Source organism: Pedobacter nototheniae (assembly GCF_032678625.1).
In the GTDB taxonomy this organism is placed as follows: Bacteria; Bacteroidota; Bacteroidia; order Sphingobacteriales; family Sphingobacteriaceae; genus Pedobacter; species Pedobacter nototheniae_A.
The window spans coordinates 288,046-345,716 of the sequence record NZ_JAVTSO010000001.1; the positions used below are offsets into that span (position 1 = coordinate 288,046).

General features: G+C 36.2%; 56 protein-coding genes (2 of these 56 only partly in view). 26 read left to right on the top strand and 30 right to left on the bottom strand.

Features of this window, described 5'->3' with window-relative positions; genetic code table 11:
• The 4 genes from R2Q77_RS01285 to R2Q77_RS01300 form a co-directional block, all read left to right on the top strand.
• On the top strand, nt 1-490 hold the 3' portion of the coding sequence (locus R2Q77_RS01285; RefSeq protein WP_316801903.1) for a GNAT family N-acetyltransferase. Its footprint begins 44 nt before the window's first position; the window shows 490 of its 534 coding nt (coding positions 45-534); its start codon lies beyond the left edge, outside the window; it ends in the stop codon at nt 488-490.
• Between the two features lie 210 nt (nt 491-700).
• Complete coding sequence (locus R2Q77_RS01290; RefSeq protein ID WP_269425792.1) at nt 701-1,153, top strand: cold-shock protein; 453 nt, start codon at nt 701-703, stop codon at nt 1,151-1,153.
• A 400-nt stretch (nt 1,154-1,553) separates the two neighbouring features.
• Nucleotides 1,554-2,255 carry an SIMPL domain-containing protein gene (locus tag R2Q77_RS01295; RefSeq protein ID WP_316801904.1) on the top strand — a complete coding sequence of 234 codons (702 nt, stop codon included), beginning with the start codon at nt 1,554-1,556 and terminating at the stop codon, nt 2,253-2,255.
• A 165-nt stretch (nt 2,256-2,420) separates the two neighbouring features.
• A complete protein-coding gene (locus R2Q77_RS01300; RefSeq protein ID WP_316801905.1) occupies nt 2,421-2,735 on the top strand; it encodes a hypothetical protein in 315 nt (104 codons plus the stop codon).
• Nucleotides 2,736-2,914: 179 nt separating this feature from the next.
• Here the strand turns inward: R2Q77_RS01300 and serS are convergent, their stop codons facing one another.
• Nucleotides 2,915-4,186, bottom strand: coding sequence for a serine--tRNA ligase (gene serS, locus R2Q77_RS01305; protein ID WP_316801906.1), 1,272 nt, complete (start codon nt 4,184-4,186; stop codon nt 2,915-2,917).
• Nucleotides 4,187-4,301: 115 nt separating this feature from the next.
• On the opposite strand from serS, the gene rsmI reads away from it, so the two are divergent.
• The 5 genes from rsmI to lspA all read left to right on the top strand — a co-directional run bounded on the left by rsmI (nt 4,302) and on the right by lspA (nt 8,670).
• Nucleotides 4,302-5,015, top strand: coding sequence for a 16S rRNA (cytidine(1402)-2'-O)-methyltransferase (gene rsmI, locus R2Q77_RS01310; RefSeq protein ID WP_316802742.1), 714 nt, complete (start codon nt 4,302-4,304; stop codon nt 5,013-5,015).
• A 122-nt stretch (nt 5,016-5,137) separates the two neighbouring features.
• A complete protein-coding gene (locus tag R2Q77_RS01315; protein WP_316801907.1) occupies nt 5,138-5,791 on the top strand; it encodes a PH domain-containing protein in 654 nt (217 codons plus the stop codon).
• 227 nt (nt 5,792-6,018) lie between these two features.
• Nucleotides 6,019-7,635, top strand: coding sequence for an apolipoprotein N-acyltransferase (gene lnt, locus R2Q77_RS01320; RefSeq protein WP_316801908.1), 1,617 nt, complete (start codon nt 6,019-6,021; stop codon nt 7,633-7,635).
• Entirely contained in the window at nt 7,620-8,132 is a 513-nt protein-coding gene (locus tag R2Q77_RS01325) for a hypothetical protein (protein ID WP_316801909.1), read from the top strand. Before lnt ends, R2Q77_RS01325 begins: the two co-directional genes overlap by 16 nt.
• Before the next feature lie 16 nt (nt 8,133-8,148).
• Nucleotides 8,149-8,670, top strand: coding sequence for a signal peptidase II (lspA, locus tag R2Q77_RS01330; protein ID WP_316801910.1), 522 nt, complete (start codon nt 8,149-8,151; stop codon nt 8,668-8,670).
• Here the strand turns inward: lspA and R2Q77_RS01335 are convergent.
• Nucleotides 8,667-9,248 (bottom strand): DUF4136 domain-containing protein, encoded by a 582-nt coding sequence (locus R2Q77_RS01335; RefSeq protein WP_316801911.1) that lies wholly within the window; start codon nt 9,246-9,248, stop codon nt 8,667-8,669. The genes lspA and R2Q77_RS01335 overlap by 4 nt on opposite strands.
• Before the next feature lie 136 nt (nt 9,249-9,384).
• On the opposite strand from R2Q77_RS01335, the gene R2Q77_RS01340 reads away from it, so the two are divergent.
• Nucleotides 9,385-9,801: an OsmC family protein gene (locus tag R2Q77_RS01340; protein ID WP_316801912.1), complete on the top strand. Its 417-nt coding sequence runs from the start codon at nt 9,385-9,387 to the stop codon at nt 9,799-9,801.
• 53 nt (nt 9,802-9,854) lie between these two features.
• Here the strand turns inward: R2Q77_RS01340 and R2Q77_RS01345 are convergent, their stop codons facing one another.
• Together R2Q77_RS01345 and R2Q77_RS01350 are read right to left on the bottom strand one after the other, a co-directional pair.
• On the bottom strand, nt 9,855-11,495 hold the full coding sequence (locus R2Q77_RS01345) for an NAD+ synthase (protein ID WP_316801913.1): 1,641 nt from the start codon (nt 11,493-11,495) through the stop codon (nt 9,855-9,857).
• 64 nt (nt 11,496-11,559) lie between these two features.
• Nucleotides 11,560-12,243, bottom strand: a complete 684-nt coding sequence (locus tag R2Q77_RS01350; RefSeq protein ID WP_316801914.1) for a porin family protein — start codon at nt 12,241-12,243, stop codon at nt 11,560-11,562.
• A gap of 26 nt (nt 12,244-12,269) precedes the next feature.
• Here R2Q77_RS01350 and gldB point away from each other — a divergent pair, with 26 nt between their 5' ends.
• The 4 genes from gldB to R2Q77_RS01370 all read left to right on the top strand — a co-directional run bounded on the left by gldB (nt 12,270) and on the right by R2Q77_RS01370 (nt 16,257).
• The gene (gene gldB / locus R2Q77_RS01355) at nt 12,270-13,304 is read left to right on the top strand and encodes a gliding motility lipoprotein GldB (RefSeq protein WP_316801915.1); all 1,035 of its coding nucleotides are present in this window, start codon (nt 12,270-12,272) and stop codon (nt 13,302-13,304) included.
• Nucleotides 13,305-13,391: 87 nt separating this feature from the next.
• Nucleotides 13,392-14,162 (top strand): patatin-like phospholipase family protein, encoded by a 771-nt coding sequence (locus R2Q77_RS01360; protein WP_316801916.1) that lies wholly within the window; start codon nt 13,392-13,394, stop codon nt 14,160-14,162.
• A 316-nt stretch (nt 14,163-14,478) separates the two neighbouring features.
• Nucleotides 14,479-15,270, top strand: a complete 792-nt coding sequence (locus R2Q77_RS01365) for a M12 family metallopeptidase (RefSeq protein ID WP_316801917.1) — start codon at nt 14,479-14,481, stop codon at nt 15,268-15,270.
• A gap of 69 nt (nt 15,271-15,339) precedes the next feature.
• Nucleotides 15,340-16,257 carry a hypothetical protein gene (locus R2Q77_RS01370; RefSeq protein WP_316801918.1) on the top strand — a complete coding sequence of 306 codons (918 nt, stop codon included), beginning with the start codon at nt 15,340-15,342 and terminating at the stop codon, nt 16,255-16,257.
• Here the strand turns inward: R2Q77_RS01370 and R2Q77_RS01375 are convergent.
• The 4 genes from R2Q77_RS01375 to R2Q77_RS01390 form a co-directional block, all read right to left on the bottom strand.
• Nucleotides 16,254-16,970 carry a 2-phosphosulfolactate phosphatase gene (locus tag R2Q77_RS01375; protein ID WP_316801919.1) on the bottom strand — a complete coding sequence of 239 codons (717 nt, stop codon included), beginning with the start codon at nt 16,968-16,970 and terminating at the stop codon, nt 16,254-16,256. The genes R2Q77_RS01370 and R2Q77_RS01375 overlap by 4 nt on opposite strands.
• A gap of 83 nt (nt 16,971-17,053) precedes the next feature.
• Nucleotides 17,054-18,133: a glycine cleavage system aminomethyltransferase GcvT gene (gene gcvT, locus R2Q77_RS01380; RefSeq protein ID WP_316801920.1), complete on the bottom strand. Its 1,080-nt coding sequence runs from the start codon at nt 18,131-18,133 to the stop codon at nt 17,054-17,056.
• A 328-nt stretch (nt 18,134-18,461) separates the two neighbouring features.
• On the bottom strand, nt 18,462-19,664 hold the full coding sequence (locus tag R2Q77_RS01385; RefSeq protein WP_316801921.1) for a glycosyltransferase family 4 protein: 1,203 nt from the start codon (nt 19,662-19,664) through the stop codon (nt 18,462-18,464).
• Nucleotides 19,665-19,685: 21 nt separating this feature from the next.
• Nucleotides 19,686-20,294 carry a ribonuclease HII gene (locus R2Q77_RS01390; protein WP_316801922.1) on the bottom strand — a complete coding sequence of 203 codons (609 nt, stop codon included), beginning with the start codon at nt 20,292-20,294 and terminating at the stop codon, nt 19,686-19,688.
• 68 nt (nt 20,295-20,362) lie between these two features.
• Between R2Q77_RS01390 and R2Q77_RS01395 the strand changes: the two genes are divergently transcribed.
• Both R2Q77_RS01395 and R2Q77_RS01400 read left to right on the top strand, forming a co-directional pair.
• A complete protein-coding gene (locus R2Q77_RS01395) occupies nt 20,363-20,710 on the top strand; it encodes a TfoX/Sxy family protein (RefSeq protein ID WP_316801923.1) in 348 nt (115 codons plus the stop codon).
• An 11-nt stretch (nt 20,711-20,721) separates the two neighbouring features.
• Complete coding sequence (locus R2Q77_RS01400; RefSeq protein ID WP_316801924.1) at nt 20,722-21,300, top strand: isoprenylcysteine carboxylmethyltransferase family protein; 579 nt, start codon at nt 20,722-20,724, stop codon at nt 21,298-21,300.
• A 60-nt stretch (nt 21,301-21,360) separates the two neighbouring features.
• Here R2Q77_RS01400 and R2Q77_RS01405 read toward each other — a convergent pair whose 3' ends face one another.
• The 3 genes from R2Q77_RS01405 to R2Q77_RS01415 are packed head-to-tail and all read right to left on the bottom strand — an operon-like array spanning nt 21,361 to nt 24,594.
• On the bottom strand, nt 21,361-22,503 hold the full coding sequence (locus tag R2Q77_RS01405; protein WP_316801925.1) for an ABC transporter permease: 1,143 nt from the start codon (nt 22,501-22,503) through the stop codon (nt 21,361-21,363).
• Nucleotides 22,503-23,639, bottom strand: a complete 1,137-nt coding sequence (locus tag R2Q77_RS01410; protein WP_316801926.1) for a glycosyltransferase family 2 protein — start codon at nt 23,637-23,639, stop codon at nt 22,503-22,505. The genes R2Q77_RS01405 and R2Q77_RS01410 overlap by 1 nt, the downstream gene beginning before the upstream one ends.
• Nucleotides 23,617-24,594 carry a lysylphosphatidylglycerol synthase domain-containing protein gene (locus R2Q77_RS01415; protein WP_410479239.1) on the bottom strand — a complete coding sequence of 326 codons (978 nt, stop codon included), beginning with the start codon at nt 24,592-24,594 and terminating at the stop codon, nt 23,617-23,619. Before R2Q77_RS01415 ends, R2Q77_RS01410 begins: the two co-directional genes overlap by 23 nt.
• Before the next feature lie 41 nt (nt 24,595-24,635).
• Between R2Q77_RS01415 and ruvC the strand changes: the two genes are divergently transcribed.
• Complete coding sequence (gene ruvC, locus R2Q77_RS01420; RefSeq protein ID WP_316801928.1) at nt 24,636-25,223, top strand: crossover junction endodeoxyribonuclease RuvC; 588 nt, start codon at nt 24,636-24,638, stop codon at nt 25,221-25,223.
• 74 nt (nt 25,224-25,297) lie between these two features.
• Here ruvC and R2Q77_RS01425 read toward each other — a convergent pair whose 3' ends face one another.
• The 3 genes from R2Q77_RS01425 to R2Q77_RS01435 all read right to left on the bottom strand — a co-directional run bounded on the left by R2Q77_RS01425 (nt 25,298) and on the right by R2Q77_RS01435 (nt 27,463).
• Nucleotides 25,298-26,191, bottom strand: a complete 894-nt coding sequence (locus tag R2Q77_RS01425; protein WP_316801929.1) for a DUF4349 domain-containing protein — start codon at nt 26,189-26,191, stop codon at nt 25,298-25,300.
• A 230-nt stretch (nt 26,192-26,421) separates the two neighbouring features.
• The gene (locus R2Q77_RS01430) at nt 26,422-26,637 is read right to left on the bottom strand and encodes a hypothetical protein (protein WP_316801930.1); all 216 of its coding nucleotides are present in this window, start codon (nt 26,635-26,637) and stop codon (nt 26,422-26,424) included.
• A 58-nt stretch (nt 26,638-26,695) separates the two neighbouring features.
• Nucleotides 26,696-27,463, bottom strand: coding sequence for a 5'-nucleotidase, lipoprotein e(P4) family (locus tag R2Q77_RS01435; protein ID WP_316801931.1), 768 nt, complete (start codon nt 27,461-27,463; stop codon nt 26,696-26,698).
• A gap of 164 nt (nt 27,464-27,627) precedes the next feature.
• Here R2Q77_RS01435 and R2Q77_RS01440 point away from each other — a divergent pair, with 164 nt between their 5' ends.
• Nucleotides 27,628-28,338 carry a hypothetical protein gene (locus R2Q77_RS01440; RefSeq protein ID WP_316801932.1) on the top strand — a complete coding sequence of 237 codons (711 nt, stop codon included), beginning with the start codon at nt 27,628-27,630 and terminating at the stop codon, nt 28,336-28,338.
• A 101-nt stretch (nt 28,339-28,439) separates the two neighbouring features.
• On the opposite strand, the gene atpG is transcribed toward R2Q77_RS01440, so the two are convergent.
• The 8 genes from atpG to R2Q77_RS01480 all read right to left on the bottom strand — a co-directional run bounded on the left by atpG (nt 28,440) and on the right by R2Q77_RS01480 (nt 34,445).
• Nucleotides 28,440-29,324: an ATP synthase F1 subunit gamma gene (gene atpG / locus R2Q77_RS01445; RefSeq protein WP_316801933.1), complete on the bottom strand. Its 885-nt coding sequence runs from the start codon at nt 29,322-29,324 to the stop codon at nt 28,440-28,442.
• 77 nt (nt 29,325-29,401) lie between these two features.
• Entirely contained in the window at nt 29,402-30,976 is a 1,575-nt protein-coding gene (atpA, locus tag R2Q77_RS01450; RefSeq protein ID WP_316801934.1) for a F0F1 ATP synthase subunit alpha, read from the bottom strand.
• Between the two features lie 67 nt (nt 30,977-31,043).
• Nucleotides 31,044-31,583 carry an ATP synthase F1 subunit delta gene (gene atpH, locus R2Q77_RS01455; protein WP_316801935.1) on the bottom strand — a complete coding sequence of 180 codons (540 nt, stop codon included), beginning with the start codon at nt 31,581-31,583 and terminating at the stop codon, nt 31,044-31,046.
• Nucleotides 31,584-31,656: 73 nt separating this feature from the next.
• Nucleotides 31,657-32,154 carry a F0F1 ATP synthase subunit B gene (locus tag R2Q77_RS01460; protein ID WP_131536517.1) on the bottom strand — a complete coding sequence of 166 codons (498 nt, stop codon included), beginning with the start codon at nt 32,152-32,154 and terminating at the stop codon, nt 31,657-31,659.
• Nucleotides 32,155-32,242: 88 nt separating this feature from the next.
• Nucleotides 32,243-32,455, bottom strand: a complete 213-nt coding sequence (gene atpE / locus R2Q77_RS01465; RefSeq protein ID WP_012780570.1) for an ATP synthase F0 subunit C — start codon at nt 32,453-32,455, stop codon at nt 32,243-32,245.
• Nucleotides 32,456-32,498: 43 nt separating this feature from the next.
• Nucleotides 32,499-33,650, bottom strand: a complete 1,152-nt coding sequence (gene atpB, locus R2Q77_RS01470) for a F0F1 ATP synthase subunit A (protein WP_316801936.1) — start codon at nt 33,648-33,650, stop codon at nt 32,499-32,501.
• A gap of 14 nt (nt 33,651-33,664) precedes the next feature.
• Nucleotides 33,665-34,054, bottom strand: coding sequence for a hypothetical protein (locus tag R2Q77_RS01475; protein WP_316801937.1), 390 nt, complete (start codon nt 34,052-34,054; stop codon nt 33,665-33,667).
• A gap of 166 nt (nt 34,055-34,220) precedes the next feature.
• Entirely contained in the window at nt 34,221-34,445 is a 225-nt protein-coding gene (locus R2Q77_RS01480) for an AtpZ/AtpI family protein (protein ID WP_316801938.1), read from the bottom strand.
• A gap of 211 nt (nt 34,446-34,656) precedes the next feature.
• Between R2Q77_RS01480 and R2Q77_RS01485 the strand changes: the two genes are divergently transcribed.
• The 3 genes from R2Q77_RS01485 (at nt 34,657) to uvrC (ending at nt 41,697) form a co-directional block, all read left to right on the top strand.
• Complete coding sequence (locus tag R2Q77_RS01485) at nt 34,657-37,353, top strand: gliding motility protein (protein ID WP_316801939.1); 2,697 nt, start codon at nt 34,657-34,659, stop codon at nt 37,351-37,353.
• Nucleotides 37,354-37,527: 174 nt separating this feature from the next.
• Nucleotides 37,528-39,747 (top strand): transglycosylase domain-containing protein, encoded by a 2,220-nt coding sequence (locus tag R2Q77_RS01490; RefSeq protein ID WP_316801940.1) that lies wholly within the window; start codon nt 37,528-37,530, stop codon nt 39,745-39,747.
• A 144-nt stretch (nt 39,748-39,891) separates the two neighbouring features.
• Nucleotides 39,892-41,697, top strand: a complete 1,806-nt coding sequence (gene uvrC / locus R2Q77_RS01495) for an excinuclease ABC subunit UvrC (RefSeq protein ID WP_316801941.1) — start codon at nt 39,892-39,894, stop codon at nt 41,695-41,697.
• A gap of 365 nt (nt 41,698-42,062) precedes the next feature.
• On the opposite strand, the gene gldN is transcribed toward uvrC, so the two are convergent.
• The 6 genes from gldN to R2Q77_RS01525 all read right to left on the bottom strand — a co-directional run bounded on the left by gldN (nt 42,063) and on the right by R2Q77_RS01525 (nt 48,718).
• A complete protein-coding gene (gene gldN / locus R2Q77_RS01500) occupies nt 42,063-42,986 on the bottom strand; it encodes a gliding motility protein GldN (protein WP_316801942.1) in 924 nt (307 codons plus the stop codon).
• Between the two features lie 4 nt (nt 42,987-42,990).
• Nucleotides 42,991-44,523 carry a gliding motility protein GldM gene (gene gldM / locus R2Q77_RS01505; RefSeq protein ID WP_316801943.1) on the bottom strand — a complete coding sequence of 511 codons (1,533 nt, stop codon included), beginning with the start codon at nt 44,521-44,523 and terminating at the stop codon, nt 42,991-42,993.
• A gap of 40 nt (nt 44,524-44,563) precedes the next feature.
• Complete coding sequence (gldL, locus tag R2Q77_RS01510) at nt 44,564-45,373, bottom strand: gliding motility protein GldL (protein WP_316801944.1); 810 nt, start codon at nt 45,371-45,373, stop codon at nt 44,564-44,566.
• A 43-nt stretch (nt 45,374-45,416) separates the two neighbouring features.
• Nucleotides 45,417-46,745 (bottom strand): SUMF1/EgtB/PvdO family nonheme iron enzyme, encoded by a 1,329-nt coding sequence (locus R2Q77_RS01515; RefSeq protein WP_316801945.1) that lies wholly within the window; start codon nt 46,743-46,745, stop codon nt 45,417-45,419.
• A 210-nt stretch (nt 46,746-46,955) separates the two neighbouring features.
• Nucleotides 46,956-47,726 carry a uroporphyrinogen-III synthase gene (locus R2Q77_RS01520; RefSeq protein WP_316801946.1) on the bottom strand — a complete coding sequence of 257 codons (771 nt, stop codon included), beginning with the start codon at nt 47,724-47,726 and terminating at the stop codon, nt 46,956-46,958.
• A 14-nt stretch (nt 47,727-47,740) separates the two neighbouring features.
• The gene (locus R2Q77_RS01525; RefSeq protein WP_316801947.1) at nt 47,741-48,718 is read right to left on the bottom strand and encodes a DUF4271 domain-containing protein; all 978 of its coding nucleotides are present in this window, start codon (nt 48,716-48,718) and stop codon (nt 47,741-47,743) included.
• A 232-nt stretch (nt 48,719-48,950) separates the two neighbouring features.
• Here R2Q77_RS01525 and R2Q77_RS01530 point away from each other — a divergent pair, with 232 nt between their 5' ends.
• The 3 genes from R2Q77_RS01530 (at nt 48,951) to R2Q77_RS01540 (ending at nt 52,171) form a co-directional block, all read left to right on the top strand.
• Nucleotides 48,951-51,179, top strand: coding sequence for a S41 family peptidase (locus R2Q77_RS01530; RefSeq protein WP_316801948.1), 2,229 nt, complete (start codon nt 48,951-48,953; stop codon nt 51,177-51,179).
• Nucleotides 51,180-51,272: 93 nt separating this feature from the next.
• Entirely contained in the window at nt 51,273-51,614 is a 342-nt protein-coding gene (locus R2Q77_RS01535) for a nuclear transport factor 2 family protein (protein WP_316801949.1), read from the top strand.
• Nucleotides 51,615-51,877: 263 nt separating this feature from the next.
• Nucleotides 51,878-52,171, top strand: a complete 294-nt coding sequence (locus R2Q77_RS01540) for a hypothetical protein (protein ID WP_316801950.1) — start codon at nt 51,878-51,880, stop codon at nt 52,169-52,171.
• Between the two features lie 288 nt (nt 52,172-52,459).
• Here the strand turns inward: R2Q77_RS01540 and R2Q77_RS01545 are convergent, their stop codons facing one another.
• The gene (locus R2Q77_RS01545) at nt 52,460-53,779 is read right to left on the bottom strand and encodes an HlyD family secretion protein (RefSeq protein ID WP_316801951.1); all 1,320 of its coding nucleotides are present in this window, start codon (nt 53,777-53,779) and stop codon (nt 52,460-52,462) included.
• A 2-nt stretch (nt 53,780-53,781) separates the two neighbouring features.
• A complete protein-coding gene (locus R2Q77_RS01550; RefSeq protein ID WP_316801952.1) occupies nt 53,782-56,046 on the bottom strand; it encodes a peptidase domain-containing ABC transporter in 2,265 nt (754 codons plus the stop codon).
• A gap of 142 nt (nt 56,047-56,188) precedes the next feature.
• Between R2Q77_RS01550 and R2Q77_RS01555 the strand changes: the two genes are divergently transcribed.
• Together R2Q77_RS01555 and R2Q77_RS01560 are read left to right on the top strand one after the other, a co-directional pair.
• Entirely contained in the window at nt 56,189-57,049 is an 861-nt protein-coding gene (locus R2Q77_RS01555; RefSeq protein WP_316801953.1) for a hypothetical protein, read from the top strand.
• 343 nt (nt 57,050-57,392) lie between these two features.
• Nucleotides 57,393-57,671 carry the beginning of a DUF6734 family protein gene (locus R2Q77_RS01560; RefSeq protein ID WP_316801954.1) on the top strand. It continues 1,275 nt past the right edge of the window, so 279 of the gene's 1,554 nt are visible here — the first part of the coding sequence; the start codon lies at nt 57,393-57,395; its stop codon lies beyond the right edge, outside the window.

The following is a 57,671-nucleotide window of genomic DNA, read 5'->3' on the forward strand; positions in this document are numbered from 1 at the left end:
AATGGTTCCTTTAAAGGAAACCGATTTTGAAACTTTATATGCGGTTGCTTCCGACCCATTGGTTTGGGAACAACACCCCAATAAAAACCGTTACCAGCGCGAGGTTTTCCAAAACTTCTTTAAAGGTGCAATAGAATCAAACGGTGCGTTCCTGGTTATCGAAAAAGCATCTGGTAATGTTGTTGGCAGTTCCAGGTATTATGAACTGGATGAAGAAAATAAATCCGTAGCCGTTGGCTATACTTTTATTGGCCGTAATTACTGGGGAAAGGGGCACAACAAAGCCATGAAGAAACTCATGCTCGACCATGCTTTTAATTTTGCAGATAAGGTTGTTTTACACATTGGTGCAGAAAATTTCCGCTCGCAAAAAGCCACCGAAAAATTAGGTGCGCTTAAAGTTGCCGAACAGGAAATTGCTTATTACGGTGAACCGAGCAAATGGAATTTTCTATATGAAATAAAAAAGGAAGACTGGCAAAGCAAGTAGCTAAAGTTTTAATTGTATAACACCTCGGTTATCAGCCTTAAACCGTCATACTCTACGCTTTAAGCTTCTTCTTAAAATTAAGAATGCATCAGCTTTAGTTTACAGCACTTTACACGTTCAGCAATAAAATCGTGATTGTAATTTAGTATTGTTATATTTGTACAAATCCCGGATATTTCATTCCCGGATCACAAAACAATTAAATAAAATATGGCTAAATCTCAGGCAACGTACAGTAAAAAAGAGAACGAAAAGAAAAGATTAAAAAAGAAAAACGACAAACAGGAAAAAAAAGAAGAACGTCAGGCTAATGCTAAAAAAGGCTTGAAGTTAGAAGACATGATGGCTTATGTTGATGAGAATGGAAACATTTCATCTACTCCACCAGATCCGAAGAAAAAGAAAATCATTAATACAGAAGATATCCAGATTGGCATTTCAAGACAAGAAGATATTATTGATGAAAATCCTGTTAAAAAAGGAACAGTTACGTTCTTTAATGATAGCAAAGGTTACGGCTTTATTAAAAACACTGAAACACAAGACAGTATTTTTGTACATGCTAATGGTTTAACCATGCAGATTAAAGAAGGTGATAAAGTGAGTTTCGAAGTAGAAATGGGTCAGAAAGGACCAACGGCCGTTAAGGTTGCTAAAATTTAATCTTTAAGTTTTACGCTCCGGTTTTAAGGTTAAGCCTTAAAACGTTCAAATTATTGCAGAATTATCTGCTGCGCCTGGTTTTATAATCATTTATAATTCCGTCTATTTAAGCATAAAACCTTGCGCATAATTTTTCCCTTCAGGGGAAACTATCCATTATAATATTTATTTTTATTTATTGTATCCGTATTACAGGTTAATTTAGCAAACTTAGTGCTGTTTAACTTGTTAGTTTTTAAGCGCAGTATTATACAAAAGTGTTTTGGCTGATGGTTCAATTACATTATTATAAACCTAATACCCATTACTTTATAAATAAAATAAAAAAATAATATCACCCCAGTGTGGAATTGGTATGGTTTTTACATCATTAAGGAAACACACAAAGAAAATTAATTATATGAAAAAGTTATTAATAATTGCATCAATTGCATTTTTCGGATTAACAACCGCTATGGCACAACAAGTAGATTTACGTAGAAAAATTAATGTAAGTGGCTCTGCCGAAACTGAGGTTACACCAGATATTATTTACATCAGCATTTCGCTGAAAGAATATTTGAAAGATGGCAACAGTAAAAAGAAAGTTGAGATTACTACCTTGGAAAACCAATTGTATACTGCGGTTCAAAAAGCAGGGATTGCGAAAGAAAATTTAACGGTAAGCAATTTAAACAGCTGGAATTATGAAACTGAAAAGAAAAAGAATCCAGACTTTTTAGCAAGCAAACAATACCGTTTAAAAGTAGGTGATTTAAATAAATTTAACGATATTATTGCTGCAATTGACGCTAAAGGCATTTCAAACACCAATATTGAAAGTTACGATTACTCGAAAATTGAAAGCTTGAAAAAGGATTTAAAAATCAAAGCTTTATTATCTGCAAAAGAAAAAGCAGCTTACATGGTTGAAGCGCTTGGCGATAAACTGGGAAGTGTAATCGAGATTCAGGATGGTGGAGATAACATGATACAACCGGTTTACAGAAACTATATGATGAAATCGGCAATGGCTGATGGCGCTGCCGAATCTGCACCAGAAATTGATTTCAAAAAAATTAAGTTAAACTTTACAGTTAACGCAGTTTTTGAAATTAAGTAAAAACGGTTTAAACGGGTCTTTCTGAACCTGTTTAGAATTTATGAACGCAGATTCGGATTAACCGAACTTCATATTTAACATTTTATTAAATTATTTTAAAACCTACCACAACATTTTGGTAGGTTTTTTGTTATGAAATCATCAGAACACTAAAATTTAAATATTATGAAAAAATTCGTTTACACTTTAGCTTTAATCTTCAGCTTAGGACTTAGTTTTAATGCTGCACAAGCCGCTGATAAACCAGCAAAAAATCCTACAGAGTTAACCGCTGAACAAACGGTTCAATTAGAGAAAATCAAAAGTCGTGTTGAAGAAATCAGAGACATGGACAAGTCTAATTTAACTAAGGCAGAGCGTAAAGCCCTACGTAAAGAATTAAAAGAGATGAAAAATCAGGCGCGCGCAATCTCTGGAGGTGTTTACCTTTCGGTTGGTGCAATTATCATCATCATTTTATTGCTTATTTTGATCCTATAATCTATTTACAGAAAAACATCACATCTATCTATATAAAAAAAGCTTCGCAATTATTTTGCGAAGCTTTTTTTATTCTAATTATTTCATTACGCGGCGCGAAGCAATCCTAATGTTACAACGGCTGTTTAGCTAAAGTTATAAGATGGCCTCGTGCCTTGAAATGATGATTTATATAAAATTTAGTCTATAATATCGAAACCTGTATATTTTACCAAAGCTTCCGGAATTCTAATACCATTTTCTGTTTGATAGTTTTCTAAAATAGAAGCAACAATACGTGGTAAAGCCAGCGCACTTCCATTTAATGAATGTGCCAATTGAGTTTTGCCAGTAGCACCTTTAAAACGAAGTTTTAAACGGTTGGTTTGATAGGTTTCAAAATTTGAAACAGAAGAGACCTCTAACCAGCGTTCTTGCGCCGCGCTCCAAACCTCCATATCATAAGTCATGGCAGAAGTAAAGCCCATATCGCCACCGCATAAACGTAAAACACGGTAATGCAAACCCAGTTCCTTTAATAGAGACTGAACATATTCGCTCATTTGCGCTAAGGTTTCATAAGATTTATCAGGATGCGTAATTTGAACCACTTCTACCTTATCAAACTGATGTAAGCGATTTAAACCACGAACGTGCGCACCGTAAGAGCCAGCCTCCCTGCGGAAACATGGCGTATAGGCCGTATTTTTAATCGGAAGATCCTCTTCTTTTAAAATCACATCACGGTATAAATTGGTTACCGGAACTTCAGCTGTTGGAATTAAGTATAAATCATCAACTGTAGAATGGTACATCTGTCCTTCTTTATCCGGTAGTTGTCCTGTTCCAAACCCAGAAGCCGCATTAACCAAATGAGGCACCTGCATTTCCTTATAGCCCGCATCAACTGCGTGGTCTAAAAAGAAATTAATTAAAGCACGCTGTAATCTTGCACCCTTACCTTTATACACAGGGAAACCCGCACCCGTAATCTTTACGCCTAATTCAAAGTCAATAATATCATATTTCGCTGCCAACTCCCAGTGTGGCAATGCCTTTCCAGGTAATTTAGCCGGTTCTCCATAGGTATAAACAGTTTCGTTTTCTTCAGCTGTTGATCCTTGTTTAACCAATTCACCAGGTAAATTAGGCAACTGGACAATTAAATTAAACTGATTGGTTTCCAGTTCGGTTAATTTTTCAGAAAGGTTTTTAATATTTTCTTTATGAGAAGTAGTTTGGGCTTTAATTGCTTCGGCTTCTTCTTTTTTGCCCGTACGCATCAAATCTCCAATTTGTTTGGCGGCAGCGTTGGCTTCTGCAGAAATACCATCAAGCGAAGTTTGAGTTTGGCGACGTTCTTCATCAATTTTGATGATTTCATCTACCAATTCTGGTTGTTTAAAATTACGGATACTTAAACGTTCTAAAACTTTCTCTCTATTTTCGCGGATATAGTTAACTTGCAGCATTATTTTAATTTTTAACAAAGATAATAATTAAGTCGTCATTGCGAACGCAGTGCGGCAATCTCTCTCGAAAAAGATTGCTTCGTTGTTCCTACCCGCGATGATGAAAATAGAAAATATGGACGGCAAACTGTTTCTTGTACCTACACCGATAGGAAACCTGGAGGATATGACCTTTAGGGCAATCCGGATTTTAAAAGAATGCGATTTGATTTTGGCTGAAGATACACGCACCAGTGCGCCCATGCTTAAACATTTCGGCATTGATAAAAAAGTTTTTGCCCACCATCAGCATAACGAGCATAAGGCAACTTCTGAAATTATTAGATTTTTAAATGAAGGACAGAAAATTGCCTTAATTTCTGATGCAGGTACCCCTGCAATATCCGATCCAGGCTTTTTTCTCGTACGCGAAGCAATAAAAAATGATATTGCTGTAGAATGCCTACCGGGCGCTACGGCGTTTGTACCCGCCCTGGTTAATTCGGGTTTACCCGCCGATGCCTTTGTTTTTGAAGGTTTTTTACCTGTTAAAAAGGGCAGGCAAACAAAATTTAAAAAGCTAACAGAAGAAGATCGTACCATTATACTTTACGAAAGTCCGCACCGTTTATTAAAAACCCTGGAAGAATTTGCACAATACCTTGGAGAAGACAGGCAGGCATCAGTAAGCAGGGAATTAACCAAAATGTTTGAGGAAACCGTAAGAGGTACACTTTCTGAAATAAAATCACATTTTGAAAACAATACTTTAAAAGGAGAATTTGTAATTTGCATTGCCGGAAAGCCTTCGGGAAAAACAAAAAGCAAATATGAAGATGCTGAAGAATAGTATTCATTAACTTGGGGATATGGAATGTTAATGACATCGTTATATGGAAAATTATTATTAAAGATATACCCGTTTTACAAAAAGAGATAGAAAATTATCTCGCATAAAAATTTAAATAAATTATGATTAGCATAGATAGATTTCTAAGTGACGAACAAGACCCAAAAGCGGTTGAAAAAGTTATTGGAAAATTAAACGACCTTTTAACTACAGGTGAAGAAATTTTATACTTAGCCGTACAAAAAAAACCTGCTGTAAACTTGCTTCCAGATAGCATTGCCATTACCAATAAAAGAATTTTTTACTGCGAACCCGGCAACCTGGGCTTAACGATGAATTTTAAAGATATTTCATGGAAAAGTGTTAAAGAAGTATCTTTTAAAGAAGAGTTTTTCGGCTCCAAATTTATTTGCGTTCCGCAGCACGGCGAAAATATTGTAACCGAGTTTATCCCGAAAACACAAGCCAGAAAATTACACCAGGCCGCAAACCAACAACTGGAAGAATATAAAGAACTCCTTCGTCAGCAAAAACTGGAAGAAAACCGGGCAACAGCTTCACCAATTAGCTTTAATGCACAACCTATTGCAGAAATCCCAGCAATAGAAGCCTTACCTGAACCTGAAGAGCCCATCATTCAGATTGCAGAAGTGGTAGAAGAACCAGAAGATGAAACAACATTAAAACTGCGTAAGCTTAAAACTTTATACGATAAACACCTGATTACACAGGAAGAGTATGAAGCTAAAAAGGCTGATATTTTAGATAGTTTATAAGCGCAGGTCGTCACCCTGAGTTTATTTCAGTGTATCGGCTGCGATTAAAAAGCAACAAAATGACAAGAGACGGCTGTGTGTTAAACCACACAGCCCTTTATATTGGTGTAACCTTTGATAAATGAATTTAATCCTGATTGGAATGATCTATTCCCAACATTAGAATAATCACTTCATTATATTAAGCCCCAACAATAAATGAGCATAACGACCTTACCGTGTATATAATGAAATCTAAACAAACTTACCTCCTCGCCTTACTCAGCGCATTATTGCTTTGGCTGGCCTGGCCTCCAATGCCTTATACTACACCATTATTATTAATTGGCTTGGTGCCTTTGTTTATTGCCTTGGATGCCATTACAAAAAGTGAGGTTAAAAAAACGGGTAAAAAGATATTTCTTACCGCGGGCTTAGCTTTTTTAGTTTGGAACACCGCTTCTACATATTGGGTTTACAATGCAGTTAAAGCCTATAATGGGGCGGCTGTTGCGCTTCCAGTTTCTTTAATTCCATACGGTTTAGGTGCTTTTTTAATGACTTCTGCTTTCTGGTTATACTATCGTTTAGGCAGGTATGTAAGCCAAAAAATTGCTTATCTTGGTTTAATCTCTTTTTATATTGCCCTGGAGTACCTTCAGCAAACCTGGGACCTGGCTTTCCCATGGATGACTTTAGGTAATGGATTAGCCGGCATGCACCAGCTTGCGCAGTGGTACGATTATACCGGCGTGTATGGTGGTTCTTTATGGATTTTAGTAAGTAATATCCTTGCTTTTGAAGCTTATAAAAAACTAAAATCGCAAAGCGGGTATTTAAAATACCGGCCAGCTGCAATTTGGTTATTGGTGGTTATTATTCCAATTGGAATTTCGCTAACTAAATATTATAGTGCAACGCAAAAAGGCACGCCTTCTAATGTTGTGGTGGTTCAACCCAATATAGATCCTTACCAAAAGCTGGAGAACATTCCTGCTGCAGCGCAAATCGGCATTTTAACCCACTTATCAGATTCAATAGGGCAAGTTAATACAGAATACTTCATCTGGCCCGAAACCGCTATTCCAAATTATGCCGATGAAGATAAAATAAGGTCAAACCCCGACTTCATCAGCCTTCAGAACTTTATCAGCAAATATAAAAACGGCACCTTGATTACCGGTATAGAAAGCATCAAGATTTATCCGGATAAAAAAACAGTATCGGCTAAATACTATAAAGATCAGGGATTTTATTTAGATAACTTTAATTCGGCCATGCAGGTTGAAAACTCTGCGAATGTTCAATTCTATCATAAATCCAAACTGGTTCCGGGTGCAGAGAAAATGCCATTCCCTAAAGTATTTTCTTTCTTAGATTTTGTTTTTGCAAAATTAGGCGGCAGTGTTGGTGGTTGGGGCTGGCAGGATGAACCCGGTGTTTTTTATGCCCAAAGCGGAATTGGTGCAGCTCCTGTAATTTGCTACGAAAGTTTATGGGGCGATTGGATTGGAAAATCGGTTAAGAACGGTGCCCAGTTTATCGCTATTATTACAAATGATGGTTGGTGGGGCAATACAACAGGTAAAGACCAACACGAAATGTACGCTAAGTTAAGGGCTATAGAAACCCATAGAGATGTTGCCCGCTCAGCCAATACCGGCATCTCCTGTTTTATTAACCAACGTGGAGATGTGGTAAAAAGAACTGCGTGGTGGACAAGAACTGCCATAAAAAACGACATTAACTTAAATGATGAAATTACTTTCTATGTTAAAAGTGGTGATGTTATTGCAAAATTATTTAGCTTTTTAGGCGTTATATTAGCTTTAATTATACCTTACAGAAAATGGGTAAAAAAATAAAAATATTGCTTTCACTTTTAATCATTTTTGGAAGCATCAATGTAAATGCTCAGGCTTACTTAGACAGTTTAAATAAACAGTCTAACGCGATGTTAATCGCTTACAGTAAGTCTGATTATAAAACATTATTGCAACACACCCACCCTAAAGTAGCCCAAACCATGGGTGGGGCAAAATTGGCAGAGGTTAGTTTAAAAAAAAGCATTGAAACACTTACTGCAAGTGGTTTTTCTTTTAAAAATGTTAAGTTAGGTAAGCCTTCAGAAATAATAAAGAATGGCCAGAATTACCAGTGTATTATCCCACAATCTGCAACAGCAGAAATAAATGGCAAAAAGGTTATTGTAAATAGTAACCTCCTGTGTATATCGTACGATAGCGGCAAAAACTGGTATTTTATAAATGCAGAAAAAAATCAGGAAGCCTCACTTAGGAAATTAATACCCGAAATAAGCACGAAACTGATTATTCCAAAAACGGAGTTTATTGCTCAATAAATATTAGTTTAAACACATGAAATACCACAAAAACTTTAACTGGTTTATTCTTCTTATTATTTTGGCATTAAATGTAGGCTGCGACCAGGTTTCAAAAAACATCGTGAGAAATAAAATCAGTGAGTATGAGCACATCAGCATTATTAAAGATCGTTTTACCTTAACCAAGGTAGAAAACAGTGGCGCTTTTTTAAGTCTGGGTGATAATATGCCCTATATTTTTCGCCTAATCATTTTAACTGGCCTTCCGCTGTTATTTTTAGGCTATGGCTTATATTTTCTTTTTGCAAAGCGAAACCTCCCCGGCAGCATGCAAATTGCATTATGTTTTTTAATTGGTGGCGGAATAGGTAACCTTTACGATCGGATTGTGCATGGCTCTGTTACCGATTTTATGCACATGAACTTTAAAATTTTCCAGACAGGCGTTTTCAATTTCGCAGATATTTCCATTATGATTGGCGTTGGCATCCTGCTCTTCCAGTCGCTCAGAAGCAAATTTGTTAGGCAAGACCCGGTACAAACCGGAACGGACTAAGGCAATTTTTTAAAGATATTGGCAACAACCATAGGAATATCGTTGATTGCCTTTTCAGGATTACTCACTTCTCCCTGTGCCCAGCCTCTCCAGATTAACTTAGAGGTTTTTCGTTCTATAATATCAATTACAATACTGCCCTCTTTTATTTGCATATGCCGGGCCCTGCTACCTACATAAACCGGAAGCGGATCAGTATAGGTGTAATAATAAACATGCCTTCCTTTATAGTAACCAACCCTTGGCATTAGCCTGGCCGGCGGATTATAGTAAACCGGGTCGTTGTAGGTAACATTCTGTTTGTTTACATCTACAGTATACTTTAACAATAAATCCGGTGCAGTATTGTTCATAGAAAATCCGCGCTTATCCATTTCAGCACTTGCAACATCAACTATTTTATCGCTTGCAATATCGTTATTATAGGCTGATGTGGTTTTTGTTTGTGATTCGGGGATCCAGGCATAAGTTTTATAATGCTGGGCATTTACTGGCTTGTTACTGACTGAAAAATAATCGTAGGTTGAGCAACTCGTTAAGCAAATAGTCAGACTCAAAAAAATGAATATCTTTTTCATAACCATCTAATTTGTAATTTAGACTACATGTCAAACCAAAAGTTTATTTACTGATAACAAATAAGTTGCATGTAATAAACAAACATTAAACACCTTTAATTGTTTGTTTAGCAATCATCAAAAAACAATATAAAACATGAAAAGAAATGCAACAGCCATTTGGCAAGGATCAGGAAAAGAAGGTAAAGGGAATTTAACCACTCAAAGTACAACATTAAGCAATACGCAATATTCTTTCAATTCTCGCTTTGCAGAAGGTGTAGGTACAAACCCCGAAGAATTAGTGGCAGCAGCTCATGCAGGTTGTTTTACCATGAAACTTTCTTTCAATATCGACGAAGCAGGTTTTACTGCCGAAAAATTGGAGACAAAATGCGACATTAATCTTGATCCGTCACAAGGCGCTATTGTAGAATCACATTTAACTTTAACAGCTACTGTTCCTGGATTATCAAAAGAAAAATTTGATGAACTGGTTGCTGACGCTGAAAAAAACTGCCCAATTTCAAAATTACTGAACACCAAAATAACCGTTGACGCTACCCTTGCTTAAAAGGAAGCTTAATAAAAAACCCTCATTAAGTTAAGCCTAATGAGGGTTTTTTATTAAATCATATATTTTCCTACAATTGGCATTCGGCGGCCCATGCCAAAAGCTTTAGGCGAAACCCTTAAAATTGGAGGCGTTTGGTAACGCTTAAACTCTGCGATGTTTACCATTTTTAATATTCGTTTAACCAGGCTTTCATCGTAACCTTCAGCAATAATTGTGGCAGAACCTTTTTTCAATTCAATATGTTCAAAAAGGATTTTGTCGAGAATATCGTAATCAGGCAGCGAATCAGAATCCTTTTGGTCTGGCCTTAACTCTGCTGATGGTGGTTTAACAATAGTATTGATGGGAATAATTTCTCTTTCTTTATTAATGTATTTAGCCAGTTCAAAAACCTGGGTTTTATACACATCACCAATTACACCAATCGCGCCACACATATCGCCATATAACGTACCATATCCTACCGCGCACTCGCTTTTATTAGAAGTATTAAGTAAAATGTAACCAAATTTATTGCTCATTGCCATAACCACGGTTCCGCGTATACGTGCCTGAATATTTTCTTCAGTCAGGTTAAAGGGCAAACCCTTAAAAGCAGGTGCCAACATGCTGTCAAAAGCTTCTGCAGCCTCTTTAATAGGAACAATTTCGTGCATACATCCAATATTATTGGCTAAGTCCAATGCATCCTGTACAGAATGGTCAGATGAGAATTTTGATGGCATTAAAACAGCCATTACGTTCTCTGCTCCTAAAGCCCGGCAGGCCAATGCACAAACTACAGCAGAATCTATCCCACCCGATAAACCTAAAACAGCTTTTGCAAAACCTGATTTTTTGAAATAATCCTGAATACCTAAAATTAATGCATCATGTATTTGTTCAATATCTGTAGCACGCGGAGCCTCGGGATATTTATTTCGTACATTTTCAACTTCATCTAAATCAAAAACCTGAAGATCTTCTTCAAATGATTTCATTTCGGCTTTCTTCTCACCCTGCGCATCAAAAACCAATGAGCCACCATCAAAAATAATTTCTGTTTGTGCACCCACCTGGTTTACATAAAACAATGGCAACTTATATTTTCTGGCATTATCTGCCAACACCTGAATGCGTTCTTCATCGTGCATATAAGAAAAGGGCGAGGCCGCAATATTAATCATCACATCTGGCTGCTCCTTAATCAATTCGTCCATTGGATTGGAAACATACAACGGGTTATCATTAATGTTCCAAAGATCTTCGCAAATGGTTAATGCAATTCTTTTCCCCTTAAAATCAATGCATTTAAAGCTCGTAGCAGGTTCAAAATAACGATACTCATCAAATACGTCATACGTAGGCAGAAGCGCTTTCTTAGCGATGGATTTTACTTTTCCTCCTTCGATAAAATAAGCCGCATTAAACAAATCTTTACCTTGTAAAACATTATTTTTAACAGGCAAACCTACTATGCAGGCTATGTCGGTACAATGCCTGGCAATTTCGAGGGCCGCATTTTCACAAAGTGAAACAAATTCATCAAACTCTAAAAAATCACGTGGCGGATAGCCGCAAATGGCCAACTCAGCAAACACAACCAAATCTGCTCCTTTACTTTTAGCCATTTCAATATGGCTTATTATTTTCTGGGTATTTAACTCAAAATTGCCAATGTGATAATTTAATTGCGCTAATGCTATTTTCATGGTTATGGTATCAAGGAATTAGTTATGGAGTAAATTGTAACGGGTATCAGGAAAATTAATATCATTAAAAAAATACACCGAAATTAAGGGCCAAATAATGGTTTTTAACGTTTCGTGCTTTATCCGTTACAATATTAGTAAAGCCATTATTAAAAGTTAAACCGGCTACAATGCTTGTATTACCCGAAATATCAAATTCACCACCACCGCCAATAATTAATCCGGCACGGTAAAACTTGCTATAATCGTATATGTTCATACCATCTATTTTTGTATTGCTCGTTACAGCATCTTGTTTTGCATTTAAAAGAAACGAATTAGACAAGCCAAACTGACCATACCAACGCTTACCGTCGGCCTTTATCGTTTTTAATTTAATGGTCAACGGCAGGTCTAAATACTGAAGTTTATATTTTAAGTCGTAGGCAACAGGAACGTTTGGACCTACGCCATTAGGCACCGCCCGAATAATATTTGAAGGATCTACTTCGGTACTTTTACCGTTAACACTTGTAATGGTTAATGCGGTAGAAAAACTATAGTTAGGAGCGAAATTGAAATCGCCGATTAAGCCGTAAGAAAAACCCAATGCAACGCCATCGGTTTTACCTTGCTCCGGTTTAATCCACCCGATGGTTGGTGTAGCAGTTAAGCCTAACCTGAAGCCATAACTGGTTAAAGGCGAATTTTGCGCCCAAGCGCCAAAACTTAAAAATGATAAAATTAAAATAGTCCCTATTCTTTTCATACTTTATGTGTTTATATTTGTTGTACATGATGTATAACGTAAAACACCGGCAAATTTATCTATTTTTTCTTTTTGCCATCATATTTATTTCCTGTAAGCATAGTAACCGCCCTGATGTAAGCAAAATAAACGTCGACATAAAAATAGAAAGATTCGATAAAGTGCTTTATGCAGGTAAAGGAAAGGACATTTCGATTACCAATACATTTTTAAATAAAAATTATGGTTTGTTTTATGATGACTATATCCATCGCATGGTTGGAACGCCAGCATACAGCAACGAAGAAATTATTAACACACTTTATAAAGACCCCGCTTACACGGATTTAACCAAAGAAGTGGATAGTGTTTTTCCAAACCTAAAGATACAGGAAGCAGGTTTAACAGAGACTTTTAAATACATTAAGTATTATTACCCAAAAGCTAAATTGCCTAAGTTTATTTCTTTTGTATCGGGTTTTTCTTACCAAATGCCAGTTGGCGATAATTACCTGGGCATTGGACTGGATATGTTTTTAGGCAAAGACAGTAAATTTTATAAAGGCATAATCGAGAGTGTTCCTTTATATTTATCTAAGCGGTTTACACCCGAAAATATTGTTCCGCGCGTTGCAGAAACGTATGCACATGAAGAACTTTTCAGGGAGCCCGACGAAAACAGGTCGTTGTTATCAAAAATGATCTTTCAGGGAAAAATTCTTTATTTTTTAGATCAGGTTTTACCTGAAAGTGTAACAGACTCTACTAAAATTGGCTATACGACGCAACAATTGGGCTGGGCTCAAAATTTTGAAGGCGATATCTGGGCTTATTTTTTAGAAAACAATTACCTGTATGAAACCGATTACCAAAAGATCCAGGTTTTCTTATCTGAAGGGCCTTTTACACCTGGACTGGGTGAAAACCGAGAATCGGCACCAAAGCTTGGCGTGTGGACCGGCTGGCAAATTGTAAGAAAATATATGAAAGAAAATCCTGAGGTAACTTTACAACAGCTAATGGCCGAAAAGGATGCTCAAAAAATTTTAAATCTTTCCAGGTACAAGCCTAAACAGAAATAATTTTAAATTGAAGTTTTCGTTTAAAACGAAACATAGTAACAAATCATCATTCTCAAATCCAATATAGATCATCTCACATCCATATAAATGAAAGTTGGCATTGTATTATCAGGCGGGGGCATAAGAGGAATAGCACATTTAGGTGTTTTAAAGGCATTCAGTAATCTCGGAATTACTTTTAGCCACATCAGCGGCACCAGTGCAGGAGCTATTGCAGGCGCTTTTTTTGCCGCAGGTATTGACCCCGAAGAAGGCTTAAATATTTTCTTAAAAACTAAATTATGGCGCTTTATCCGTCCCTCAGTAGGGTCGCTTGGCTTAATTAATATAGAAAATACTTCCAGAATTTTAGAAGAATATTTTCCTCATGATACGATTGAAGGCCTTAAAATTCCATTAACCATTGCGGCTGTTAATTTTAGCGAGGGTAAATTAAAGTACTTTACAAAAGGCCCGTTAATTCGCGCCATACTGGCTTCAAGTTGCATCCCGGGAATTTTTAAACCCATTATGATACACGACCAGATGTATGTGGATGGTGGCATTTTAAATAACTTCCCGGTTGAACCGTTAATGAAAGATTGCGACTTTATTATTGGCTCATCCTGCAACCACCTTAATCCTGTTGATAAAATAACCGGAATCACCAATTTAATGGGAAGGGCCGGTGTAATGTCAATTAACCACGATATGGAAAGAAAGGCTAAATTTTGCAACATGATGATTGAACCTAAAGGCATGGGTGCAATTAGCACATTCGATATGAAAAGAGCGGAAGACATTTACTGGCTGGCACACGAAGAAGCCTTAAAAACCATTAAAAGCAGTCCAACCATTAGAGAATTGATTACAAAGTAATGTTAGCCGAAATATAATTAATACTACAAACACAAAACTTAAAGCTACATAAATAAGAGTTATTTTACACGGAAAAATACATTCTAAAAATTACCCAGACGAAATAAAAAAACTACATTTTTCTTGGCAATAAAGGAATATTTCTTTACATTAGGATTATAATTCGCAAATGCGAAGCACTAAACCTAAATGTCTATCCATGTTTTTCACCTTAATTATTCTTCATCAAAGAAGAAGGATTCCTGTTTTTACCATATTCTAATGTGATGTTAGCACTCCATAAACATCACTACTTTTTACCTAAAAAAACAAAAACATGAAATTCTTAAATTTAAATAAAAATCTTTTTATTGCCCTTGCGTTAACTTCTGTATTATTTTCTTGTAAGAAAGAAAAGCCAGCTGAAAATGCAGATTTAGCAAAACCGGAATTAACAGGTGTTAATTCTCTTGAAAATATTCAAATCTGTACAGAGCGAACCCTTGATGGAATTACACCAAGAGGCGCCGTTTTAAAATCGACCAAATGGGCGCCCGGAACAACCCTTAAAGTAAGTTTAGATGGGGGCACGCCTGCCATAAGAACTAAGGTAATACAGTTTGCTAAAGAATGGGAAAATTACGCCAACATTAAATTCAATTTTGTAACTAACGACAATACGGCTAAAATCAGGGTAAGTTTCGCAAGTGGTGGCTCATGGTCATACATTGGAAAAGGAACGCCACGCAGTGGCGCAACCATGAACTTTGGCTGGTTAAAAGAAAGTACTGCCGATTCTGAATATAGCCGTGTGGTAATACACGAATTTGGCCATGCCTTAGGGATGATCCACGAGCATCAACATCCTTTGGTTAGTATTCCATGGGATAAACCAGCTGTTTATGCTTATTACGCTGGAGCTCCGAATTATTGGAGCCAGGCGGATGTAGATAATAATTTATTTAAAAAATACGATACCACACAAACCAATAACAGTGCTTATGATCCAAAATCAATTATGCATTATTCGGTTCCTAACGAATTAACCATTGGTGATTTTGAGGTTGGATTGAATACCGTATTATCTTCAACTGATAAAACATTTATTGCTTCCGTATATCCATTTTAAAAAATAGATCAATTACACACAGTGGCAACGATGCCACTGTGTATTTTTCTTTTTAACTAAAAAACAGCTATGCAGATTACTTTACGGATACCTCTTTTAAAATATTTATTAATCTGTTTAATCTTTGTTATAGCTTTTCAAGTTGCTTCAGCACAAAATACTTCAACCAAATGGAGCATAAAACCTTCAGTTGGTTTTCAACAATCCCGTTCCGGGTGGTCCATTGCCGGCAATCCTGATGGCACCGATCCTAATATATTATCTGAGGTAATCTGGAAAAATCTAAAAGGGCCCAGTTTTGGATTGGACATTAAATACAACATCACGGATAAACTTGGGGTTAAGGTTGCCAGTCAATACGCTAAAATCGTAAAAGGCACTGCTGAGGATACCGATTATGCAGATGACAACCGCCAGGGTGCATTCTACTATGATCTGCTTAATGCCAATAAAGGTTATTTATACGATATGGATCTGCAGCTCAATTATCAGATTTTAAAGTTGGGTAACTTTAACATTGACCCAATTATTGGCATTTCTTATCATCAGCAGAAATTTCATTTGTTAGAAAGTGGTGATAACCCCGCCAGTAACGGGTTAAATTCTACTTACGAAGCCAAATATAAAGGCTTTGATTTTGGCGGTGCCTTTATTTTTAAAACAGACGCATTTAGTATTGGTGCTACTGTTTTAGCTGGTTTTTACACCTATTCGGCAAAGGCTAACTGGAATTTAATACCCGATTTTGCAAAACCCGTAAGTTTCACACATAAAGCCAACGCTTTTTCATTGAGTGGTGATATTAACATCAGCGTACCCTTGAATAAAAATTTAAGCATAGAAGCAGATTATAAAATCAATAATATCAATACCTATTCGGGGGTAGATAAAGCCTATTATAATAACAGAAACACTGAAGAAACCCAATTTAACGGTGCAACCTTTAGAAAAAATGCTGCGTTATTGGGCTTAAATTTTGTCTTTTAATTTTTAAGTGCCACCAACCGTTCGCCTTCTAAAACCGGAATGGCAGTACAAACATTTAATTTCAGGCAAAAAACAACGTCCTCTTCTATATTAAGCTCTGCCAAGCGGTTGCTATGTGATGATTTATGTAAATATCCCCTTAAATTATCTTTTGCCAGCAAATACAAATCTTCGGCAGCAACGCTCGAATCATCGAAATGTTCAAAATTTTTACGCAGGCTGTTTACAACTGCACCCGCAAACAAAGTATCTTCTAAATTAAACTGATCTTTCCAACCCGCACAAAGTAAAAGCACGTTTTTATCCTGATCTTTTAAGTATGCACAAAGCGAATCTAAATTTAAAAAGGAACCAATTACAACCTGAAATGCTCTTTTATTTGCCAGATGCAAGGCTTTAGTCCCGTTGGTAGTGGTTAAAACAATAGTTTTACCCTCAACTTTGTCTTTTGTATAAGAAAATGGCGAATTTCCAAAATCATAGCCTGCAACTACTTCACCATTGCGCTCAGCAGCAAGCAAATAACCTTTATTGCCATAATTTAAACAATCTTCAACATTGGCAACCGGAATAATGGCTTCTGCCCCATTATCAATTCCATAAGTAATGGATGAAGTTGCCCTTAAAATATCTATAACAACAACAATGCTTTGCTCAATATCGTATAAATCGATCAACGCCGGTGTTAAACAAACTTCTATTTTCTTTGACATAAAAAAAGGTAAAAGGAATAAGGTACAAGACATAGGGCTTTGGCGTATTAAACCCTAAACCTTATACCTCATACCCCTAAACCTTATTTATAAAAAGGGAATTTAACCACTTTTGCTTTTATTGGCGTATTGCGGATATTAATGAAGATTTCTGTGCCTTCTTTCGCAAAATCTTTTGCCACATAACCCATACCAATTGCTTTTTGCAACGATGGCGCCTGCGTACCCGAAGTTACTTTACCAATTACATTTCCTGCTGCATCAGCAATTTCATAATCGTGACGCGGAATACCGCGATCGATCATTTCAAAACCTACCAGTTTCTTTTGTATACCCGCTTCTTTTTGTGCTTGTAAAGCCTCAGAATTGGTGAAAGTTTTAGAAAACTTTGTAATCCAGCCTAAGCCAGCTTCAATTGGTGAAGTGGTATCGTCGATATCATTCCCATATAAACAGAAACCCATTTCCAGACGTAAAGTATCACGTGCACCTAAACCAATTGGCTTAATGTTATACGCTGCACCCGCTTCGAAAATTGCATTCCAGATTACTTCAGCATGTTCGTTTTCAAAATAAATTTCGAAACCTCCTGCACCTGTATAACCTGTTGCAGAAATTAATACGTTCTCTACACCTGCAAAAGTACCTTTAACAAAAGAGTAGTACTCCATCGATGCCAAATCAACTTCGGTTAAGCTTTGTAAAGCATCAGCCGCTTTTGGCCCCTGAATAGCTAAAAGTGAAGTTTGATCAGAAATATTATGCATTTCTACATTGCTGGTATTAAACGACTGAATCCAGTTCCAATCTTTCTCTATATTAGATGCGTTAACAACAAGCATGTAGCTTTTTTCATCCAGGCGATAAACCAAAAGATCATCTACAATACCACCATCTTTATTTGGTAAGCAAGAGTATTGAACTTTACCATCGTAAAGTTTTGAAGCATCATTACTGGTTACACGCTGAATTAAATCCAAAGCATTTTCGCCTTTTAAAATAAACTCGCCCATATGGCTTACATCAAAAACACCAACTCCATTACGAACAGTTGCATGTTCTGCATTTATACCTTCATAAGTTACAGGCATATTATACCCTGCAAATGGAACCATTTTAGCGCTTAAAGCGATGTGTTTTTCTGTTAATGCCGTATTTTTCATTCTTGATTTTCTTGTGCGCAAAACTACTAAGAAAAAGATAAAAATTTGAGGTTAATTTTAAAGGCGTTTAGATGTGACTTTTGGAAATGAATGGCCGCATTTCATTGCATTCTTAGCCCCGCTTTTTGTTTCTCCCGAAGAAAATCGGGCTTCACGACAATCGGGTTTATTAAACTAAAAATTGTCCTGGAATTTAACCGGATTAAGTAATATGCAATAAATGCATGTATTGCTTGCAGAAAGCCTTTATTTAGCAAACCATAGCGTAAATATGTAACGCCGTTTATATTTTCTACGAAACTTATCGGATGTAATAATTTCTCAAAAGTTAAGCACTGATTAAACCTTCGTAAATTTTGAGCATTTTTGAAGTAATAAGCTGAATGCTGTGGTCGTTCTCAACCGTTTTTCGGGCATTATCTCCAATTTCCATCCATTTTTTAGGGTTTATAATACACTGAAGGATGGAACGATAAAATTCATCGGCAGAATCGGCTATTAAAATATCATATCCATGCTTACAATTAATACCTTCGGCCGCGGTTGTGGTTGCAATAATGCATTTTTTCATTGCCATACCTTCTATAATTTTTACCCGCATACCCGTTCCCGAAATCAATGGCACAATCATAATGGCTTTCGAATTCATAAAATCAACTGCATCAAAAACCTCACCTTCAACAATCAGGTTTTCTGAGTCGTACTCGAAAAAATGTTTTTGCATATTTTTTCCGGCAATGTAAAAGCGAAGGTCCTTGTTCAGCTTTTCAATATCCGGCCATATATCATCCAGAAACCATTCCAGCCCTTCCTGGTTTGGCCTCCAATCCATGGCCCCCAGATGAAAAAGGGTTGGAAAACTGGTTTTACTTTTATCTACCTTGTATTTTTCTAAATCAATAGCAACCGGGAAAACCGTCATTGGTATTTCGCAGCCAAACCTTAAAATATCCTGCCTGTCGGGCTCACTAATTGCAAAAATCTGGTGAAATCGGTTAATCTGGTCTGTTTCATAGGCTTTTAACCGCTGTGCTAAAAAAGCGAGGTATTTACGCCTTACAATAAATTTCTCCAAATGTGCAAGCCTTTCCCACATCGTAAATTCTATATTGTGTGCCCTGTAAATTAGCTTGGCACTGCTATTTGCTTTAACCGTATCCAGATAAGGCACAACAAAAAGGCCTTCGAACTGGATAATATCAAAAACATTTTCCCGCAGGATACTTTCCAGGTGCTTTGCCGCATCCTCACTAAAATACCTGGAAACATTATATGATTCGTTTGTGAAAATATTAAAAAATGCCGACCACACATTTACGTCCGTGTCCAGATCGTAGGTATGAAATTTAATCTGATCAAAAATAGGATCATAAATATCTTCAACATCTATTTTGCCTTTGGTTGGGTTAAGACTAAACAAAGTTATATCTGCACCAAGCTGCAGCAAGCCTTTCATGGTGTTGTAAACCACAATTGGATAACCACTATTTGGCGGAAAGGGAACCCGCTTAGTAATTAACAAAATTTTCACAATGCTGTGAAAATACGAAATTTAAGCCTGCTTTGGAAACAGTTCTAACTGTGGATCGCTAACATTAAAAGTTTTACGGTGAAATGGCGATAAACCAATCTCAATTACAGCGCGGCGATGTGCAATGGTAGGATAACCTTTATTCTGGGCCCAATTGTAATGAGGAAAATCTATATGAAGGTGATCCATATATTCATCGCGATGCGTTTTGGCTAAAATTGAAGCCGCTGCAATATTCAGGTATTTTCCATCGCCTTTAACAATGCAGCTATGTGGAATTTGCGGATAAGTTTTAAAACGATTTCCATCAATAACCAAATACTGTGGTTGTGTTATTAATTTTTCGATGGCGCGGTGCATCGCCAGAAAAGATGCATTTAAAATATTAATGCGATCGATTTCCTCATGATCTACTGAAGCTACCGCCCAGGCTAATGCCTCTTTTTCTATAATTGGGCGAAGATGCTCCCGCTGCTTATGGTTAAGCTGTTTTGAATCGTTTAAACCTTCGAAAAAAAAATCTCTGGGCAAAATTACAGCTGCAGCAAAAACTGGTCCTGCCAGGCACCCCCTGCCCGCTTCATCACATCCGGCTTCTAAAAATTCTTGCTGATAGCAATTTAACAACATAAGGCAAATTTATGTATTTATCTTTTGTGAAACGGGAATTAAAAGATTAAATTGTTGCATAATTCTACATGAGATACAACGAAATTTTAGCAAACCGCGTTCGCGAGCTTTTAAGGCACTTACCTAAAGTAGAAGAAAAACTAATGTTTAGCGGACTGGTGTTTATGGTTGATGACAAGATGTGTATTGGCGTAAAACAACATGAATTAATGCTTAGGATTAATCCTGAACAGGAAGAAGAACTGGTCGAAAAAAATGGTTGCACACAAATGGTGCACGGAAAAAAAACGATGAAGGGTTATGTTTTGGTAGAAGAAGAGGTATTACACCACAACCAGGAACTTAACCATTGGGTAAACTTAGCGCTAAATTTTAATCCGCTTGCCAAAGCATCAAAAAAACGAAAAACCAACTAAACGCGTAAAATATGCATCTTATTAATAAATATTTCCCTTTAATTTTTGGATTATTCTTTTTGTTAACCGAAATCCATCGGAATGTTAAATTAAGGAATAAAGGAGAGCGAAAAAATACTGGGGCTGATAAAAACAGTTTGACCATTTTATGGGTTACAATTGGCATATCCATGTTTCTCGGTGGCTTTCTTACCCAATTTGAGCGTACCCGAATTACCATTTTTCAGCCCTACTGGTTTTATTTTGGTGTACTGATTGCTCTTGCTGGTTTTATACTCAGGTTTGTTGCAATACAGCAGCTGGGTAAATCATTTACGGTTGATGTGCAGATTGCAGAAAATCAACAACTAAAGCAAGATGGGCTTTACGCTACGCTTCGGCATCCATCGTATACCGGTGCATTAATGGCTTTTTTAGGCTTGGCTATTACCTTTTCAAACTGGTTAAGTTTAATCGTGATCTGCATTCCGGTTTTTTTAGCATTCATTTATAGAATTTCGATAGAAGAAGGCGTACTCAAAGCAGAATTTGGCAATGATTATGTTGAGTACTGCAAAAAAACGAAACGACTGATTCCTTATTTATATTAATTTAAGGCATTGAATCTTGAAATTAAACAAGAATTCGATTTACAAAAACGGATTTTATTTTTAAACGCTAACATTCTGCCCTTTAACATCAAAAGCATCGCGCAGTCCAATAGCCAAAACATTAAAAGCATAAACGGTAAGCATAATGGCTAAACCTGGCAAAACGGCCAAATAAGCCGCATCCATAATTATATAGCCGTAATGTTCTTTAATCATTCCGCCCCAGCTGGGCATTGGGGGTTGTGCGCCAAAACCTAAAAAGCTTAACCCCGTTTCCAATAAAATGGCCGAAGCAAAATTAGACGATGCCACAACCAAAATTGGGCCGGCAATATTTGGTAAAATATGTTTTATAATTGTTCTCGAAGTACTGAAACCTAAAGCCCTTGCAGCTTCTACAAATTCTACTTCTTTTAAACCCATAACCTGCCCGCGAACTAAGCGCGCAACATCTACCCAGGTTGATAATCCTACAGCAATAAAAATTTGCCAAAAACCTTTTCCTAAGGCAAATGAAATGGCAATAACCAGCAGCAAAGAAGGTAATGACCATACTACATTCATAAACCAGCTGATTGCGGCATCTACTTTCCCGCCAAAATAACCCGCTATGGCACCCAAACTTACGCCTATAAATAAGGAAATAAGGACCGCCATTAAACCAACGGATAAGGACACCCGGATGCCCAATATTAACCGGCTTAATAAATCCCTTCCATAAATATCAGTACCTAAAAGAAATTTTTGTTTATATAAATTATGTCTTTCAAAAAGCATTTTAGGACTACCTAACTTTGAAGGCAATAAACAATTACTGCACAATTCTTTCAGGTCGTATTTGGTTTCTTCTGCTTTTTCATCGTCGCCGATATACTCCCGCACCCATACCTGATTGTTTGCAATACGCCATGAAGTAATGGGAATACTTTTAAAATCGGGTTCTTGCCCATAAAGCATTTTTTCGAGAAAACCCACCTGTTTTACTTTACCATTTTTACTGATGATTAAAAACTGAAAAGAACTTCCGGGTTTTTTATTGCTGAGTTGCAGGTGCATAACATTTGCATCTGGAGAACTATCTGGCATAATTAAATAGCCCAAAACCCCCATTAGCATTAAAAGCAAAATAAATATAAGCCCTCCAAAAGCAAATTTATTTCGCTTAAACTTTAACCAAACTTTTTTTGATGGGCTATTATCCATTATCTAACCATTCTGCCTTTCCAATTGTATTTTCCGCTATTGCCGGCAATGCCGATGTAGACCATGTATAAAATATGCAGTACATTTAAAACAGGGATTAAGATGAGTAACCTTCGCCTGTTGGCAAACTTGGTTACATCCAATAAAAATAAGGTTTCTAAAAGCATTTTTATTACCAGCTGCCAAAAAACCACGACTAAAAATCCATTGAAAAATAATCCGGTAATAAAATTAGCAAGCATGCTTACATTGAAAAGCCAGATCAGTACCCCAAGCACAATAATCCCTTTGTTTTTGTAACGCGTGCTTTTAGATGCCCATCGCCTTCTCTGCTGAATAAATGCATTTAAGTTTTCCTTCGCATGCGTATAAACAATGGCGTCTTTATTTTTCAAAAACCCAATTCTATCGGGATATTTAGAAGCAATTTTATGCAATAATAATTCATCATCTCCAGAGGCTAAATCATCAATTCCAGTAAAACCACCGACCTCATAAAATGTTTCTTTCTCATAAGCCAGGTTAGCACCATTACAGGTTGAGGGTTGTTTATTACCAATTGTTGATGCTCCAAGGCCAATTAAATATAGAAATTCCAAGGACTGTAACCGTTCAAAAAAACTTTTTTCTTCGAAATAAGCTACGGGTGATGAGATCATTTTATAGCCTTTTTCTTCATATAAAGCCACCACTGTTTCCAACCACTTTGGCCCCATCCGGCAATCGGCATCGGTGGTGATAATTAAGTCGCCCTGGCAAGTATTTATTGCGGTTTGAATGGCTTTCTTTTTATAAGAATTTAAAGCCCTGTCTTCATTTAACTTGATAAGTTGTACATTTTTGTCCGAGTAACTTAAAACAATTTCTGCGGTCCGGTCTGTTGAGTGGTCGTCGATAATTATAATTTCCGTAAAGTGTTTCGCATAGCCCTGTGCAAGCAAATCATCAATGGTTTTGGCAATTTTTTCTTCTTCATCACGCGCAGCAACAATAATCGATACTTTGGTTTTAGGCGCGTGCTTTGCCGGATAGAAATAAACAAGCTTATGCCAGCCCCGAATAAAGCTGATGACTAAAAAACCATAAATTAGGGTTAGAGCAGCGGAAAGTAGACTAAGTAGATTTAAGATTTCCAAAAAAATTGAGTTTAAAAACGAAATATGTGCCTAATATAGCAGGAATTATAATATTTATAAGCCAAATGCTGGCCGTACATGCAATTACAGCGGCATGTTGATCTGTTATGTGCTTAAATAATTCGACAGCAGTTACGCTTCGAATACCTACATCAAACAAATCTAATGAAGGCAAGGCCGATTGAATCAGGAAGAGGATACAAATCATCATTACAATATCAGCATAATGCAAACCCGGAACCAGCCAAACAAAAAGAATAAAATACTGAGAACTAAAAACCAGGTAACGGGCAAAACAATAAACGAGTATTTTAAACAACTCGCCTTTTTTATACCTGGCTAATACGCTATAAAACTTTTTATATTTTCTGGTAAACTTGATAGAGAGCAATATTCCGTTTAGCCATTTAATATTGAAATAGAATACCAGAAAAAACAAACAAAAAGCAATGGCTAAGATCACAATTGCACTAAAAAACAATGGATCGACCGGAATAAAGCGATGGATAAAAAAGCATGCAGCGATGGCTCCAAATACGTTGGTTAAAACCATTTGCCCAATGTTACCAACAGCCATGGCTACCACACCAATAATGCGCCGCTTTGGAGATAGAAAAAATACTCTTCCGCCGTATTCACCCAGGCGATTGGGCGTAAAAATTGCCAGTGTTAAACCACAAAAAACTGATTCTATTGCCCGCCACAAAGAAATTCTTTCTACATGGTTGATTAAACGCTTCCATTTTGCGGCTTCTAAAAACCAGTTAAAAAGCATGAGTAAAACCACAAAACCTATAACCAGGCCAATTTCAACACTTCCGATATTGCGTAATAATTCGCCAAAGTTATGCAGATTTTTATTCGCAACCAGTTTATGGTATATAAACCAGAATGCAAACATAACAATGGCTGCCTTTATAACAATTGAAAGTATTTTTTTATTCCTGCTCGTCAAGTTTATCTTTTTAGTTTGCAAATATGCTTAATATTGCTGTAATGTTGAACGAAAAAAAGGAACGGATCATTATGGGCATAGACCCTGGTACGGCGGTGATGGGCTATGGTGTAATTTTAGAGAAAGGGAATAAGACTGAATTATTAAGTTTAGGGGTGGTTAAAATGACGCATCTGGATGATCCATTTTTAAAACTTCAACGGATTTTTGAAAAAACTGTTGTTTTAATTGATCAGTATAAACCAGATGTTTTGGCTATTGAAGCACCTTTTTACGGAAAAAACATACAAGTGCTTTTAAAATTAGGAAGGGCGCAGGGTATTGCTATTGCGGCAGCGTTATCGAGAAACATTTCCGTAACGGAGTATTCGCCCAGAAAGATTAAACAATCCATTACCGGCAGTGGTAATGCCTCTAAAGAACAGGTTGCCGCCATGCTGCAAAGGTTGCTGAATTTTAAAGAAACGCCTGAATTTTTAGATGCAACCGATGGTTTAGCCGTTGCGGTTTGCCATTCTTTTCAGAAAATCACTTCAGGAGGAAAATCTAAAACCTATTCGGGTTGGGAATCTTTTGTAAGTGATAATAAAAAGAAGGTTACGGGCATAGCTGCCAAAGTAAAAAAATAAATTTCGGGAGAATATTTTTCGAAGAACAGACATCATCAATGCTGCCGGTCCGTTCTTCGAAATGATAAAAACAATTAAGTTCCCGGAGTTTGATTGATCATCTTTTTAGTTGCATCATCCAGGACCAGTTTATTCTTTCTGACAAAATATTTAACCGTAAAGAATATACCAATGCCGGCTAAAACCAACAACCACAAATTAGAAATTGCAATAATAATTTCCTTAAAGATGGTCCAGCCGTTTACAATACCCAGCCAAAGCCTAGTTGTAAAAGCTGGCCGATAATCGTACAAATTGTCATTGGCAACAATCATGGTTTTCACTGTATTATCCTGATAAAAATTAAGGGTAATGGTACTAAACTTTACCTTGCTGTCAATTTGCATATTATCAATTTTCTTATCTACATAATCATCTTTAATGTAGAGGGACGATTCGACATTTGCACTTTTCTTGGTTGCAACTTTATTAATCTTATTGATGGCATCAACCCGGTTTTGAGCTTTTAATTTATTTGATAAATATATAATGCTCTGGTCATCCATTTTCAGTTGCTGATGATCTACAAAAACAGCCATTTTAGCAATGGTGTTCGTAAAATCATCTAATTTTTCAGATGGAACTTTCGCCACCAGGTAACCTTGGGTACGATAAGAAGTAATTTCCTTTAACGAATCGGTAGATTGTTTAACCTTATCTGTTTCCTGGATGTTACTTTCTATGGAAAACTCTGCTACGGTACCTCCTTCGGTTTTAATGGCTGCACTAAGCTGTTCTTTTGTTTTCTGAACATCTTTAACCCTAAACCGCATATCAGCAGTTTTAATAATTTTCTCTGCGGTACTATCTGCTAAATCTTTTTTTAATTCTTCAGCGTTAACAATGTCGGCACTGGCATACTTTTCATTCGATTTTTGGCAGCCAAACAATCCTAAAACTATGGCTATAGCAATAATATTCCTTTTCATGATCTTGCGGTTCTAAAAAAATAATCATTTTAATATTTGCTTCAAATGGCCATTAGAAGTTCAGCGTTTTTTGGTTAGTTTTTAACGCTCTTTTCACTTAATACAACAAATTGATTTAGGTAACCCAACAGTGGGTTTGGGATTGCCAGAAAGGCATAGACAGGTTTAAACAACAAAAAAGCCGGTCATGAATAAACATGACCGGCTTTTATATTTTGATAGCAAATTGCTTATGCGTCTAAAATTTTAAATACACCTTTAATGCAAATAATTGCACCAATGAAAAGGATAATCCAAGAAACTAAAGATAAAACCCATGAATCGAATGCAAAACGAGCATAAGTACCAACCATACAAACCAGTACTCCAAAAATCATTAATTTATAAATACCAGGCTCATTAGCCTTTTTCATGCTTTCTGTATTGTGTTTTAATTCGTTTTCCATAATTCTTTTATTTTATGATGCTGCAAAAGTAATACTTATTGCTGAATAATTATAAAACTTAGTAACTTTTTAATCGTTCTAATCTTTGTTTTGCTTTCTCCTTATCATTTAATTTTTCGCCCTGGTACAAAGGCTTTTCCCAATCGCCATACATGGGGTTTGGCAATACAATATATTTCGCACCAAATAAGGATTGGTTGTCATTTACCTGTTCAAAAGTATCTCTACCATTTCTATAAAAAATATTGGAAAAATCGCTTAAATTATCACCGCAAAGCAATAGTATATTATATTTTTCGGCAACGGCTTGTCGCCTTGGCTCCTTATCTGACGTTCCTTTAGAAACCATTAAGTGGGCTTCATCAGCATAAGGGAAGCCAAATTTCTGCAGGTTTTTTAGCGTAGCATTATAATCTTTCTCATCACGGTTACTGAGGTAAATGGTTTCAATATTTTTGCTTGCCGCAAATTTTAAAAAAGCCAAAGCGCCTGGAACAGTATCGGCCTGTGCTAAATTTGTCCATTCGGTCCAATCGGCGGGATTGTAACTTAAATCTTTTTTAATCTCGTGGCCTTGAAATGGAGCGTTATCTAAAACCGTTTCGTCAATATCAACAATTACACAGTTGGGTTTGGTACTTTTAACCTCCCAAAGCGCTTCTTTCAATGATAAACGTGCAAAGTTATAGGCCTGAAAACATAATGCCCTGTACTCGCCAGAACGTTGTTGCCACAAAACAGCATTGGTATAATCCCTGGCCGGAGATTGTGCAAGACTAAAGAACGGAGCAGCGAAACCAATAATGATGAAGATGTATTTTTTCATAATTTGAAATTAAAGTACAAAGATATTAAACATCCCTTTATACCGCGTTTGTTGCAGCATCTTTACGTTCAGATGAAATCCTTAAAAAATAATTTATTTGCCATTACCATTCTTTTAATCACAAATTTTATTAGCTTCGAAAACACACAAATAAAATCTAAATTATGAAATTTAAAAGTTTATTAGGCCTTAGTATGGCCTTGTTATGCCTTGCTGCCTGCAAGAAGAACGATCCGATTACCAATCCTCCTATTGAAAAACCCGATCCTTTAGAACTACTGGGCGATTCGGCCTCATTTACTTTCGAGGGCAAATCAATTTCTGTTAACAACGTTAATTCTTTTAGCAGATTTAATTTACAGTCAAATTCTAAAATTGATTCTATCGTAAAAGGTGTAAAATACATCTCGGGTGATAAGGATTCAACCATGTATGGACAGGATTATAGTATTCATGATAAAGATTACGATAATTCTATTACGGTGACCTTTGCGAAAAAATTCAATAAGAACAACATGAATAATAATAATTTATGGTCACATACGCCTAAAAACTTCCTTGAATTATATTATACAGGCAATTACCCGTATGCGGTGGATCTTCATAAAGAAAATACTCAAAATGGAATTGCAGTATCCTTAAAGAGTGGTCGTCAATCCTATAAATCAAGCGGCCCTGATTATTTTTCAAATGAACCAACTACGATAAAAAAAGATGCTCAAAAAGATTCAAAATTTGAAGTGACCAAGCTAACAAAATTAAAATCCGGTCTGTATTTGTTAGAAGCTAAGTTTAGTTTAACTGTTTTTGGTGAAGCGGAAACACCTAAAAAGTTAGAAAATGGATACCTAAGGATCAGAATAAATACCCTTTAGTAACAGCCAACCTAAATCATTTAAATAAAAAAGCCCATTTCAATTAAGAAATGGGCTTTACTTTTAGTACTGCAAGCTCTATTGAGCCTTGCTAATTCTAATTATCCATTTAATGCAGCAGCACCACTTACAATCTCCGTTAACTCAGTTGTAATGGCTGCCTGACGTGCCTGGTTGTAAGAAAGTTTTAAAGCTTTTAATAATTCTCCGGCGTTTTCAGTTGCTTTATCCATCGATGTCATACGTGCACCGTGCTCAGATGCGTGCGAATCTAACACGGCTTTGTATAACTGAATTTTAATTGATTTAGGAATTAACTCAGAAACAATCTCTTCTTGCGAAGGTTCTAAAATGTAATCAACATTTGTAGTTTTAGTTTCTACTTTAGCTTCTTCTGCTTTTGGTAAAGGCAACAATTGTTCAGAAGTAATAATTTGAACAGCTGCATTTTTAAAACGATTGTAAACCACTTCTACTTTATCAAACTCACCTTTAATAAAACCGGCCATAATGGCATCGGTAATTTTAGTTATATTTTCGAAAGTTAAAGCAGCATATACTTCGTTATTATTACCAATAACATTATAATTGCGTTTTTCGTAAAAATCCTGGGTTTTCTTACCGATAGAAATAATGCTAACGTTACCGTTTTTCAACTGTTCGCTATATTTCTCGGCAATTAAATTATTGGCCGCTTTAATTACGTTCATGTTAAATGCACCAGCCAAACCACGATTTGATGATACAGTTACAATTAGAACCTTATTGGGCTCACGCTCCTGAATAAAAGGTGATGAAGACCCTTCTAAACTTGCTGATAGATTACCTAAAATCTCTTTCAGTTTAGTTGCATAAGGACGTAAAGCGATAATTGCATTTGTAGCACGTTTCAACTTAGCCGCCGAAACCATTTTCATAGCTTTGGTAATTTGCTGTGTTGATTGTACCGACGCAATCCGGTTTCTTACTTCTTTTAAATTAGCCATTCTTTATTATAGTCTTCAGTCTGGAGTCTTAAGTCCAGAGTCGACTAACGACTGCGGACTTAAGACTGTTGACTAAATTAGTATTTACTTGAAATCTCTTTTGCTACTGTATCTAAAACACCAGTAATGCTATCATCAAATTTACCAGCTTTTAATGCCGCTAAAGTTTCAGGATGACGCATTTCCAATTGAGTTAAATATTCAGTTTCGAATTCTTTTACTTTATCAACTGGTACGCTACGCATTAAGTTTTTAGTACCTGCGTAAACAATAGCTACTTGTTTTTCAACTGTAAAAGGTGTGAACTGAGCTTGTTTTAGCATCTGTACGTTACGTGCACCTTTATCTAAAACCGATTTTGTTGCAGCATCTAAATCAGAACCGAATTTAGAGAAAGCCTCTAACTCGCGGTATTGAGCCTGATCTAACTTTAAAGTACCTGCTACTTTTTTCATCGATTTAATCTGCGCGTTACCACCTACACGTGATACCGAGATACCTACGTTAATAGCCGGACGGATACCTGAGTTGAACAAGTTCGACTCTAAGAAGATCTGACCATCGGTAATCGAAATTACGTTAGTTGGGATATAAGCAGAAACGTCACCCGCCTGAGTTTCGATAATTGGTAAAGCTGTTAATGAACCACCACCTTTAACGATATGTCTAATCGACTCAGGTAAATCGTTCATCGCTTTTGCGATGTCATCATTAGAGTTGATTTTCGCAGCTCTTTCTAATAAACGACTGTGTAAGTAGAATACATCACCTGGATAAGCCTCACGGCCCGGTGGACGACGAAGTAATAAAGATACTTCACGGTAAGCTACAGCCTGTTTAGATAAATCATCATAAACAATTAAAGCTGGTCTACCTGTATCACGGAAAAACTCACCAATTGCAGCACCTGCAAACGGAGCATAAAACTGCATTGGAGCAGGATCTGCAGCCGAAGCAGCAACAACAACTGTATATGGTAAAGCGCCATTTTCTTCTAATGTACGTACAATGTTGGCTACAGTAGAGTTTTTCTGTCCGATAGCTACATAAATACAGAACACAGGCTGGCCTGCTTCATAAAATTCTTTTTGGTTGATAATGGTATCAATACAAACGGCTGTTTTACCAATCTGACGATCGCCAATAACCAACTCACGTTGACCACGACCGATTGGAATCATTGCATCGATTGCTTTAATACCAGTTTGTAAAGGCTCATTTACCGGTTGACGATAAATTACACCTGGTGCTTTACGCTCTAAAGGCATTTCGTAAGTTTCACCTAAGATTGGGCCTTTACCATCTAAAGGCTCTCCTAAAGTGTTAACTACGCGGCCAAGCATACCTTCACCAACTTTAATAGAGGCAATTTTTTTGGTACGTTTAATTGTATCACCTTCTTTGATCTCGTCTGAAGCACCCAAAAGTACCACACCAACGTTATCTTCTTCAAGGTTCAAAACGATACCTTGCAGGCCGTTTGCAAATTCAACCAGCTCACCCGATTGAACTTTAGTTAAACCGTAAACACGGGCAATACCGTCGCCTACTTGCAACACGGTACCAACTTCCTCCAGTTCGGTTTCTGATTTGAAGCCCGCCAATTGCTGTCTGATAATTGCCGATACTTCGTCTGGTCTTACCTCTACCATAATTTTACTTTATATCTTTTTGTAAATGTAAATCTTGTATTCTATTTGTTTGGCTCAACGGCAATGCCTATTGTGCAAATTCTTTTTTCAGTTTACTTAAACCACTGGCAATACTTGCATCAAATTGCTTATCGCCAACTTTAAGAATAAAACCACCAATTAATTTTTCGTTAATTTTTTCATTAACAATAACTTCATTGGCACCCAATTCTTTTTTCACTATTGCAATAATCTGATCTTTAGCTGCAGCGCTTAAAGCACTTGCAGTGGTTACATCAGCGGTAACAATACCCTTAATTAAATTATACTGTTGTATAAACTGTTTTGCTGTTGCAAATAATATTGCAGAACGGCCTTTGTTCACAACAATCGTAAAAAAAGACAGGGTTAACTTACCTACTTTATCAGCAAAAATACCTTTTAAAATACCATTTTTTTTGTCTAAAGGTACAATAGGGTTTTTCAATATTGCTTCCAGTTCAGGTGTTTCATCAACTACCTTTTCAAAAAGTACCATATCATTATAAGAGGCCTCTAACGCGTTGTTTTCAACGGCTAAGTCTATTAATGATTTGGCGTATCTGCTTGCAACTTTAATTTCTGACATATATAATTTAGTTGGGGGTTAAAAAGTCGGGAGTTGGGAATCCCACTCAAAACTCTAAACTCAATACTCTTAATTAGTTCAGTTCAACGTCTTTTAACAAGTTAGCCACTAAAGCTTCTTGTTTTGTTTTATCATCTAACTGAGTACGTAAAACACGTTCGGCAATTTCTAACGACAATGAAGAAACCTGATCTTTAACTTCGGCTAAAGCAGCTTTCTTTTGGTTTTCGATTTCGATTTTAGCTTTCTCAATTAATTTAGAACCTTCTACCTGAGCTTGTTTTTTAGCTTCGTTAAGGATACTATCTTTAAGGGTTTTTGCTTCCTTCAAAATTTCATCACGCTCAGCACGGGCTTGTTGCATTAAATCCTGATTTTGAGCTGTTAAGCGGGCCATTTCCTGTTTAGCTAATTCAGCTTTATTTAAAGCCTCATCAATGCTTTGCTCACGATCGTGGATAGCACCTAAAATAGGTTTCCATGCAAATTTTCTAAGCAATATTAATAAGCAAACAAATGCAATAACGGTCCAAAAAACCAGTCCGATGGTTGGTAGAACTAATGGGTTCATATATTTTAACTTTCTTAATTTTAACTTAATTTAACCGGAAAAATAACCAATCGTTAAATTTCCGGTCAAAATTGATTCTTAATTGCGATTAAACTTGTAAGCCTAATAAAGCAACTACCACACCGAATAAAGCAGCACCCTCAATAAGGGCAGCAGCGATAATCATTGCAGTTTGAATTTTTGATGCAGCCTCTGGTTGACGAGCAATACCTTCCATTGCTTTTCCACCTACCTGACCGATACCGATACCAGCACCGATTACTGCTAAACCGGCACCAATTGCCGCGATTGAACCTACCATAACTAATTTAATTTATATTAATTTGTAAAAAATAGTTTAATAATTAATGATGCTCTTCTACGGCCATACCAATAAATAAGGCCGTAAGTAATGTAAAAATAAAGGCTTGTAAAAATGCCACTAATAACTCTAATACATCCATAAATAAAACGAATGCTACAGATACTGGTGCAATAGCCAATGTTTTGAAAATAAAGATTAAGGAGATTAAACTTAATACGATAATGTGACCTGCTGTAATGTTTGCAAACAAACGAATCATTAAAGCGAAAGGTTTAGAGATAATACCAATTAACTCTACCGGGATCATAATTGGATACAACCACCAAGGCACATCAGGTAATAAAATGTGTTTCCAGTAATATTTGTTGCCATTTAAATTAACAACCAACATGGTTGCTATAGCCATAACAAAAGTTAAAGCAATATTACCTGTAACGTTTGCGCCACCCGGAAAAATTGGAACTAAGCCTAATAAGTTGTTAAACCAGATAAAGAAAAACACGGTTAACAAGTAAGGCATAAACTTTGCATATTTATGTCCGATGTTTGGTTTGGCAATATCATCTCTTACAAAAACAATAATTGGTTCAATAAAAGATTGTAAACCTTTAGGCGCTTTACCCACACGTTTTTTGTATGAAGAGGCCACAGCAATAAATACAATAAGGATAACCAATATAGCAACAAACATTGCAGCTACGTTTTTAGTAATTGAAAAATCAACTACTGTATCCGAAGCTGTTTCATCGATCTTGCCATCTGCACCAACAACTTTGATGTTTTTATTTAAAATATTTTTAGAAACACTCTGCTCTAAATCTGTTACCAAGCGGTATTTATTATATTTACCCTGATAATCAGCTTCGCCATGATGAAAATTTGCTGAAGAAAAAATCTCCAATCCATTTGATGTATAAAGAATTACAGGAAGCGGTAATGAGGTGTGCCCCCATAAATGCCACACATGCGAATCTGCAATGTGTTCCATAATTACTTTAGTAGGCTCAAACTTTTCTTCGCCATGCTCAGCTTTACCCGCTGCATGTTCTCCTGAAACAGCTTCAGCCGTTTCAACAACAGTACTATCCGTCTGTGCAAAAGCACTCGCTTTAACAGACAAAAACGCGATTAAAAGCGTAAAAACAACAATTAGCCTTTTAACTTTCGACACAAAAACTTGGTTACAATCCATTTATTGGCAGTTTTTTACTTTAAATTTTGGTGGCGCAAGTTACGTAACAAACAGTAAATTTCAAAGGCCGTAAACAATAAATATAAAGAAAAAAAATTTAGCAGAAATGCAAGCCCAATTCCCTTAGCTTTTATACTGTAAATCAGCACAAAAGCCATACAAAAAATCATCTTCACTGCAATTGATCCCATAATAGCCATTATTCCTACTTCAGGATCTCTTTTAATGCCGATATCAACAAGAACATATGCGATATAGGTAATACCTGCTAAAAACCCAAACACAACCCAAAAATTAGGGACAAATAATTGCACTCCTGTAAATAGAGAAGGTAGAATGGCAACAATACCGATTAAAACGCCGGTGAAAATAAGATAGATGCTGGTAAATTTGGCTAGAGTCAAACTAAATAATTCTTTTTCAATGTAATAAAACGATGCAAAGATAGGTTTTTAGCTTCAAGTGCCAAGAGATAGATTATTAAAATAAGATGTTTACCTAACAATCGAACATTCGATGCCAGAGTAGCCGCATTCTTCCATGGTTTTATTTAAGCATTAAGCTTTTAACCTACTCTTTAGTCGCTTGTTTAATCGCCTGATACAGGGCAATTGCAACACCGGCCAATCCGAATATTGCAGTATAAATTTGCAGTTTACCTGGCCTGTTCTGGTCAATTTTATGGCCAATAAAAGTTAACAAACCAATAGTTGCAATCATTTGGAAGCCAATTGCTGAATATTTAGCTGCATTATTAAGCTTTTTGCCTGTATTTTCTTCTTTCGGATTTTCCATTTTTTAATGCAATAATTAAATTAACTTTGAATAATTAAAATTTGTTGCCAAATAAAATAATTTTGCATACTTTTTGTTTATTGTATACACTAGAGATTTTTTATACTTGAAAAATAACGCCGCCAAAACCTTTCATCCATTATTTCTCTGCCTTGGATTGCTATTTATCTATAGCTGTATAACGCCTAAAGATACCACCATAAGCCGTAAGATGCAAAATTTAACGGCTCGATATAACTATATATATAACTCAAATGTTTTACTTACCGAGTATAATGAGGGTTTAGCGCAAAGTTATAACGATAATTATGAAAAGGTTTTACCTGTTTATCTTGATCCGGAACCCCAGGTTAACCTTGTACTTACCCCAGGCGTTTCTAACAAACAGCTTGATGAAATTATTCATAAGGGCCAAGCGGTAATAAACGACAAAAGTTTTAGCAATTACATTGATGATGCTTATATGCTTTTGGGTAAGGCCAATTATTTAAAAGGCAATTATTTTATTGCTTCAGAATACTTTGATTATACAGCAAAAACTTATGGCGATAACCTAAAAACATACATCATGGCTTTAAACTGGAAAGCCAGGAGCCAAATGGAGCTTAATAATTTAAGCAAAGCCGATCAGATTATAGATACGATGTTGCGCGCGGCTGATTTATTAAAAAAAGACCTTGCGGAGCCTTTAGCTACAACCGCACAAATGCGTATTTACCAAAAACGCAATAAAGAGGCGATGTTGTTGTTAGAATCGGCAATTAAAGCTCCGAGCGAAACCCAACAACGTGTTCGATGGAGGTACATTCTTGCGCAATTACAGGAAAAAGAAAACAATCTGCAGGATGCCTATCTTAATTTTACCAAAGTAGAAAAAAGTAATGCGCCTTTTGAAATGTACTTTCATGCCAATTTAAACCGTATTAAATTAAAAGCGCTGCTGGGTGGAGAGAAACTAAATAAAGAACAGCAATTACTTGCTTTGCTAAAAGACGATAAGAACTCTGACTACATTGACCAGATTTATTACCAGGTTGGCGAATTGCTTTCTGCCGAAGGCGATTATGTTAAAGCAGAAGAAAATTATAAAAAATCCATTAAAAACAGCACGCGCAACCAAACGCAAAAGGCTTTATCCTATCTTAAAATTGCCGACCTCAACTTTAAACAGTTTAATAATTATATTAAAGCTAAACTGTATTATGATAGTACGGCCATGATTTTGCCTAAAAACTTTCCTGATTATGATAATATTGTTAAAAAAGCTCATAATCTTCAATACCTGACGGATCGCTATACCATAATATCAACCGAAGATACTTTACAAACGATTGCAAAATTACCTGTTTCTGAACAGGAAGCTAAAATTAAAGCCTGGTTAACCCCCATGGTTAAATTAACCAATATTGGCAATACCAGCAATGGCTCTACGTTTACCAGCGATCCTGATTTCCCTAACCAGACGTTGGGTTCAAATAGTGTTACTTCAGGATTAGGCAATACATTTTATTTCAATAATAACACAGCCATAGGCAATGGTTTTGCTGAATTTAGAAAACGTTGGGGCAACCGACCTTTAGAGGATAACTGGCGTCAAAGTATTCGCTCTGCTGCACAAGAAAATAACCAGGTTTTAGCAGGCGGCAATGTTGCCAATGGCATCCAAACCAGTAAAGATTCCAATCTTCCTGTTTCAAAAGATCAAAGCACTTTAGAGAAACAATATTTAGATGCCCTACCCGTTAATAGCGATTTACTGGCAAAATCTAACCAGAAAATTATTGATGCCTATTTCGAAATTGCCAGTTTTTACCAGCAGGAATTAAATGATAAGGCAGAAGCAAATAAAGTTTACATCGAACTTTTAAAACGTTTCCCGGATAACAACCACCTTGCTGCCGTTTATTACAGTTTGTTTTTAAATAACCAGGGTGTAAACCAGGCTCAGGCCGAAGAGTATAAACAATTGGTATTGACCAAGTTCCCTAACTCAGGCTTTGCAAAAACCATTTTAGATCCATCTTATTCTGCTAAACAAAATCAACTTGAAAATGTAGCCATTAACAATTACAACGCTGCTTTCGACAGTTATTTAAAGAAAGATTACAGCAGTGTTATTAAGCAATCCAATGATAATATTGCGGCTTTCCCCGAAAATGATTTAGCTCCGCAATACGCTTATTTAAAAGCAATAGCTGTAGGCAGAACATCAAAAGTAGATGCCTTGTTAACTGAATTTAATTCGATTAATACCCTTTATCCAAATGATGTGATCATTACCCCGCTGGTTAGAGATCATTTAAAATACATAGAAGCTAATTTAGATGAATTTAAGCAACGTAAATTTGCGTTGATTGATTTTGATTCGAACGAACCTCGCTTCATGAGTCAGGCAACCCCTATAACTGTAACTCCGAAGCCAATCACAAACCCAGATATTAATGCAGCTGTTGAACCTAAAAAAGTTGAAAAACCAGTAGTGCAATCTGTTGTAAAAACGGCCGATAAAGTTGAAACCGATAAAGTACCGGTAGCCAAACCGGCAAGTATTTTCAGTTTAGCAACTTCTGAAACTTATTATTTTGTTATTGATGTTGCTGATGCTTCTTTAACATTAAGTTCTTCGAGATTTGGTATCGGGCAATTTAACCGTGGCAACTATCCTGAAAATGATTTAACGCATAAGTTGGTTGAGTTAGATCAGGATCAGTTAATTTATGTGAGTAGTTTTATTGATTTGGAAGATGCTAAAATATATGAAGAGAGTATTAAAAACCATTTAAAAAGCATCATGAAAGTACCTCCAGGTATTTATAAAAGCTTCATTATTAGTAAAGAGAATTTTGAAAAACTAAGCGACAGGGCTCGTATTAACGAATATATTGAGTTTTATAAAAGCAATTATTAACCATTGGCACAGGTTTAATTTTAGCTGCGCTCAAATTTAAATGAGTTTAAGTTTCATAATCTGACAACAAAACTAAGGGTTTAGCGTATTAACTTCTTATTTTTGCTTTTTCTAATTTTAAAAACGATGGCTATGGCAGTTGTGTTTGTAGCTATCGAATAACATATATTTAAAATGAATAAACCCCTTTCTAAAGAAGATATAAAAAGATACAGCCTCCGAATCTGGAAAATTTTAATTGGTTGCATTGCGCTGTTTGCTATTTTTATTTCTTTGCTGAGCGTTGGTGTATTTGGCGAATTACCATCATTTAGAGATATAGAACACCCAAAAAGTAACCAGGCCTCAGAAATTATAGCTGATGATGGCCACACGCTTGGCACCTATTTCGTTCAAAACAGATCGAACGTTTCTTATAAAGATATTTCGCAAAATGTAATCAACGGACTAATTGCAACTGAAGATACACGATTTAAAGAGCACTCTGGGATAGACTTTAAGCGTACTTTTTCAATCATCTTTTATAACCTTGTTGGTAAAAAACAAGGCGCCAGTACCATTACCCAGCAGTTGGCTAAAAATCTTTTTCCAAGAGAAACCAACCTTAATTTTTTTACTTTGGTTTTAACCAAATTTAAAGAATGGATTGTGGCCGTAAAGCTGGAAAGAAACTATACCAAAGAAGAAATTATAACCATGTACTTAAACACGGTTGATTTTGGCAACCAGGCTTATGGTATCAAATCGGCAGCACGTGTTTATTTCAACACCAGCCCTGATCATTTAAGTTTAACCGAAGCCGCTACTTTGGTTGGGATGCAAAAAGGGATTACCATGTACTCTCCTACCCGCCATCCTGAACGTTCAAAAGACCGTAGAAATACCGTAATGGCAATGATGGTAAAATCAGATTTTATTACGCAACAGGAGTTTGATAAGCAGAAGGAAAAACCGCTCGATTTGCATTTTAATGCCGCTACGGTTAATGATGGTATTGCCCCATACTTCCGCTCGGTATTAAAAAATGATATCAAAACCATTTTTCAGGAACAATCCATCACAAAACCTGACGGAACTCCCTATGACTTAGATCGTGATGGTTTAAAAATTTACACCACCATAAACTACGATATGCAGGTGTATGCAGAGGAAGCCCAGAAAGAATACATGAAAGTTTTACAACAGCAGTTTGTTAACAGCTGGAAAGGCCGTGATCCTTTTCGCGATAAAGCACTGCAAATAGAACAAGGGATAAAAAGATCAGATCGCTATAAATCGTTAAAATTAGAAGGTAAATCAGAAGAAGAAATTAAAAAAGATTTTAATACCCCTACCGATTTAACCATTTTTACCTGGAAAGGGAATGTAGATACCACAATGAAGCCTATTGATTCGGTACGTTATTACAAAATGCTTTTGCGTAACGCGATGATGACAATGGACCCAACCAACGGGCATGTTAAAGCTTGGGTAGGTGGTATTAATTACGAACATTTTAAATACGATCAGGTAAAAATGGGAACCAGACAAGTTGGTTCAACCGCAAAACCATTTACCTATGCCGTTGCCATCGAAAATGGTTATTCGCCATGCTTTACCGTTCCCAATGTTCCGGTTACTATAGAAGGTTATGGAAAACCATATATTCCAAGATCTTCAGGCACTATACCCGGAACTTTAACTTTACAAAAAGCACTGGCCTTTTCGCAAAACTACATTACTGCCTATATCATGAAACAAGTTGGCCCGGTAGCCGTTTCGGCTTTAGCCACTAAAATGGGCATACCAAACGTTCCGGCCTATCCATCTATTGCTTTAGGCTCTTTCGATGCATCGGTTTACAATATGGTTGGTGCTTATGGCGCTTTTGCAAATAAAGGTTATTATACCCAACCCATTTATCTTTTAAGGATTGAAGATAAAAACGGTGTAGTACTTTACTCTAAAAAAGCCATTCCTAAACCGGTAATGAGCGAGGAAGTTGCTTATGTAATGACACGCATGCTTAAAGGTGTTATTTCAAATGGAACAGGCTCCAGATTAAATTATAAGTATAAAATTAATGCCCCAATTGGCGGTAAAACGGGTACTACCCAAAATAACTCTGATGGTTGGTTTATGGCAATTACGCCGCAGTTGGTAACCGGAATATGGACGGGTTGTGAGGACAGGGCCTTTCACTTTATCAGTACCAGAGAAGGTGAAGGTGCCAATACAGCACTTCCTATTTTTGCTGGTTTTATTAAACGGGTTTATGCAAATCCTGCCTTAAAAATTAGCCACGCTGATTTCGAAGCACCCAAAACCCCCAAAACCATCACCTTTGACTGTAATGAATATCAGCAACAGGAGGAGGGCACCAAAACTGAACTTGATGAAAAATTAGGATTTTAATCCTGAACAACGAATAAAACATGATAAGTCCACGGCTCAATTAAAATTAGTTGTGGACTTATATCTTATATAGCGCTTAGGGATATCCTGAATTAAAACTGGCACTTGCTTGATAATTTAATTTAGAAACCTAAATTGTAGTAAATGAGTAATTTCGACCATAAAACAGCCTTAACGGCAATTCCTCATAAACCGGGTGTATACCAATATTGGGATGCTGATGGTAAACTCATGTACATTGGTAAAGCAAAAGATTTACGCAATCGGGTTGGCTCTTATTTTAATCAGGATAAGCAGCAGTTCAATGGTAAAACACGCGTTTTGGTGTCGCGCATACGCAAAATCACTTTTACCATTGTAGATACCGAAATTGATGCCTGGTTACTTGAAAACAGCTTAATCAAGAAACATCAGCCTAAATTTAACATCAACTTAAAAGATGATAAAACTTACCCATGGATTATTGTTAAAAACGAGCCTTTTCCGCGTATTTACTGGACACGGAAGGTAATTAAAGATGGCTCAACCTATTTTGGTCCTTACGGCTCCATTGGGATGATGCACACCATTTTGGACCTTATTAAAGAAACTTATCCGCTCAGAACCTGCAGCTTGCCCTTAAATGAGAAGAACATTGCGGAAGGTAAGTTTAAAGTTTGCCTTGAATACCAGATTGGCAATTGCAAAGGCCCTTGCCAGGCTTACCAGCACGAAGAAGACTACAACAATAACATAGCCGAAATTAAAGAAATCCTCAGTGGTAAAATTGGCAATGTAATCCGTGAGGTAAAGCAGATTATTAAAACAGCTTCAGAAGAATTGAATTTCGAACTTGCGCATCAATATGCCAGAAAGCTTCAGGTTTTAGAGAAATATCAGAGTAAATCTACCGTTGTAAACAGCGCAATTACAAATGTTGATGTGGTGAGTATTGCTTCTGACGAACGTTATGCTTTTGTAAATTACCTCAAGGTAATGAATGGTACCATTATACAAACCCAAACCATAGAAATTAAAAAGCAGCTCGACGAAAGTGACGAAGAGTTACTGACCACGGCAATGCTCGAATTCAGAACCAAGTTTAACAGTACCTCGAAAGAGGTTATTGTTCCTTTTGAACTTTCACTGGAAGACGAAAGTTTAAGATTTACCATCCCAAAACTGGGCGAAAAGAAGAAACTTTTAGAACTATCGCAAAAGAATGTACTGTTCTTTAAAAAGGAAAAATTAAATCAGTATGAAAAACTAAATCCGGATTTAAGAACCGACCGCATTTTAACTCAAATGCAAAAAGATTTAAGTTTAACACAATTGCCAAAACATATTGAGTGTTTTGATAACTCCAATTTCCAGGGTAAATATCCGGTTTCGGCTATTGTTGTTTTTAAAGATGCCAAACCATCCAAAAAAGATTATCGCCACTTTAACGTTAAAACAGTTGAAGGTCCGAACGATTTTGCGACCATGGAAGAGGCTGTTTTCCGCCGCTACAGGAGAATGTTAGATGAAGACCAACCATTGCCTCAGCTGATCATTATTGATGGCGGTAAAGGGCAGCTATCATCCGCAGTAAAGAGTTTAAAGTTATTAGGCATTTACAACAAGGTAACTATAATTGGAATCGCGAAGCGGTTGGAAGAACTTTTTTACCCGGAAGATTCTTACCCTTTGTATCTGGATAAGAAATCTGAAACCCTAAAAGTGATCCAGCAGCTACGGGATGAGGCACACCGTTTTGGCATTACCTTTCACCGCAAGAAAAGAGATCAGGGCACTTTAAAAACTGAACTGGAACAAATAGCCGGCATTGGTAAAACCACCGCCGATAAATTGCTTACGCATTTTAAATCCGTTAAAAAAATTAAAGAGGCTACGGAGCAACAGTTGGCTGATGTTTTAAATAAAAAACAAGTACTTACTTTACTCGAATATTTTAAAGCACAACAATAATTGCCTCCATTACAAAACAGATTACCGTAGCAATCGTCATTTGAGCGGAGTGTACCTGTACAAATCGTCATTTCGAATGCAATATACCTGTACCGATTTAACGTGTCAATAACATAAACCGTCATTTCGACTGGAGTATAACGCAACGGAGAAATCTACAGAGGTAATTTCAAAGATTTGTTCATTAACTACAACTTATAGTCAACACCTAAATTGCCATAATCTTATCCGAATTTTGGAAATGAATAAATCGTCATTTCGACTGGAGTGCAACGTAATGGAGAAATCTACAGAGGTAATTTCAAAGATTTTTCCACGGATCGTCAAAATGCAAAAAGGCTTCGATTAAAATCGAAGCCTTTCTATTAATATTCCCAGAGAGATTGTTCATAATCCAGAACAGATTTTTTAATCCTTTCTGATTCATAAAGCCGGTCTCTCGGATCTGTTATAATGTCTCTGATCTTATTATCCCCAGGATTTGATTCTTTAACGATATAGCTGCTAAATAAGCGGCGGATAAAGAAATCATCAAAACTTAAAGATGATGCATCATTATTGGTATTGATTAAACGTTTTTTAGCCAAAAGTTCTCTTGCTTCAGGATAGTAAATCCAGAATACAGGTTGCCATTGCTTTGATACTTCGTTAAACTTTAAAGGTGCAATACCTACAATACGAGGTTCGAAAATAGAACGTTTTACATCAAAAATCCAATCTTCTTTAATTCTGAATTTTAAAAATAACTCAGGATTAAAATCATTGGTTACGGTAGTTACCGTACCGGTTTTATTATTTGATACTTCTGCAGTTCCTAAAGCTGCTCTTGCCGCCGAATCTGCTGATAAAGGATTATTAAAAGCATCGTCTTCGTTTAGTACACTATCAATCGGTGAATAAGCAGTTAATTCTTCTGATTTAATTGCAGAAATAAAAACATCTATTAATCTTGATTTTGGTGATTTTAAAACCGAGTTAACGGTATCACGCAAATCAATTTCACGCCAGATTCTTTTTGCATAAAAAACATCTTCTTCGCGTACATCTGCCAAAGGAACCATTTCTGTACTGTCTATATCCTTACGGGCATAAAAACCATCTTTCGGTGGTACCTTCAACTTTTTCTTCCCAATTTTAGTTGGTGCTTTCGCAACAAGTGTATCCGTTACAACAACAGGTGCCGGAATCGTTTTCTTAACTGTTGTTGATTTTTTAACGGGTTTCTTTTGCGCATAGGCAAAGCCCACACATAAAACTAAAACCAATACGCTTAATATCCTTTTCATCATCTTCTTATTTTACCGTGAATGCAAGTGAAGGTAAAATTCTCTGACGACCGTCGGGTCCTACAGAAACAATATCTTCAAAAAATACTCTGGTATTTGGGGTAATAGAGTTTAAAGCAGCTTTTACCGCTCCTGTAAAACTACCACCACTACCCGCAATGGTAACCGCGTCTGAACGTGGTTTTATAATGGTTAATTTATAACGCTGAATTTTAAACTGCACATCAAAAGGAAAATCATCAAGATCAGCCTCAATTTCAGATTCGCTTTTTAACTGTACAGATGCAACATCGCCACCGGCACGGCCACCAACTTTAGCAACCGGAGCAGGAATAGCTTTTACTCTGAATTTCTGAACACCAAGGTTTACTGTTTTACCAGCATTGGTAGCACTTACGTTAATTGAAACCTCCTGACCAACTTGTCCACCGGCAACGTTAACCATATAATTTCCATTTCCACCCGACATTGAACCTGCAGAAATAGAAGCTTTAACACTTTCTAATGGAAAACCAGCTGCCGATACTGCAAATGGATTTGGTATACCTGCATAAATAACGTTCATTTTTGTAGATGAAACTGTTGCAGATGGTTTCGCTACCTGATAACTTTGCTCAGGTGTTTTATATTCTTTAATCTGTCCGTCTGTTTGTCTAACACGGATTGTTCCAACCCATTTAAACACACCAACGCTACCCGTACCTCCCGTGTAGGTTCCTTTTCCGTCTTTGACAGATAATTTACCACTACCAACAGAAATATCTGGATTTGATTTAGAATCACTTGCAGTTAAAAATACTTCCGCAGTGTAAGGTTGACCCTGGATTACATAAGATGTTGGTGCCACAGCAACTGCTGCAAACTTATCTATGTTAACCAAAGCTTTATCCATATTTCCGAATAATCGTTTAACCACATCTGCTTCAGCATTTTTAGTATCTGTTTGCAGTTTAGTTAAAATGGTCATAGCAGCAGTTAACGGAGTACCTTCTCCAAAATAAACTTCCTGCCAGTTCCCCTTACTCTTTTTTACCGGATCTTTTGCCTCAAGAGAGAAAGAAACATTTTTACGATCTGTTTCATCTAATAACGAAATTAATTTTTCGCGTGTAGCATTTACCTTTTGTTTCAATTTTTCACCCTCTTTACCATTAATCATAATGTTTTGGGCAATATCCATGTTATCACGTCTCACTAAATCACCAGTTTCGGCATCAATGCCATCACCAGCTGTCGTGAATTGTTTTTTTATACTTTCGATATAGTTATTTAAATCATCAGCTGCTGCCTTAGCCTGTTTAGCTTTTTCATAAATTGGCTGTGCGCGTCCTGGTTCTTCTTTTAACTTCGAATTTTCGAATGCAGCAAAAAGCTGATCGATACTTAAATTAACATTAGTTTTAGAAGTTTCTAAACTGTCGTTAATATTTTTAAATGCATTTAATATTGTGTCTGATACGTTTAAGGCAAGCATAGCAAGTAATACCAAATACATGATATTAATCATCCGCTGCCTTGTTGTTTCTTTTCCGCCTGCCATGTGTTATGTAGCTTTTTTAAATTAATTAAAAACTAAACTATTATACACGTGGGCCATTCATAGCCGAGAGCATGTTACCGTAAATTGCGTTAAGTGACGACAAGTTTTTAGCCAGTTTGTTCACTTCTTCTTTAAACTGTTTCGAGTCTTCCATAGATTCGTTGAAGTTTTGCATAGTAAGTGATAAATTCTGATAGAACTTATTCATCGATTTTAAATGTGCGCTTGAATCTTGTAATTCCAATTCATATACAGCATTTAATGCCGATAAGTTTTTAGCTAAATTATTTACCTGATCGTGATAAGCCTGAGAATCTACATTGCTCTCGCCCATTGCTTTTAAGTTAGCTGTTGCTTTCTCAAAAGAAGCGCTTAAGTTATCGAAACCAGCAGAAGCCGTTTTAACTTTCCCTGTAAATTCATTTGTAGCGGCAGAAGCATCAGCAACGTTAGAAATTGCGGCAACTTTATCGCCAAAAGTACGTAATCCTGTACCCAAGCTTTCAATTAATTCCGGGCCAATTTTGGCATCAGAAAGCATTTTATCTAAAGCAGCAGTGTTTGATGAAGTTGGAACTGCAGCAACTGGTCTTGCAGAAGCAACAGGCAATTCTCCTTTAAAATCTTCTCTTAATTCAGGGTATACTCTTTCCCAGGCAGGTTCTGGCTCAGGTGGAAAGAAACCAGTTAAGAAGAATAAAATCGATTCTACACCCAGACCGATACCGATCATATAATTACCCAATATACCGCCAATGTGCAAAATTTTAAATAATGCCCCAATAATTACAATACTTGCTCCCCATGAAATCGCTACATGTAACCAGCTTGGTTGTTTTTTTCCTGCCATAAAATTTTAATGTTTTTCTTTTAGTTTTTTAGTTTTGGTCTTTTTAGTTTCTCAGATCTGTTCCTGGGTATGAGGATACACATCTAAAGCCGATATATGATCGCTGCTGATCCTGATATTCGTAAGTTGAAACGGCATTTTGAAGGAAATATCCTGTATCTTTCCAGGATCCGCCTTTTACAACTTTACGTTTCAAATATTTACTATCATCTTTTCCAGCTACATAAGTAAAGTTAGGATTCAAATCGTGCAATAATGGGCTTGCTGATTTGTTATATGCTGTAATTGTCCATTCAGAAACGTTTCCGGCCATGTTATATAAACCGTAATCATTCGGGAAATAAGACCTTACACCAACGGTATAAATACCACCGTCGCTCGAATAATCTCCGCGTCCTGGTTTAAAGTTGGCCTGTAAACAGCCTTTAGTATTTCTGATGTATGGGCCACCCCATGGATATTTTGTTTTGGTATTACCACCTCTTGCAGCATATTCAAATTCTGTCTCGGCAGGCAATCTATAATCTAATCTCGAACCAACAGGCATTTTTCTTGCTGTAGCTACTCCGTCATAAAGTTTGGTACGCCAGTGTGAAAATGCTTTTGCCTGCTCCCAGCTTACACCAACCACAGGATAATCATCATACGAAGGATGGTTATAATAACCGCGAACCATCGGATCATTCTGTGAATAGGAATAATCTGTTTTCCAAACCATTGTATCTGGATAAATAGCAATCACATACCTGTCGATATAATCCTGACGCTTGCTGTTTGGATCTTTATGGCCAAGAGCCGCTTTGTCCATATTTAGCTCTGCGTAAGCATATTCGAATTTACGAACATCAAATTCTTTTCTTCCCGGCAGGGCATCTAAACCTGAATAGTACATACCATCAAGCTGACTTGCCTGGGCACCGGCGGTTGTGCCTCTGGCTCTGTTGCGCCAAAGATTAGCACCGTTTGGACCAACGGCCCTCCAGTTAATGTATTTTTCGCCACCTAAACCAGCCGCAGCGCCATTTCTTGGCGTAATCGTAAATTGAGCCGGCATGCCCATCATAGTTACGGCGATAGAATCGCGTACCCAGTTGGTAAACTGACGGTATTCGGCATTGGAAATTTCGGTTTGATCCATGTAGAATGCACTAATGGTTGTCATTCTGCTTGGCCCGTTTTGAGAAAAGGTAATATCCTCATCAGATCCGCCCAGGGGAGTATGGCCTGGCGGAACATAAACCATTCCTAAAGGGATCCTGTTGTTTTTAAATTTTCGGTTATAGGCACCCACTAACTCGCCCTGACCACCATGGCCACAACTTGCCAGCAATACACTTACAGCCACAATAGCCAGAAGGTAAATTTTCTTCATATTTTTATAGTGTGTAAAACACAATTAGGATCATTTTTATCAAAAATCACTGAAATTATCAACAAAAGCAAATATTTTATTTCAAAATCGTTACTAAGAGGAAATAATTTAAAATCCAAAAAGTTTACCTTCTATTATTTTCGTTACAATAAACCCGTAATTCACTTATAACTCTAAAATTACGAATTTATTGCACGGTTTTAAAAAGTATTATTTGTTAGATACCTTAATGTAATTTTCAATCGCCATAGTCATCGAAGGAACGCCGGGAGTTGGTGCCGCGATATCAACAATTAAACCCATATCAGTAGCCGCTTTGCTTGTGTTGGTACCAAATGCCGCTATACGGGTATTGTTTTGCTGAAAATCGGGGAAATTTTTAAACAACGACTGTATGCTTGAAGGACTGAAAAAAGCAATCACATCATAGAAAACTTCTGCAAGATCGGACAAATCGCTAACCACAGTTCTGAATAAAACGGCCGGTGTAAAATCATACCCGCTCTTTTCAAGAAAATTCATGGTGTCTTCTGTTGCTACATCCGAACAAGGGTATAAAAACTTCTCATTCGCGTGCTTTTTCAACACTTCTGCTAAATCTGCAGCAGTTTGTTTTCCAAAAAAGATTTTACGCTTGCGGTACTGAATATACTTTTGAAGATATAAAGCAATGGTTTCTGACAAGCAGAAATACTTTAAATCGACTGGTACATCATACCTCATTTCTTCGCATATGCGAAAGAAGTGATCGGCGGCATTACGGCTCGTAAAAATTACGGCTGTAAAATCGGCAAGGTTAATTTTATCTTTTCTAAAATCCCTTGCAGGTACGCCCTCTACGTGGATGAATGATCTAAAATCAACTTTTAGGTTGTGCTTTTTAGCCAAATCAAAGTAAGGGGATTTTTCTGTTTCAGGCTTCGGTAAAGTAACTAAGATACTTTTTACTTTACGAATTCTAGCGTCATTTTTTTCTTGCATTTTCCTTTTTCCTGCTACAATCCTATCGTTTTAATTAGTATTAAAATAGGACATATTTCGAGGGCGCAAAAGTACAAAATTAAATGCATTTTAGAAAACTTATTATTAGAAAGTATCGTTATACCCGCCCTTAATAACTGGAAGGCAAATATGATACCTAACAGTAAGTATGCCAGTACGATATATACAACGCCGTATTTGAGTGGAGAGAGGGCAAAAGCAACCACCAAAGGAATAAATAATAAAGAAGCATTAAAATAACTTAAATATAATATGGAGATGTATTCTCCCACTGGTTTTTGAACATTAAACAAATAGCCGAGAAACCTTAAGATAATCAGTTTCAGTGCATAAAAAACAATTATCAGGATGGATATTGTAAAGAAAAACTTAAATCCCTCTCTTACCTGGTACATATCGTAATATTGGGCTACAAGAAAAAAGAACATTCCCAAAATAAATCCAAACTGTATAAACAGCAACAAAAACGGCCAGGAACTAAACAGGTTATCTTCTTTGTTGATGTTATTTAAAACCCGGTTACTGAAAAAGGACTGAACAATTGCAGATAATTGCTTGGAGAAGGCATTTTTAAGAATGGCAAAAATGATTAACATAATAAAAATAAAGCCAAGTAACCAAACATTTCCTTTCGGAATTGCGTGCCCAAGTTGATAGGGATTAACTTTCTTTTTTAAGTGCTGGTATTTTTTTTGCCAGGCCAGTAAATCAAGCGAGGGGAACAAATACTCCTTTTGCACACTATCCAGCAAAGCATTTTTATTAATGGCGCTATCGGGTAAAACCCAGGTATGCCTGATGATGGAATCTGTTACTATTTTTTGCCTGGCAAGCTGCGCAGAGTCCAAACGGTAACGCCTGTACTGATATTTTTGTACAACGGCGCTATCAGAAACTGTAGAAATTTGTTGCCCGTCAGCAAAATTTGCATACAATAAAAAAGCAAACAGGATGAATATAAATTTAGGCATTCCTACAGTTAAAATTAAGGAAGCAAAAGTACTTGAATATTTATGGTTTACACAAAAAATAAATCCATTTAATTGTAATGCATTCTTTTGATTTTCATGAAGCACCTAATCAGAAATTAGCTTGAAAGATTTTGCTTTAATTGGCTTAAAACATTCAAATAGACTCTGTTAAAAAAGGTTAAAGAAATAGCCACGAACTGCTTTCAGCTCAAATTCTTATTAAATTGCCGGCATGAAAACCCTAAAATCTAATTTACTTCTCGCCTTTTTGTTTATCTCCGCTTGGGCAAATGCCCAAAGTATTTTTAATGGAAACTTCGAAAAACTGGATCAAAAAGGCAATCCCGCCGGATGGGATTTAACCTATAACAATCAGAATAAATATGAAGTTAAATTAGACAGTAATACTAAACAACAAGGGAAATATGCTATTTCCATTACTTCAAACCCGAATGCTTCCAGTGCTGCCATTAAGTTTCCCATTGATAAAACATTTGCGGGCAAATCAATCACCCTGGTGGGAAATATTAAAACAGAAAATGTTACTGATGGCTTTGCTGGTATTTGGCTTAGGGTTGCAGGGGCTGATGGGGAGGAACTTGCTTTTGAAACCATGCAAAGACAAAAAATAGAGGGCACTAACGACTGGAAAGAATATATGATTAGTGCCAACTATAACGATGATGAAGCAGTAAAAATAATTGTTGGGGCAATGCTGGTGGGCAAGGGAAAAATCTGGGTAGATAGCCTAAGGGTTTTCATAGACGATAAACCGATTGATGAGGCCGTTACCAAACAAGTTTCCGTCTACAAAGCCAAAAACGATAAAGACTTTGAAAATGGATCGGGAATTGACCTCATTGAATCAAACCCACAGAACGTTAAATACCTTAGCCTTTTAGGTCAAGTATGGGGCTTTTTAAAATATTACCATCCCGCAATTGCAAACGGCGATTACAATTGGGATAATGAGCTTTTTAGGATATTGCCAACGGTATTAAAGACTAAAAATGACATTGAATTTTCGTCAGTTCTTGAAAAATGGATTGATATGACCGGGCAGATTCCAACATGTACCAATTGTAAAAAGCTATTGAATCATAGGAAAATAGCCATTGAGGCTGATTATGGAGATTTATTTACAAATCAGGTCTTCACAAAGGCCCTGAAATCGAAACTTGATTTTATCGTTTCTAACAGCAACAACAAAAAACATTACTATGTAAGCGATGCTGAATCTTCTAACCCAAAATTTGACCATGAAAAATTGTATCCTAAAATGAAATATCCTGATGCAGCCTATAGATTGCTGGCTTTATACCGCTACTGGAGCATCATTCAATATTTTTCGCCCAACAGAAACCTGATTAAAGAAAATTGGAACAAAGTATTGCCAGCATTTATTCCGCAGGTATTACAAGCTACCAACCAAAACGAGTACGCTATGGCCATGGTAAAGCTGATCAGCTCCACACACGATACGCATGCATTTATCAGAAGTACTGTTTACGATAATTTTTTAGGCAAATTCAGACTTCCTATTCAGGCCAAATTTATTGAAGACAAACTTGTGGTAACGGGTTACGACAAAGACACCTTGAGTGTAAAAAGTAATCTAAAAATCGGCGATGTAATCAGCTCTATTGACGGAACAAATTTAGATACCTTAATAAAGAAGTATGCGCCATTTACACCCGCATCCAACTATCCAACAGTATTACGGGATATGCCGAGGTTGTATTTATTAAGAAGTAATAACCCAATATTTAAACTCGGCATAATTAGAAATTCTAATGCGTTGTTTGTTAACCAGCAAGCCGTTGAAAATAAAAACATTAACGCCAATAATAATGACCTCGAATTACCTGGCTATACATTAATAAATGACCAGGTTGGATACATTTTCTGTAAAAATTACAAAGTAAAAGATTTAGACAGTATTCGAAATAAATTTAAAAACACTAAGGGCATAATTGTAGATATGCGCAATTATCCAACCGACGAAATGGAGCAATCATTAAGCACCTATTTTAAACCTGACTCTTCTGATTTTGTGAAATTTACAAATGGCTCCTTAACTAAGCCCGGAACTTTTATTTATTCGAACGCCATAAAAAGTGGAAACAAAAATGCAGATTATTATAAAGGAAAAATCGTAGTCATTGTTAACGAAGCCACTCAAAGTAATGCAGAATTTGTAACCATGGCCATTCAATCGGCTAACAATGTAACTGTAATTGGAAGCACAACTGCGGGTGCCGATGGAAATATTTCTGCCATACCCCTACCCGGCGATTTTACGACATGGATATCTGGAATTGGTGTTTATTATCCCGATGGAACCAATGCACAACGCGCAGGTGTAAAAATTAATCAAACCATTAAACCCACTATAGAAGGCCTTAAGAAAGGTATTGATGAGCCCTTGCAAAAAGCCAAAGAACTTATTATGGGTAATTAATCTAAAAGCTGTTCAATGCCAAAGGTTGTGTTACAAATTAATCTTGAAAACATTCTTATAAATGTTACGTTTTAAATAAAAACCATTGAAACAATGTCAATATTAAACGAACACAATACAAAAGTTGTAGTATTAGATTTTTTAAACGCTTTAAATGCCGAAAAATTTGACCTGGCTAAAGAACAACTGGATGAAAATATGACGTTCAAAGGTGTAATGGGCGAGCGCACGGGAGCTACTCACTATATCGATGACATGAAAAAGATGAAGTTTAAGTATAACATCCAGAAGTTATTTGTAGATGGGCACGAAGTATCTGTTTTCTACGATATTAATATGGGCGATAAAACAATTTTTGCTTCCGGATGGTACGTACTCGAGCATGAGAAAATTAAATCTATAAAGGTTTTATTTGACCCAAGGCCATTGCTTTAGAATAAAGCGAACACATGGACTGATGAATGATTGATCACTCATCATAAACAGGTAAAATCAGTTTAAGGCGAAATACATTAACAACATTGTACACAAGATTATCTTGTATCTTTGCAGGAATGTCCGGAATTAGATACAACCATCATTGTCAAAGACTTGCATTTAAAAAGCAACAAATAAGCACGTCAAATCATGCCTGAGTCTTATTTTTTTTTGCAACGCACTTATGAATTTGTTTGAACTGAACTTAAAACCATAATACTATGAGGAACAAGATATTCAGTACAAAAGGTACCGAAATTGAAATCGAGGCATTCCATCCATGCTCTTTTTTACTGGAGGAAATAGAATTTCATCAAATCCAAAAAAAAGATTTTGCCAAACTAATTGGTCTTTCCATCAATAACTTAAACCATATTTTCGCAGAGGAACGAGACACTTCCACAACACTTGCTACGAAAATTGGCAACGCTCTTGGCGCAAGTAGCGAATTATGGTACAACATGCAATCTGACTTTAATTTTCAGCAAACAACGCTAAAAATGGATCACGCTTAAAACTTTTAACTTTTTTGACAAAATTTTAGTCCTAATGTAAAGCAAGGCTTTACTTCTTTACTATCCTACTAAAACGGTCTAAAAATTAGGATGAAATTTATTCATTTACTTTGGTATTACATAATTCTAACAAACGCTTTAATAAATAAAAATTATGAAATATAAGTACGAAACAATATCAAATGCCAAAGCAACAATTGAAAGTATAATGTGAGGGCTTTCCCCTCTATTCTAAAAGGGGATATCAGAGGAGCCCCCTGCAGCCCCTGTGATAAGATCTAAAACCAGCTACTTTTTCAGAATATATTTCAAATTATCAAATAAACGCTGAATCAATCTACGATCATTAGTAATAATTTCTGCTGTTCCTTTCGCCTCTGCTTTAAAATCTAATTTTGTTCCATAATTTGTTTTTAACTGGTTGGGGAAATCGACCAGAACCATATAGGTTTCTACATCTGCCTTTTCTGTCTTCGTGGTATTGGTGGTTAAGGAAATTGATTTAATTTGACCAGTAATCGAGCCATATTCCATGTAGGGATAGTTATCCAGTTTAACGATTACTTCCTGACCTGTTTTAATTTTGCCGCTTCCTTGTGCCGGTAAAATAACCTGTCCGAATGCCTTTTCTTCTTTGGGTACAATAGTGAATACTTGTTCTCCTGCCTGAACGAACTGGTTTTCATTATAGAACTTAAGGAACTGCACTTTTCCACTAAATGGGGCTTTAAAAACATATTTTTGTTCCCAACTTTTAATGTTATCTACTAAATCATTATAAGCAGAGGTTAAAGCGATTTGTAACTCTTTCTCTTTCTCTGGTTTTTGTATCCCCAATTCCTGAATTTTACTTTCAGTTTGCTGTGCAGCTTGTTTAGTATTAATTAAATTGTTGATGGCATTTTGCAAACCATCTTTACTGGACAAATAGCTCATTTGCGTTTTATCCAATTCCGATTCACTGATTACTTTCTTTGCAAATAAAGCTGAGTCTCTGCTGTAAAATTTATGAACATAGATTAAACTATTCTTCGCCATTTCCACTCTTTTAGAGGCGGTACTTATCCCATTGCGTTGTTCATTTAATAAAGTAACATAGTTTTGTACTTGTTTATCTAAAAGCTTATCTTGTTTGTAATTGATAAATTCCTGAAGGCTATTAGAAAATGCATAGTATTTGGAATTTAACTCGCCCAGAGAAAAGTTATGTGGTAATTTGTGTCTAATATTTAAAATATCATCTGTGTTGGGGTTAAATAATTTAAGTAAGCTATCAATATATATAACACTTGTTGGATTAGTTGGATTTTCAACATAAGCCAATATTTGCCCTTCTTTAACTTCATCCATGGATTTAACTCCATTAAGCTTTAGTTTTCCATTGCTGTTGGCAATTAGCTTTAATGGTGCGCTATTTGCATTAATGCTAATTTGTCCATTTACTACATCAGGATAGCGAACCACCCATCCAAAAACAAACATCAATACAAATAAAAAAGCAACAATAGCTGAAACCCAAAAGCCAAATCGGGTCGGCATTCTATCTATAATATGCTGAACTTCCTCTGTTCTTTGGTTCGGAAAGTATAATTTTTCGTCAGTCATCATTCCTAGTTATCACTTAAATTATTTGGGATTTCCATAGAAATGGCACTGGTCAAATCCATTTGTGACTGTACCAGTTGATGATAGCGTCCTTTTCTTTCCATAAGTGAATTATGGGTTCCTATTTCAACCACAGCCCCGCCTTGCATTACAATGATCTGGTCTGCCTTACGGATGGTACTTAAGCGGTGGGCAACCACAATTACCGTTTTGTCTTTAAAAACATTATCCAAAGCAGCCACAATTTTTTGTTCGTTTATGGTATCTAAACTATTGGTTGCCTCATCAAAAAATAAATAATCAGGATTTTTATATAATGCTCTTGCAATTAATATCCTCTGTTTCTGTCCACCGCTTAATCCTCTTCCTTGTTCACCCATCATGGTTTGATATCCAAGTGGTAACTGTTCTATCTCTTGTGCAATGTTCGCTGTATGCAACGCTTTTTTAAGTTTATCATAATCTATTTTCTCATCTTCAAGAACAATATTGTTCATAATGGTATCGTTGAATATCTTTCCATCCTGCATGACTGCCCCACATTTATCCCGCCATTGTCTTAAGCTTATGTTGTTGACATTCATATTTCCAATCATGATTTCACCGTAGCTAGGTTTATATAAACGAAGTAGGAGTTTCAAAAGGGTCGACTTACCGCTACCACTGTCGCCAACTATTGCCGTTACCTTTCCTTCAGGGATAACTAACCTGATGCCGTGCAAAACTATCTTGCCATTTGGGGTATACTGGAACATCACATTATTTATAATTAAGCTTTTGTTTTCAGGTAATTCAGCATTGTTTGTTCCTACATTATCATGCTCATCATCCAACTGATGAATCTCATTTAATCTTAAAAAGCTGATTTTAGCAAACTGAAAGGAGATAATAAATTGTATAAACTGTACAACTGGTGCATTTAACATCCCAATAATAAATTGAACAGAAATCATAACACCAAAAGTAATTTCACCATTAATAACGGCTTTAGCGCAATAGAAAGTAATGAATAAATTCTTTAAACTATCTATAAATTGAGCTCCTAGATTTTGGGTGTTAGTGATACTTAATACTTTTAGATTAACCTTATACAATCTGGCCTGTATATCTTCCCATTTCCAGCGTTTTTGTTTTTCGTAATTGTTAATTTTAATATCCTGTATGCTACTAATGGTTTCTACCCAATAACTTTGGTTTTTGCTCACCAAATCAAAATATTCCCAATCTAACTTCTTACGTATATTTAAAAAAGCCATTACCCAAATGACATAAATCACACTGCCAGCTATGAAAATATAGAAGATTACTGGATTGTAAATGAACATGATAACCCCAAACACCACAAAAGTTAAAGCGGAAAAAATCATGTTTAATGAGTTGTTCATAATAAAACTACGAATGCGCTCATGGTCTTGTGCCCGTTGCAAAATATCACCCGTCATCTTGTTCTCAAAAAAGGTAATAGGCAGACGCATGAGTTTGATGAGGTAGTCAGAGATAAGTGCAATGTTTACACGTGAAGTTACATGTAGCAAAATCCAATCCCGAACCAGATTGCTGAGTAATACACTTACTACAATTGCAATATTGGCAATGAGTACAATGTTTATAAAATCTACATCATGGGTTTGTATGCCGACATCAATAACCGCTTTACTGATAAAGGGCAATAAACCTTGAAGAATGGTTACCAGTAACATTACAATAAATAGGTTTATAAAACTTTTCTTATAAGGAGTAAAATAACTTAGAAAGTTCTCAAAGGTTTTTCTTCGTTCTAACTTTTCATCACCTTGTCTTTGATAAAAGTCAGCCTGTGGCTCTAAAGCCATTAAAATACCTTTGTCACTTCCTGATTTAATCCATTTAGCTGCAAATTCCTCAGCTTTATATTTTACATATCCTTTAGCTGGGTCAGAAACATAAATACTTCCATCTATCTCATTTTTGTTTGTTTGTTTCTGCTTTATATTTTTAATCTTATAAATAGCTACAAAATGGCTGTTATCCCAATGTACGATGGCTGGTAATGGGATATTAACCAATAACTCATTGATAGTACATTTTAAAGAAAGGCTACGCATACCTACTTCTTCAGCAGCATGACTAATGTCTAAAAAGGAAACCCCTTCTTTAGTGATGCCACATTTATCCCTTAGGTATTGTAATGAATAAAATTTTCCATAAAATTTTGCTATCATTTTTAAACATGCTGGACCACAATCCATCATGTCCATTTGTCTATCATTCGGGAATTTATTAGTTATCATACTTATTTAGTAAATACAAATAAGACATTTTTTTTGAAAAAAAATTACTTTTTAAAGTATTGTTTTTTTTTATTTTAAATATATTTTTTTATATACATTTGGTGTAGTTGTAATAGTATAAAATTAATTTAATTTGTAAATCATGAAAAGACAGGTTTTAAAGTTTAACGACATTAAGGGCATGCTTAGTGAAGATGAAATGATGGGTGTAGTTGGTGGGTGTGGTATGTGGTGGGATGGACATATTTGGAGAGACGGTGCAATATGGGGCTCTGATGGTGGGACACCTAGTGGTGGTGGTAGTGGTGGCGGCGGGAACCCAAATAGTCCTGATCATATTTTAAGTGGCTCTACTGATGGTTCAGGTCAAGGTATGACTGCTGGTGCTTTTGCATCTTGGGCTATTGGACTTCCTGAAGGAACTTATAAGCCACAAAATGATGGAACTCTTACCTATTCTCCTTTGCCTCAAACTGGTGGTGGTAGTGTTAGCTTTCAAATAGATAGTAAGGGAGCTTACTTATTTGACGGTACAGTTTACACTTCAGAGTATGGTACAAAATATAATAAAGTGTCTTTTGATGGAGGAACTACTTGGCAGACACTTGCGATTGGAGATGCAACTATAAAGATGCCGTCTTATAGCCAAACAAGAACTTTAACAGGGTTTACAGAAACTTATGCTTTTAATGATCAACAAGCTAAGAGTTTTTTAATCGAAAAAAATAGCTCAAATCCTAGCCAAGAATTTATTTTGTCTATATTGGGCTTTGGAGTAGGGCTTATTGATCCTCCAGCAGGTATTGCGACTGGAATTCAATCAATATTACATTCTGGAAATGGAGTAGAATGGCAAAATATCCAAAATGCCTATAATAGTGGAAATGGATTAATAATTAATGCTAAATACAGTACTCCGTTAATGGATGGTGCCCCTACACGTGTAACTTACATTATCAAGGATGGCTATGGAAATGAACTGGGTGAAATAATTCAAAATTAGTTATGATTAAAGATAGTAAGGTAAATTACAAAATACTGATAATTCAGTTCGTATTATTGGCAATTTGTTTAACCTTGTATTTGATTGACCCATTAAAACGTGGTTTATTTCCACCAAAATTAATTATGATATCAGCTCTAACTGCGAATGCAATTTTGCTCTTATTGAATAGGTCATATTCACAGTGGCTAACCTTTTTTGTATCGCTTAGTCTTATAATTTGGTATTTTTTGGCATAAGCTAATAAACCACTTGATGGATTATGACTTTTTGGCTCATTCAATGAAATTGCTGCCTTGAAATCACGAAAAAATATTTTTTAATCAAATCGTAATGATCATTAATGCAAATCATACAAAGTTATTGGGCTTGCAATAAAAAGGACATACTAACAAATCAGCCAGGTTGGGTATCCCCTGAATACAATTTAATGAGCTGGGCATTAAGTTGTATGCAACTTAATAAATATTATCAAAATGTCACTCTTTATTGTGATAAAGAGACAAAGAAAATATTAATCGATGAACTTAAGCTACCTTATGCTAATGTTTGTTGTGAGTTAGATAGTTTAAATACATATCAACCCGATTTATGGGCTTTACCCAAAATTTATGTTTATGAG

Coding starts and splice junctions, on each gene's coding strand:
- R2Q77_RS01530 (WP_316801948.1), top strand. CDS start 48,951: ATGAAAACCCTAAAATCTAATTTACTTCTCGCCTTTTTGTTTATCTCC.
- R2Q77_RS01395 (WP_316801923.1), top strand. CDS start 20,363: ATGAGATACAACGAAATTTTAGCAAACCGCGTTCGCGAGCTTTTAAGG.
- R2Q77_RS01375 (WP_316801919.1), bottom strand. CDS start 16,970: ATGTCAAAGAAAATAGAAGTTTGTTTAACACCGGCGTTGATCGATTTA.
- R2Q77_RS01300 (WP_316801905.1), top strand. CDS start 2,421: ATGAAAAAATTCGTTTACACTTTAGCTTTAATCTTCAGCTTAGGACTT.
- R2Q77_RS01405 (WP_316801925.1), bottom strand. CDS start 22,503: ATGGATAATAGCCCATCAAAAAAAGTTTGGTTAAAGTTTAAGCGAAAT.
- atpB (WP_316801936.1), bottom strand. CDS start 33,650: ATGGATTGTAACCAAGTTTTTGTGTCGAAAGTTAAAAGGCTAATTGTT.
- R2Q77_RS01430 (WP_316801930.1), bottom strand. CDS start 26,637: ATGGAAAACGAATTAAAACACAATACAGAAAGCATGAAAAAGGCTAAT.
- uvrC (WP_316801941.1), top strand. CDS start 39,892: ATGAGTAATTTCGACCATAAAACAGCCTTAACGGCAATTCCTCATAAA.
- R2Q77_RS01460 (WP_131536517.1), bottom strand. CDS start 32,154: ATGAACCCATTAGTTCTACCAACCATCGGACTGGTTTTTTGGACCGTT.
- R2Q77_RS01350 (WP_316801914.1), bottom strand. CDS start 12,243: ATGAAAAGAATAGGGACTATTTTAATTTTATCATTTTTAAGTTTTGGC.
- gldL (WP_316801944.1), bottom strand. CDS start 45,373: ATGGCAGGAAAAAAACAACCAAGCTGGTTACATGTAGCGATTTCATGG.
- R2Q77_RS01520 (WP_316801946.1), bottom strand. CDS start 47,726: ATGCAAGAAAAAAATGACGCTAGAATTCGTAAAGTAAAAAGTATCTTA.
- gcvT (WP_316801920.1), bottom strand. CDS start 18,133: ATGAAAAATACGGCATTAACAGAAAAACACATCGCTTTAAGCGCTAAA.
- gldN (WP_316801942.1), bottom strand. CDS start 42,986: ATGATGAAAAGGATATTAAGCGTATTGGTTTTAGTTTTATGTGTGGGC.
- gldB (WP_316801915.1), top strand. CDS start 12,270: ATGATGTATAACGTAAAACACCGGCAAATTTATCTATTTTTTCTTTTT.
- atpE (WP_012780570.1), bottom strand. CDS start 32,455: ATGGTAGGTTCAATCGCGGCAATTGGTGCCGGTTTAGCAGTAATCGGT.
- atpH (WP_316801935.1), bottom strand. CDS start 31,583: ATGTCAGAAATTAAAGTTGCAAGCAGATACGCCAAATCATTAATAGAC.
- lnt (WP_316801908.1), top strand. CDS start 6,019: ATGAAATCTAAACAAACTTACCTCCTCGCCTTACTCAGCGCATTATTG.
- R2Q77_RS01400 (WP_316801924.1), top strand. CDS start 20,722: ATGCATCTTATTAATAAATATTTCCCTTTAATTTTTGGATTATTCTTT.
- R2Q77_RS01345 (WP_316801913.1), bottom strand. CDS start 11,495: ATGAAAATAGCATTAGCGCAATTAAATTATCACATTGGCAATTTTGAG.
- R2Q77_RS01335 (WP_316801911.1), bottom strand. CDS start 9,248: ATGAAAAAGATATTCATTTTTTTGAGTCTGACTATTTGCTTAACGAGT.
- R2Q77_RS01435 (WP_316801931.1), bottom strand. CDS start 27,463: ATGAAAAAATACATCTTCATCATTATTGGTTTCGCTGCTCCGTTCTTT.
- R2Q77_RS01425 (WP_316801929.1), bottom strand. CDS start 26,191: ATGAAAAGGAATATTATTGCTATAGCCATAGTTTTAGGATTGTTTGGC.
- R2Q77_RS01535 (WP_316801949.1), top strand. CDS start 51,273: ATGTCAATATTAAACGAACACAATACAAAAGTTGTAGTATTAGATTTT.
- R2Q77_RS01440 (WP_316801932.1), top strand. CDS start 27,628: ATGAAATTTAAAAGTTTATTAGGCCTTAGTATGGCCTTGTTATGCCTT.
- atpA (WP_316801934.1), bottom strand. CDS start 30,976: ATGGTAGAGGTAAGACCAGACGAAGTATCGGCAATTATCAGACAGCAA.
- R2Q77_RS01365 (WP_316801917.1), top strand. CDS start 14,479: ATGAAATTCTTAAATTTAAATAAAAATCTTTTTATTGCCCTTGCGTTA.
- ruvC (WP_316801928.1), top strand. CDS start 24,636: ATGTTGAACGAAAAAAAGGAACGGATCATTATGGGCATAGACCCTGGT.
- R2Q77_RS01340 (WP_316801912.1), top strand. CDS start 9,385: ATGAAAAGAAATGCAACAGCCATTTGGCAAGGATCAGGAAAAGAAGGT.
- R2Q77_RS01555 (WP_316801953.1), top strand. CDS start 56,189: ATGAAAAGACAGGTTTTAAAGTTTAACGACATTAAGGGCATGCTTAGT.
- R2Q77_RS01485 (WP_316801939.1), top strand. CDS start 34,657: ATGCAAAATTTAACGGCTCGATATAACTATATATATAACTCAAATGTT.
- R2Q77_RS01525 (WP_316801947.1), bottom strand. CDS start 48,718: ATGCCTAAATTTATATTCATCCTGTTTGCTTTTTTATTGTATGCAAAT.
- R2Q77_RS01370 (WP_316801918.1), top strand. CDS start 15,340: ATGCAGATTACTTTACGGATACCTCTTTTAAAATATTTATTAATCTGT.
- rsmI (WP_316802742.1), top strand. CDS start 4,302: ATGGACGGCAAACTGTTTCTTGTACCTACACCGATAGGAAACCTGGAG.
- R2Q77_RS01515 (WP_316801945.1), bottom strand. CDS start 46,745: ATGAAGAAAATTTACCTTCTGGCTATTGTGGCTGTAAGTGTATTGCTG.
- R2Q77_RS01550 (WP_316801952.1), bottom strand. CDS start 56,046: ATGATAACTAATAAATTCCCGAATGATAGACAAATGGACATGATGGAT.
- R2Q77_RS01315 (WP_316801907.1), top strand. CDS start 5,138: ATGATTAGCATAGATAGATTTCTAAGTGACGAACAAGACCCAAAAGCG.
- R2Q77_RS01290 (WP_269425792.1), top strand. CDS start 701: ATGGCTAAATCTCAGGCAACGTACAGTAAAAAAGAGAACGAAAAGAAA.
- R2Q77_RS01540 (WP_316801950.1), top strand. CDS start 51,878: ATGAGGAACAAGATATTCAGTACAAAAGGTACCGAAATTGAAATCGAG.
- R2Q77_RS01490 (WP_316801940.1), top strand. CDS start 37,528: ATGAATAAACCCCTTTCTAAAGAAGATATAAAAAGATACAGCCTCCGA.
- gldM (WP_316801943.1), bottom strand. CDS start 44,523: ATGGCAGGCGGAAAAGAAACAACAAGGCAGCGGATGATTAATATCATG.
- R2Q77_RS01390 (WP_316801922.1), bottom strand. CDS start 20,294: ATGTTGTTAAATTGCTATCAGCAAGAATTTTTAGAAGCCGGATGTGAT.
- R2Q77_RS01325 (WP_316801909.1), top strand. CDS start 7,620: ATGGGTAAAAAAATAAAAATATTGCTTTCACTTTTAATCATTTTTGGA.
- R2Q77_RS01480 (WP_316801938.1), bottom strand. CDS start 34,445: ATGGAAAATCCGAAAGAAGAAAATACAGGCAAAAAGCTTAATAATGCA.
- atpG (WP_316801933.1), bottom strand. CDS start 29,324: ATGGCTAATTTAAAAGAAGTAAGAAACCGGATTGCGTCGGTACAATCA.
- R2Q77_RS01545 (WP_316801951.1), bottom strand. CDS start 53,779: ATGATGACTGACGAAAAATTATACTTTCCGAACCAAAGAACAGAGGAA.
- serS (WP_316801906.1), bottom strand. CDS start 4,186: ATGCTGCAAGTTAACTATATCCGCGAAAATAGAGAGAAAGTTTTAGAA.
- R2Q77_RS01295 (WP_316801904.1), top strand. CDS start 1,554: ATGAAAAAGTTATTAATAATTGCATCAATTGCATTTTTCGGATTAACA.
- R2Q77_RS01360 (WP_316801916.1), top strand. CDS start 13,392: ATGAAAGTTGGCATTGTATTATCAGGCGGGGGCATAAGAGGAATAGCA.
- lspA (WP_316801910.1), top strand. CDS start 8,149: ATGAAATACCACAAAAACTTTAACTGGTTTATTCTTCTTATTATTTTG.